General features: G+C 74.3%; 47 protein-coding genes (1 of these 47 only partly in view). 17 read left to right on the plus strand and 30 right to left on the minus strand.

The window, feature by feature from the left end:
• Window positions 1-452 precede the first annotated feature (452 nt).
• The 4 genes from LG632_RS06275 (at window position 453) to yjfF (ending at window position 5291) form a co-directional block, all read left to right on the plus strand.
• Window positions 453-1451, plus strand: coding sequence for an ABC transporter substrate-binding protein (locus tag LG632_RS06275; RefSeq protein ID WP_226725812.1), 999 nt, complete (start codon window positions 453-455; stop codon window positions 1449-1451).
• Between the two features lie 158 nt (window positions 1452-1609).
• Window positions 1610-3175, plus strand: a complete 1566-nt coding sequence (locus LG632_RS06280; RefSeq protein ID WP_226725813.1) for a sugar ABC transporter ATP-binding protein — start codon at window positions 1610-1612, stop codon at window positions 3173-3175.
• Entirely contained in the window at window positions 3172-4272 is a 1101-nt protein-coding gene (locus LG632_RS06285; RefSeq protein ID WP_226725814.1) for an ABC transporter permease, read from the plus strand. The genes LG632_RS06280 and LG632_RS06285 overlap by 4 nt, the downstream gene beginning before the upstream one ends.
• Window positions 4269-5291, plus strand: coding sequence for a galactofuranose ABC transporter, permease protein YjfF (yjfF, locus tag LG632_RS06290; protein WP_226725815.1), 1023 nt, complete (start codon window positions 4269-4271; stop codon window positions 5289-5291). Before LG632_RS06285 ends, yjfF begins: the two co-directional genes overlap by 4 nt.
• A 28-nt stretch (window positions 5292-5319) precedes the next feature.
• On the opposite strand, the gene LG632_RS06295 is transcribed toward yjfF, so the two are convergent.
• Window positions 5320-6342, minus strand: a complete 1023-nt coding sequence (locus LG632_RS06295) for a LacI family DNA-binding transcriptional regulator (protein ID WP_374203412.1) — start codon at window positions 6340-6342, stop codon at window positions 5320-5322.
• A gap of 319 nt (window positions 6343-6661) precedes the next feature.
• On the opposite strand from LG632_RS06295, the gene araD reads away from it, so the two are divergent.
• The gene (gene araD, locus LG632_RS06300) at window positions 6662-7432 is read left to right on the plus strand and encodes an L-ribulose-5-phosphate 4-epimerase AraD (RefSeq protein ID WP_226725817.1); all 771 of its coding nucleotides are present in this window, start codon (window positions 6662-6664) and stop codon (window positions 7430-7432) included.
• A gap of 46 nt (window positions 7433-7478) precedes the next feature.
• On the opposite strand, the gene LG632_RS06305 is transcribed toward araD, so the two are convergent.
• Entirely contained in the window at window positions 7479-7847 is a 369-nt protein-coding gene (locus LG632_RS06305; RefSeq protein ID WP_226725818.1) for a VOC family protein, read from the minus strand.
• 86 nt (window positions 7848-7933) lie between these two features.
• Here LG632_RS06305 and LG632_RS06310 point away from each other — a divergent pair, with 86 nt between their 5' ends.
• Window positions 7934-8395, plus strand: coding sequence for a MarR family winged helix-turn-helix transcriptional regulator (locus LG632_RS06310; RefSeq protein WP_226725819.1), 462 nt, complete (start codon window positions 7934-7936; stop codon window positions 8393-8395).
• Window positions 8396-8461: 66 nt separating this feature from the next.
• Here the strand turns inward: LG632_RS06310 and LG632_RS06315 are convergent, their stop codons facing one another.
• Both LG632_RS06315 and LG632_RS06320 read right to left on the minus strand, forming a co-directional pair.
• On the minus strand, window positions 8462-8863 hold the full coding sequence (locus LG632_RS06315) for a cupin domain-containing protein (protein ID WP_226725820.1): 402 nt from the start codon (window positions 8861-8863) through the stop codon (window positions 8462-8464).
• A 175-nt stretch (window positions 8864-9038) separates the two neighbouring features.
• Window positions 9039-10157 carry a serine hydrolase domain-containing protein gene (locus LG632_RS06320; RefSeq protein ID WP_226725821.1) on the minus strand — a complete coding sequence of 373 codons (1119 nt, stop codon included), beginning with the start codon at window positions 10155-10157 and terminating at the stop codon, window positions 9039-9041.
• Window positions 10158-10345: 188 nt separating this feature from the next.
• Between LG632_RS06320 and LG632_RS06325 the strand changes: the two genes are divergently transcribed.
• Window positions 10346-11020: a TetR/AcrR family transcriptional regulator gene (locus tag LG632_RS06325; protein WP_226725822.1), complete on the plus strand. Its 675-nt coding sequence runs from the start codon at window positions 10346-10348 to the stop codon at window positions 11018-11020.
• Window positions 11021-11030: 10 nt separating this feature from the next.
• On the opposite strand, the gene LG632_RS06330 is transcribed toward LG632_RS06325, so the two are convergent.
• On the minus strand, window positions 11031-12005 hold the full coding sequence (locus LG632_RS06330; RefSeq protein ID WP_226725823.1) for an MBL fold metallo-hydrolase: 975 nt from the start codon (window positions 12003-12005) through the stop codon (window positions 11031-11033).
• 159 nt (window positions 12006-12164) lie between these two features.
• On the opposite strand from LG632_RS06330, the gene LG632_RS06335 reads away from it, so the two are divergent.
• Window positions 12165-12803, plus strand: a complete 639-nt coding sequence (locus LG632_RS06335; RefSeq protein ID WP_226725824.1) for a hypothetical protein — start codon at window positions 12165-12167, stop codon at window positions 12801-12803.
• A 71-nt stretch (window positions 12804-12874) separates the two neighbouring features.
• On the opposite strand, the gene LG632_RS06340 is transcribed toward LG632_RS06335, so the two are convergent.
• Together LG632_RS06340 and LG632_RS06345 are read right to left on the minus strand one after the other, a co-directional pair.
• A complete protein-coding gene (locus tag LG632_RS06340; RefSeq protein ID WP_226725825.1) occupies window positions 12875-13768 on the minus strand; it encodes a S1 family peptidase in 894 nt (297 codons plus the stop codon).
• Between the two features lie 184 nt (window positions 13769-13952).
• Window positions 13953-14699: an alpha/beta fold hydrolase gene (locus tag LG632_RS06345; protein WP_226725826.1), complete on the minus strand. Its 747-nt coding sequence runs from the start codon at window positions 14697-14699 to the stop codon at window positions 13953-13955.
• A 686-nt stretch (window positions 14700-15385) separates the two neighbouring features.
• On the opposite strand from LG632_RS06345, the gene LG632_RS06350 reads away from it, so the two are divergent.
• A complete protein-coding gene (locus tag LG632_RS06350; RefSeq protein ID WP_226725827.1) occupies window positions 15386-15844 on the plus strand; it encodes a subtilase-type protease inhibitor in 459 nt (152 codons plus the stop codon).
• Here the strand turns inward: LG632_RS06350 and LG632_RS06355 are convergent.
• The 7 genes from LG632_RS06355 to LG632_RS06385 all read right to left on the minus strand — a co-directional run bounded on the left by LG632_RS06355 (window position 15832) and on the right by LG632_RS06385 (window position 21658).
• Window positions 15832-17214 (minus strand): MFS transporter, encoded by a 1383-nt coding sequence (locus tag LG632_RS06355; RefSeq protein ID WP_226725828.1) that lies wholly within the window; start codon window positions 17212-17214, stop codon window positions 15832-15834. The two genes, LG632_RS06350 and LG632_RS06355, sit on opposite strands and share 13 nt — an antisense overlap.
• Window positions 17215-17219: 5 nt before the next feature.
• Entirely contained in the window at window positions 17220-17876 is a 657-nt protein-coding gene (locus LG632_RS30495) for a TauD/TfdA family dioxygenase (RefSeq protein WP_226725829.1), read from the minus strand.
• A complete protein-coding gene (locus LG632_RS06365; RefSeq protein WP_226725830.1) occupies window positions 17873-19024 on the minus strand; it encodes a nitroreductase family protein in 1152 nt (383 codons plus the stop codon). The genes LG632_RS30495 and LG632_RS06365 overlap by 4 nt, the downstream gene beginning before the upstream one ends.
• A complete protein-coding gene (locus LG632_RS06370; protein ID WP_226725831.1) occupies window positions 19021-20121 on the minus strand; it encodes a SagB/ThcOx family dehydrogenase in 1101 nt (366 codons plus the stop codon). The genes LG632_RS06365 and LG632_RS06370 overlap by 4 nt, the downstream gene beginning before the upstream one ends.
• 161 nt (window positions 20122-20282) lie before the next feature.
• A complete protein-coding gene (locus LG632_RS06375) occupies window positions 20283-20480 on the minus strand; it encodes a hypothetical protein (RefSeq protein ID WP_226725832.1) in 198 nt (65 codons plus the stop codon).
• Between the two features lie 69 nt (window positions 20481-20549).
• Window positions 20550-21143 (minus strand): class I SAM-dependent methyltransferase, encoded by a 594-nt coding sequence (locus LG632_RS06380; RefSeq protein ID WP_226725833.1) that lies wholly within the window; start codon window positions 21141-21143, stop codon window positions 20550-20552.
• A 233-nt stretch (window positions 21144-21376) separates the two neighbouring features.
• Complete coding sequence (locus LG632_RS06385; protein WP_226725834.1) at window positions 21377-21658, minus strand: response regulator transcription factor; 282 nt, start codon at window positions 21656-21658, stop codon at window positions 21377-21379.
• A gap of 181 nt (window positions 21659-21839) precedes the next feature.
• Between LG632_RS06385 and LG632_RS06390 the strand changes: the two genes are divergently transcribed.
• Entirely contained in the window at window positions 21840-22979 is a 1140-nt protein-coding gene (locus tag LG632_RS06390; protein WP_226725835.1) for a helix-turn-helix transcriptional regulator, read from the plus strand.
• Window positions 22980-23163: 184 nt separating this feature from the next.
• A complete protein-coding gene (locus LG632_RS06395) occupies window positions 23164-23664 on the plus strand; it encodes a hypothetical protein (protein ID WP_226725836.1) in 501 nt (166 codons plus the stop codon).
• A gap of 66 nt (window positions 23665-23730) precedes the next feature.
• On the opposite strand, the gene LG632_RS06400 is transcribed toward LG632_RS06395, so the two are convergent.
• The 7 genes from LG632_RS06400 to LG632_RS06430 all read right to left on the minus strand — a co-directional run bounded on the left by LG632_RS06400 (window position 23731) and on the right by LG632_RS06430 (window position 40728).
• Window positions 23731-23943, minus strand: coding sequence for a hypothetical protein (locus LG632_RS06400; protein WP_226725837.1), 213 nt, complete (start codon window positions 23941-23943; stop codon window positions 23731-23733).
• Between the two features lie 184 nt (window positions 23944-24127).
• Window positions 24128-24946 carry an SDR family NAD(P)-dependent oxidoreductase gene (locus LG632_RS06405; protein WP_226725838.1) on the minus strand — a complete coding sequence of 273 codons (819 nt, stop codon included), beginning with the start codon at window positions 24944-24946 and terminating at the stop codon, window positions 24128-24130.
• Window positions 24947-25006: 60 nt separating this feature from the next.
• Entirely contained in the window at window positions 25007-26026 is a 1020-nt protein-coding gene (gntD, locus tag LG632_RS06410; RefSeq protein ID WP_226725839.1) for a guanitoxin biosynthesis L-enduracididine beta-hydroxylase GntD, read from the minus strand.
• Entirely contained in the window at window positions 26004-27350 is a 1347-nt protein-coding gene (locus tag LG632_RS06415) for an MFS transporter (protein ID WP_226725840.1), read from the minus strand. Before LG632_RS06415 ends, gntD begins: the two co-directional genes overlap by 23 nt.
• Window positions 27347-27607: an MbtH family protein gene (locus LG632_RS06420; protein WP_226725841.1), complete on the minus strand. Its 261-nt coding sequence runs from the start codon at window positions 27605-27607 to the stop codon at window positions 27347-27349. Before LG632_RS06420 ends, LG632_RS06415 begins: the two co-directional genes overlap by 4 nt.
• 135 nt (window positions 27608-27742) lie before the next feature.
• Window positions 27743-34138, minus strand: coding sequence for a non-ribosomal peptide synthetase (locus tag LG632_RS06425; RefSeq protein WP_226725842.1), 6396 nt, complete (start codon window positions 34136-34138; stop codon window positions 27743-27745).
• Window positions 34135-40728, minus strand: a complete 6594-nt coding sequence (locus LG632_RS06430) for a non-ribosomal peptide synthetase (protein ID WP_226725843.1) — start codon at window positions 40726-40728, stop codon at window positions 34135-34137. The genes LG632_RS06425 and LG632_RS06430 overlap by 4 nt, the downstream gene beginning before the upstream one ends.
• 370 nt (window positions 40729-41098) lie before the next feature.
• Between LG632_RS06430 and LG632_RS06435 the strand changes: the two genes are divergently transcribed.
• Entirely contained in the window at window positions 41099-41575 is a 477-nt protein-coding gene (locus tag LG632_RS06435) for a hemerythrin domain-containing protein (protein WP_226725844.1), read from the plus strand.
• A gap of 28 nt (window positions 41576-41603) precedes the next feature.
• A complete protein-coding gene (locus tag LG632_RS06440) occupies window positions 41604-42320 on the plus strand; it encodes a YqjF family protein (protein WP_308108036.1) in 717 nt (238 codons plus the stop codon).
• A 247-nt stretch (window positions 42321-42567) separates the two neighbouring features.
• Here LG632_RS06440 and LG632_RS06445 read toward each other — a convergent pair whose 3' ends face one another.
• Complete coding sequence (locus LG632_RS06445) at window positions 42568-42924, minus strand: STAS domain-containing protein (RefSeq protein ID WP_226725845.1); 357 nt, start codon at window positions 42922-42924, stop codon at window positions 42568-42570.
• A gap of 187 nt (window positions 42925-43111) precedes the next feature.
• Between LG632_RS06445 and LG632_RS06450 the strand changes: the two genes are divergently transcribed.
• On the plus strand, window positions 43112-43351 hold the full coding sequence (locus LG632_RS06450) for a hypothetical protein (protein WP_226725846.1): 240 nt from the start codon (window positions 43112-43114) through the stop codon (window positions 43349-43351).
• A gap of 59 nt (window positions 43352-43410) precedes the next feature.
• On the opposite strand, the gene LG632_RS06455 is transcribed toward LG632_RS06450, so the two are convergent.
• Window positions 43411-44532, minus strand: a complete 1122-nt coding sequence (locus tag LG632_RS06455) for an agmatine deiminase family protein (RefSeq protein ID WP_226725847.1) — start codon at window positions 44530-44532, stop codon at window positions 43411-43413.
• A 206-nt stretch (window positions 44533-44738) separates the two neighbouring features.
• Complete coding sequence (locus tag LG632_RS06460; protein WP_226725848.1) at window positions 44739-46268, minus strand: APC family permease; 1530 nt, start codon at window positions 46266-46268, stop codon at window positions 44739-44741.
• Between the two features lie 137 nt (window positions 46269-46405).
• Between LG632_RS06460 and LG632_RS06465 the strand changes: the two genes are divergently transcribed.
• Window positions 46406-47032: a TetR/AcrR family transcriptional regulator gene (locus LG632_RS06465; protein WP_226725849.1), complete on the plus strand. Its 627-nt coding sequence runs from the start codon at window positions 46406-46408 to the stop codon at window positions 47030-47032.
• Window positions 47033-47126: 94 nt separating this feature from the next.
• Here the strand turns inward: LG632_RS06465 and LG632_RS06470 are convergent, their stop codons facing one another.
• The 6 genes from LG632_RS06470 to LG632_RS06495 form a co-directional block, all read right to left on the minus strand.
• The gene (locus tag LG632_RS06470; RefSeq protein WP_226725850.1) at window positions 47127-48179 is read right to left on the minus strand and encodes a lactonase family protein; all 1053 of its coding nucleotides are present in this window, start codon (window positions 48177-48179) and stop codon (window positions 47127-47129) included.
• A 65-nt stretch (window positions 48180-48244) separates the two neighbouring features.
• Window positions 48245-49657 carry an MATE family efflux transporter gene (locus LG632_RS06475; RefSeq protein ID WP_226725851.1) on the minus strand — a complete coding sequence of 471 codons (1413 nt, stop codon included), beginning with the start codon at window positions 49655-49657 and terminating at the stop codon, window positions 48245-48247.
• A 3-nt stretch (window positions 49658-49660) separates the two neighbouring features.
• Window positions 49661-50689 (minus strand): cysteine synthase family protein, encoded by a 1029-nt coding sequence (locus LG632_RS06480; protein WP_226725852.1) that lies wholly within the window; start codon window positions 50687-50689, stop codon window positions 49661-49663.
• A gap of 51 nt (window positions 50690-50740) precedes the next feature.
• On the minus strand, window positions 50741-52147 hold the full coding sequence (locus LG632_RS06485; protein ID WP_226725853.1) for a Y4yA family PLP-dependent enzyme: 1407 nt from the start codon (window positions 52145-52147) through the stop codon (window positions 50741-50743).
• Window positions 52138-53163: an ornithine cyclodeaminase family protein gene (locus LG632_RS06490; RefSeq protein ID WP_226725854.1), complete on the minus strand. Its 1026-nt coding sequence runs from the start codon at window positions 53161-53163 to the stop codon at window positions 52138-52140. Before LG632_RS06490 ends, LG632_RS06485 begins: the two co-directional genes overlap by 10 nt.
• 30 nt (window positions 53164-53193) lie before the next feature.
• On the minus strand, window positions 53194-54189 hold the full coding sequence (locus LG632_RS06495) for a TauD/TfdA family dioxygenase (protein ID WP_226725855.1): 996 nt from the start codon (window positions 54187-54189) through the stop codon (window positions 53194-53196).
• A 321-nt stretch (window positions 54190-54510) separates the two neighbouring features.
• Here LG632_RS06495 and LG632_RS06500 point away from each other — a divergent pair, with 321 nt between their 5' ends.
• Together LG632_RS06500 and LG632_RS06505 are read left to right on the plus strand one after the other, a co-directional pair.
• Window positions 54511-56058 (plus strand): ABC transporter substrate-binding protein, encoded by a 1548-nt coding sequence (locus LG632_RS06500; RefSeq protein WP_226725856.1) that lies wholly within the window; start codon window positions 54511-54513, stop codon window positions 56056-56058.
• On the plus strand, window positions 56055-56700 hold the 5' portion of the coding sequence (locus tag LG632_RS06505) for an ABC transporter permease (RefSeq protein ID WP_374203413.1). Its footprint extends 368 nt past the window's final position; 646 of the gene's 1014 nt are visible here — the first part of the coding sequence; its start codon is at window positions 56055-56057; its stop codon lies beyond the right edge, outside the window. Before LG632_RS06500 ends, LG632_RS06505 begins: the two co-directional genes overlap by 4 nt.

Here is a 56700-nt window from a genome sequence, read left to right on the forward strand (position 1 = left end):
GCGGGGGTTCCTCCGTGGTTTTCCGTGGGGGGGGGGGGGGGGGGCGCTTGGCCGCGCCCCCGACTCGATAACGGTGAGGTAAACGCCCGCCAGGGGGTTGAGAACCGGGCTTGTTAGCGCTCACACTGCGACGGCGCCCTCTTCCTCACGGATCCCTCCGCTCCCGACCCGGACTCCCGACCTCGCCGCCACGCCGAACCCGACCCGGACCCGCGAACCCGACCCGGACCCGCGACCCCCACCCGGACCCGCGACTCCGACCCCGCCCTTCTCCACGGCCGCCGCGACCAGCCGGCGGACCCGCGACCCCCGACCCGGACCCGCGATCCGATCGGGCGCGTCGGCCGCCCCCGCCGTCGTGCAGGGCGGCACCTCCGGGGCTCCGGGGGGGGGGGCACGGTCCGGCCCGGCCGTGCGGCGCGTTCTCCCCGCACCTCGAAAGGACACTCGCCATGGCTCGCAGAGCAGCTCTCGTCCTCGCCGCCGCCCTCCTCGCCTCCTCGGCGTTGACCGGCTGCTCGACCCAGGGCCCCGCCGCCGGCCCCTCCTCGGGGGCCGGGGCGGGCCGGGGCGGCACGATCACGCTCGGCTTCTCCCAGGTGGGCGCCGAGAGCGGTTGGCGTACCGCCAACACCAAGTCCGTCCAGGAGGCGGCCAAGAAGGCCGGGATCGACCTCAAGTTCTCCGACGCGCAGCAGAAGCAGGAGAACCAGATCAAGGCGCTGCGCACCTTCATCCAGCAGAAGGTCGACGTCATCGCCTTCTCGCCGGTCGTGGAGTCCGGTTGGGACACGGTGCTGAAGGAGGCCAAGGACGCCGGCATCCCGGTCATCCTCACCGACCGCGCGGTGGACACCAAGGACACCTCCCTCTACAAGACCTTCCTCGGCTCGGACTTCGTCAAGGAGGGCAGGTCCGCGGGCGAGTGGCTGACCGGCGCGTACGCCAACGAGCCGGGCCCGGTCAACATCGTCGAGCTCCAGGGCACCACGGGCTCCGCCCCCGCCAACGACCGCAAGGCCGGCTTCGCCGAGGCCATCCGCGGCGACGGCAAGTTCAAGATCGTCGCCTCGCAGTCGGGCGACTTCACCCGCGCCAAGGGCAAGGAGGTCATGCAGGCGTTCCTGAAGTCCCAGAAGGACATCGACGTCCTCTACGCCCACAACGACGACATGGCCCTCGGCGCCATCCAGGCCATCGAGGAGTCGGGCAAGAAGCCCGGGACGGACATCAAGGTGATCTCGGTGGACGGAATCAAGGACGCCTTCGTCGCGATGACCGAGGGCAAGATCAACGTCGTGGTGGAGTGCAACCCGCTGCTCGGCGACCAGCTGATGGAGCTGGCCAAGAAGGTGGTGGCAGGGGAGAACGTGCCGCCCCGCGTCGAGACCGAGGAGGGTGTCTTCCCGCAGGACAAGGCCGCGGCCGCGCTGCCGTCCCGGAAGTACTGAACCGGGGGCGGCACGGGCGCCGCAGGTCCGGCCCGTGCCGGAAGGCTCCGGCGCCTGCCGCAGACGGTCCGCTTCGGTGCCTCGCCCCCGTACGGGACCGGCCGCTCCCCCCACCCACGACAGACCCGCTCCACCCCCCACCCACGAGAGGAGGGCGGATGGTATCCCCGTCCACCCCGCGTCCCCCGGACCCCGGCGGCCCGCGGCCGCGGCCGGTCCTGGAAGCCCGGGGCATCCACAAGCAGTTCGCGGGCACGGTCGCCCTCGACGGAGTCGCCCTGCGGCTCTTCCCCGGTGAGGTGCACGCCCTGATGGGCGAGAACGGCGCCGGCAAATCCACCTTGATCAAGGTGCTCACCGGCGTCCACCCCGCCGACGGCGGCACCCTCCTCGTCGACGGTCGGCCGCAGGCGTTCGCCGATCCCCTCCAGGCGCAGCGGGCCGGCATCAGCACCGTCTACCAGGAGGTCAACCTCTGCCCGAACCTCTCGGTCGCCGAGAACATCCTCGTCGGGCGCGAGCCGCGCCGGTTCGGTCTCGTCGACCGGTCCGCCCTGCGGCGGCGCGCGGCCGAGCTGCTGAGGGAGCTGGACCTCGACCTGGACGTCACCGCTCCGCTCGGTTCGCACTCCCTGGCGGTGCAGCAACTGGTCGCCATCGCCCGGGCGGTGGACGTCTCGGCGAAGGTGCTCGTGCTGGACGAACCCACCTCCAGCCTGGACCGCGAGGAGGTCGCCCAGCTCTTCACGCTGGTGCGGCGCCTGCGGGACCGCGGTGCGGCCGTCCTGTTCGTCACGCACTTCCTGGACCAGGTGTTCGACCTCTGCGACCGCGTGACCGTCCTGCGCAACGGCCGCCTGGAAGGCGAGTACCCCATCGACCGGCTCACTCCGATGACGCTCGTGCAACGCATGATCGGCGGCGAACTGGCCACCCTCGACCAGCTGTCCGGCCGGGCCCGCCGGGAAGCGGCCGCACGCACGACCGGTGAGCCGTTCCTCCGGGCGCGCCGACTGACCCGCGCGGGCGCGATCGAACCGTACGACCTCGACATCCACGCCGGCGAGGTGGTCGGACTGGCCGGCCTGCTGGGCTCGGGCCGCACCGAGGCGGCACGCCTGCTGTTCGGCGCGGACAGCGCCGACGGCGGAGAGGTCGGCATCGAGGGCGAGAAGGTCCGACTCCGCACCCCCCGCCACGCCATCGCCCGGGGCATCGCGTTCTGCTCCGAGAACCGCAAGGCGGAGGGACTGGTGGGCGAGCTCACGGTCCGCGAGAACATCGTCCTCGCCCTGCAGGCCGCCCGCGGCTGGACCAGGCCGCTGACCCGCGCGAAGCAGGACGAACTGGCCCGGCACTGGATCGAAACCCTGGACATCCGCCCCGCCGACCCCGAGGCGCAGGTACGCCACCTCAGCGGAGGCAACCAGCAGAAGGTGCTCCTCGCACGCTGGTTGCTGACCGCACCCCGGCTCCTGATCCTCGACGAGCCCACCCGGGGCATCGACATCGGGGCCAAGGCGGAGATCCAGAAACTCGTGGCCCGCCTGGCGGGGGAGGGCACCGCCGTGCTGTTCGTCTCGGCGGAACTCGACGAGGTCCTGCGCCTGAGCCACCGCATCGCCGTGCTGCGCGACCACCGGATGGTGGCCACCCTCACGAACGACGGCAGCGTCACGCCCGAACGCATCCTCACGACCATCGCCACCGGAGCGGACTCATGACCCACCAGCCTCCCCGGCCCGGACCGGTCGCCGCGATCGGGAGACGCCTGGGCGGTCACCACCTGCTGTGGCCCACGCTGACCCTGCTCGCCCTCCTCCTCGGCAACGTCGCGTTCCAGCACGACTTCTTCTCCGTCCGGGTACGCGACGGCCACCTCTACGGCAGCCTCGTCGACATCCTGCAGTTCGGCGCGCCCCTGACCCTGGTGGCGCTCGGCATGACCCTCGTCATCGCCACCCGCGGCATCGACCTCTCGGTGGGTGCCACCGTCGCCATCGCCGCCGCCCTCGCCTGCGGGCACATCTCCACCTCCGCGCGTCCGGGCAGCGTCACCACGGTGCTGACGGCCGTCGCCCTCGCGCTCGGCGTCGCCGTCGTGCTGGGCCTCGCCAACGGCCTGCTGGTGTCCGGGCTGGGAGTGCAGCCGATCGTGGCCACCTTGATCCTCATGGTCGCCGGCCGCGGCGTCGCCCAGCTGATCACCGGCGGACAGATCGTCACGGTGACCAGCGCCCCCTACAAGATGATCGGGGGCGGCTACTGGCTGACCTTCCCGTTCGCCGTCCTCCTGGCCACCGCCCTCGTCGTGCTCACCGCCCTCCTCACCCGCCGCACCGCCCTCGGCCTGCTGATCGAGTCCGTGGGCGGCAACCCCGCCGCCAGCCGCCTGGTCGGCATCCGCGCCGGTGGTCTGCTCGCCCTGGTCTACGTCTTCAGCGCGCTGTGCGCCGCGGTCGCCGGGCTGATGATCAGTTCCAACGTCTCCAGCGCCGACGGCAACAACGCCGGACTGTGGATCGAACTCGACGCGATCCTCGCCGTCGTCGTCGGCGGTACCGCCCTGACCGGAGGACGCTTCTCCATCGGCGGCACCGTCCTGGGCGCCCTGATCATCCAGACCCTGTCCACCACCGTCTACACCCTCGGCGTCCCGCCCGAGACCACCCTCGTCTTCAAGGCCTTCGTCGTCGTGGTGGTCTGCCTCGTCCAGTCCCCGGTCTTCCGGGCGAAGGTCCTGCGCCGCCGCGGCAGGACCACTCCCCGGCCCCGCAGCACCGCGGACGCCGCCCCCCACCAGCAGGAGGTACGCGCATGAGCACCGGCACGGCGGGCACCGCCGCGCGCCCGACCCGTCCCTTCGCGACCGTGTCCCCGCGCACCCGCACCCGCGTCCCCCTGCTCGTCACGGCCGTCCTGCTCGTCGCCATGTTCACCGTCGGATCGGTGCGCTACGAGGGCTTCCTCTCCGCACAGGTCGGGCTGAACCTGCTGATCGACAACGGATTCCTCCTGGTCGTCGCGGTCGGGGCCACCTTCGTGGTCCTCACCGGCGGCATCGATCTGTCCGTCGGCTCCATGGTGGCCCTGTCGACGGTGCTCACCGCCTGGCTGGTCGAGTCGCAGGGCCGGCCCCTGGCCGCCGTCGTCCCCCTGGTCCTGCTGGTCGGCGCCGCGAGCGGGGCCCTCATGGGCTGGATCATCCACACCTTCGAGATCCAGCCGTTCGTCGTCACCCTGGCCGGCATGTTCCTCGCCCGCGGGCTCTGCTACACCATCAGCACCGAATCCGTCACGATCACCGATCCCACGACGGTGGCCCTCGCGCAGACCCGGCTGTACGGCCCCGGAGGGCTGTTCGTCTCCATCCCGGTGGTCGTCGCCCTGGCCGTGCTGGTACTCGCCTTCGTGGTCCTGCACCACACCCGTTTCGGCCGTACCGTGTACGCGCTGGGCGGCAACGAGTCCTCCGCCCGCCTGATGGGCCTTCCGGTGGGCACCACCAAGATCGCCGTGTACGCCGTCAGCGGTCTGTGCTCCGCCCTCGGCGGCCTGCTGCTGACCCTGTACATGCTCTCCGGCTACGCCCTCCACGCCATGGGCATGGAACTCGACGCGATCGCCGCCACCGTGATCGGCGGCACGCTGCTGACCGGGGGCTCCGGCTTCGTCCTGGGCACGGCCCTCGGCGTGCTCGTCCTCGGCATGATCCAGACGTTCGTCAACTTCCAGGGCACGCTGAGCTCCTGGTGGACCCGGATCGTGATCGGCGCCCTGCTGCTCGTCTTCATCGTGCTGCAACGCCTGATGGGCGGTCGCCGCCCCGCCGCCGGCTGAGCCGACGGACGCCCCGGCCCGCGGCGGGTCATTCCCCGGAGGGAAGGCTCCTGCGGGCCGTACTGGCCCGCACGATGAGCTCCGGGGCCACCACCAGGTGCGTCGACTCCGCGGTCCGGCCTTCGATGTGGTCCAGGAGCAGCCCGATGCTGGCCCGGCCGAGCGAGGCGAAGTCCTGACGGATGGTCGTCAGCGGGGGCGGGAAGAACTCCGCCTCGGGGATGTCGTCGAAGCCGGCGACCGCCACGTCCTCCGGGGTTCGAAGGCCCGCTTCGCGCAGTGCCCGTAGCACCCCGAGGGCCATCTGGTCGTTGGCGACGAACACCGCGGTGAGGCCCGCCCCCCGGCCCCGTGGCGCCCGGACCCGTCCCGCGAGCTGCTGGCCCGCCTGGTACCCGGACAGCGGACTCCAGTCGCCGCGCAGCAGGGGCGGCACCTCGGCGCCGGCCTCGCGCAGCGCGTCCTCCCACCCCTGGGTGCGGGCCTCGCTCTCCAGCCAGTCGGGCGGGCCCGCGACGTGCCAGACGGTGGCGTGGCCCGACGCGAGGAGGTGCTCGGTGATCAGGCGCGCGCCGAGGTTCTGGTCCAGCGACACTCCTGGCAGGTCCAGGGTGTGGCCGCCTTCCACGGTGACCACCGGGCACGGCGCTTCCAGGGCCGCCAGGGCGCGCACCGCGTCGCGCTGGGGAGTGACGGCGACGATCCCCTCCACGCCCCAGCCGGCGAGGTGGTGCATGGCCTCGGCGAGGGCGGTCTGCGTGGCGGTCCGCAGCGTGACGGCGGAGGTCAGGTAGCCGCGCTCCCGAGCCGCCTCCTGGACTCCGGCCAGGGTGCTGGCGGGGCCGTGCAGCGTGGTGTTCACCGCGATGACGCCCAGCGTGTGGGTCCGGCGCGTGGCCAGGGCACGGGCCGCCGAGTTGCGGCGGTACCCCAGCTGCTCGATGACCTGGGTCACCGCGGCCCGGGTCTTGGCGCTGACGTTCGGATGGCCGCTGAGCACCCGTGAAACGGTCTGGTGGGACACGCCGGCGACGCGCGCGACGTCCGTCATCGTAGGCGCTCGCGAGACGTCCGGGAGCTGTGTCAACTCTCTTCCCCTTCCTCGTCGAGCGGCCTTCCCTCACGGTACCGAACCGGCCGCGGCCCGCACACATCCCCACCGACCGCTCGGAGGCCGATGCGGCTCGCGATGTTCGCGGTCACATTATGCAGCGGGCTTCGCCCGGCGAGGGGAAGCAATCTTCGTACGTGCTCTTGAGGTTTTGACTTGTTAGCGCTCACAATTCTACGGGGGCTGCGACCGGGCATCCGTGGTGCCCGGCGCGGCCCCCCGATCGGTCCCGCCCCCTCACGAAGACGGTGAAGGCCCAGTGAGCAAGACCATCCTCAAGGAGCTCCGCCGCGAGGTCCTCGAAGCGAACCTGCGCATCCCCGAGGCGGGTCTGGCCACCCTCACCTGGGGGAACGTCAGCGGCGTGGACCGGGACGCCGGCGTCTTCGTCATCAAGCCGTCCGGGGTCTCCTACGCCGACCTCACCGAGGAGGACCTGGTGGCGGTGGCGCTGGAGGACGGGCGGGTCGTCGACGGGCAGCTGAGGCCGTCCACCGACACGGAAACCCATCGGTGCCTCTACCGGGCCTTCCCCTCGATCGGGGGCGTCACCCACACGCACTCGACGCACGCCGTCGCCTTCGCCCAGGCGCGCCATCCGATCCCCGTGCTCGGCACGACCCACGCCGACACCTTCAACGGGCCCGTCCCCGTGACGGCGGACCTCACCGCCGAGCAGTGCGCGCGGGACTACGAGTACAACACCGGCCAGGTGATCGTCGCCCTGCTCGGCGGCGACCCCCGGCGGGCCGAGGAGGTCCCCGGGGCGCTCGTCTCCCGGCACGGCCCCTTCACCTGGGGCGCCACCGCGAAGGCCGCGCTGGAGAACGCCGTCGTCTGCGAGGCCGTGGCGGAGATGGCGCTGCACACGCTGGCGTTGGAGTCCCGCCTCGGGGGCGCCTCCGCGCCGCCGGGGCATCTGCTGGAGCGGCACTTCACCCGCAAGCACGGCCCCGGCGCCTATTACGGCAACGTCCCCCGGACCAGGACCCGGACGGCCGAGGCCGCGCCCCGCCCCGGCGGCGCGTGATCAGGCGGTGCCTGATCCGGGCGGTGCGCCGGCTCGGCGGCCGGGCTCAGCCTCCGTGCGCGGTCAGGCGGTAGCCCTCGGGGCCGGTGAAGGTGAACGCGGGGCCGAACGGGGTGGCCTGGAGCGGAGTGGCCTCGACGCCCGCGGTCAGCAGCTGTTCGCGCAACTGCGCGGCGTCCGTGGTCCGCAGCCAGAGCGCCACTCCCAGGCCGGGGCGGGAGTCGCCGTCCAGCTCGACGCCCGGGAGCGGCTCGCGGACGGCGAACGGGACGGGGCTGCCGGCGAAGACCACCGCGCCGGGAGGGGAAGAGGGCGCGCGGCGCATCCCGAGGCGCTCTTCGAAGAATTCCGCTGCGGCCTGCACGTCCTTCACCTGCAGGGCGATGAAGTCGGGGCCGTCGACGGTGGCGGGCATGGTTCCTCCGGAAAAAGGGTGGGCGTATGTCAATGTGTTGACATGCCGACGATAGGGCCGGCCCTTGGGTATGTCAAAATGCTTACATGGAAGAGCGTGTGCCAGTCCCTCCGCCCCACCCCGCTCGGGACATCACCGAGCACGTCGGATACCGCCTCAAGCGCGCGGCCGCCGCGCTGCGCGGCGCCATGGACAAGGTCCTGCGCGAGCACGGCCTCACCGTGCCGCAGTACTCCTGCCTCGAACTCCTCGACGAGAACCCGGGCCTGTCCAACGCCGACCTCGCCCGCGGCACCTTCGTCACCCGCCAGTCCGCGAACGTCGTCCTGCGCGGCCTGAAGGAAGCCGGTCTGATCACCCGGCCCGCCACCGCCGACCACGGCCGCGCCCTGCCCGTCCACCTCACCCCCGCCGGACACGAGCGCCTGCATGCCGCCCGTGCCGCCGTCTACGCCGTCGAGGAACGCATGATCCACGCCATCCCCGGCAGGCGCCTGACGGCCCTCCTCGCGGACCTCGACGCCATGGCCGAGGCGCTCGGCGAGTGAACGGGAGGAACCCCGGGCCGACGTGCGGCCGGGGTTCCTCACGGGCGGGACCGGGCCGGCCGGCGGTCAGTCCCTGGGCGGGGCTTCGGTGCGCCGTTGCAGGCGGCTGCCGCGCGGCAGGGTGACGGACATGATGTCGCTGGGGCCGTCCAGGGCGATGCGGTGCCATCGCCCGCGCGGGACGACGGCCGCCGTTCCGGCCGTCAGTCGGATCTCCTCCTCCGCCTCTCCCGGCCGCTCCGGACGGAAGTGCAGGCGTATCCCGCCGGTGAGGCAGGACACGAGCTCGTCGGCGGCGGAGTGGACCTCCCAGTGGTCGCCGTGGACGTCGGCGTCGGTCTCCACGTGGAAGGTCATCAACTGCCAGCCGTCCCGCTCGGTGTCGAACACGGGCGGCTCGGCGCTCACCCGACCGCTGGGGTCGAGGTGGAGGAAGGAGGAGAAGAGGTCGATCGGTGCTGCGGTCATGCGGCGTCCGTTCTGTGGGTTCCATCCGGTGGGGTGGCGCGGGCAGCTGCGCGCACGGTGGCGGGCAGGCGGGCGCCGGGAGGCGAGCCGGCGGCGGGCCGGTGATGGGTGGACCGGTCAGGGCCGGGCCGGTGGTGGGCGGGCCGGTGGGGGCCGGGCCGGTGGGCGTCGCCCGTCAGCCGTGCATCGCCACGCGGTAGAAATCCGCGAGCGCGTGGTCGATGGGGTGGGGCTGCGGCTTGCCGGAGGGGTCGAGCCGGTTCCACCGCTGCATGTTCACCGCGACGGCCATCTGCCGGATGCCGTCGGCGCGGGTCATGGCCAGGGCTCCGCCGCCCCAGACCGTGCCGCCGTGCCCCCAGAAGGCGGCCTGGTCAGGTCCCTCCATCGGGTACAGGCCGAGGCCGTAGGCGATCGTCCTCCCCTCCTGGTTGACGATCGCGACGGTGCGCCGCATCTCGGTCAGCGACGACGGGCTGACGATCTCCCCGGCCAGAAGCAGGCGGTAGAAGCGGTTGACGTCCGAGACGGTCGAGATCAGGGAGGCCGACGGCCCCACCCACGACATGTCGAAGGTGCTGTAGTCGCGCGGCGGGTCGATCATGCCGAACCACGCCTCGTAGAGCCGCGAGTGGGGACCGTCGACGTCCGGTCCCGCGGGGAACGAGGTGTCCCGGAGCCCGGCGCGCTCGATCACGTCCCGGGTGATGCACTGCTCGGCCGTCCCGCCGGTCACCTGTTCCAACAGCTGCACCAGGAGCAGGTAGTTGGTGTTGGAGTACACCCCCGGCGTGCCGCCCGGGGTGCCGACGGCGGGGGCGGTGACCCCCTTCTCGATCAGGTCGAGCGGGTCGAACCGCGTGAGCCGGTGGTCGTCCAGGCTCTGGGGCCCGGTGTCCGCGAGGACGGGGAACGCCTTGAGGGAGGGGTAGGCGTACGGCAGGTACTCGGCGAGGCCGCTGGTGTGGTTGAGCAGCATCCGGACGGTGATCGCGGCGCCGAGTTCTGCGGGGACCAGCCGCGGGAGGTAGCGGCCGATCGGTGTGTCGAGCCCGATCCGGCCGCGGTCGACCTGCTGGAGGACCGCCGCGGCGGTGAAGGTCTTGGTGATGCTGCCGACGCGGTGGCGCATGTCGGTGGTGACGGGACGGCCGGTGGTCACGTCGGCGACGCCGGCGGCGCCGCGCCAGACCTGGTCACCGTGCCGTACCTCGGCGAACAGGCCCGGCATCCCGGCCCGGTGGACGTTCTCGACGGCGGCGTCCAGCGCGGCTAAGTCCAGGGGGTTCCTCATGGCACACGTCCTTGTCTCAGGGGCCGGGGCCGATCTCGCATCGGTCGCCGACCCGGGGTGGCGGGGCATGCGCGGCACGGCGGCCCGGCTGTCTGCCGGGATCGCTCGGCACGCTCATGCCCTCATTATGCACGCGGTGCGTGCAACACCAAGTGCATCGGTAGACTGGGCGCGACGAGAGGGGCGAGATGGCAGGCCGAAGGCGTTGGTCGACCGAGGAAATCCTGGACGCGGCCGCGGAGTTGCTGCGCACGAGCGACACGGAGTCGTTCAGCGTGCGCAAGCTCGCCGCGACCCTGGGGACCGATTCCTCCAGCCTCTACCGGCACTTCCGCAGCAAGACCGAACTGCTGCGCGCGGTCGCCGACCGGATCCTGCTGGCCTCGATGGAGGGCTACCGCGCCGAGGGCGACTGGAAGCAGCGCATCACCGCCCTGGCCCTGCGCGTGCGGGAGGCGTTCGGCCAGCAGCCCCAACTGGCCGCCGTCTGGGGGCGGTACGCGTCAGGCGGGACCGGTTCCCGCCTGGTGATGGAAGAGGTGCTCCAGGCCCTGCGCGCGGCGGGACTGCCCGACGAGGAGATCCCGGGGCGCTACCACCGGCTCGCGGTCCTCATCGCCGCGCTGATCGCCTCCGAGGCCGGAGTCAGCACCATCACCCCGGAGGAGTACGAACAGGGCATGGAGCTGTTCCGGGTCGCCGTACTGGGCGCCGACCCCGAACGCTTCCCCGCCCTGGCCCACTTCGCCCGCGACGTCCGCCCCCTCGGGGCGGACCGGAGCGCCGCGTTCGAAGAGATCCTCGCCGCCCACCTCGCCCACATCGAGGCCGCGATCGCCCCGAGTCGGCCGCCCGGCTCCTGAACGGCCGCGATCACACCGCGTGGAACGGCTCCGTCAGATGCGGCGTCGCCAGGTGCAGCGTCGTCGCGGCTCCGCGGCCGAGCATGCGCTCGCGCGACCGCCGTGCCGCCTCGGGGTCGGTCTCGTGGGCGTAGGCGAGCTCGGGGTGGAGCAGTTGCAGGGCGTGCACCAGGAGGTCGCCGGTGACGAGCGCCGACTCGCGGCCGTCGGCGACCAGGACGCTCTGGTGGCCGGGCGTGTGACCCGGCGTGGCGACCACGCGCCCGGTGCGCAACGGCGTGTCCCCGTCGAGGAGCCGGAGCCGGCCGGCGGCCTGGAGCGGGTCGGTGAGGGTCTCGCGCAGTTGCGGGTTGAGCGTGTCGAGAGCGTCGAACTCGGCCCGCTGGAGGAGGTAGTGCGCGTTCGGGAAGTACGGGCGGCGGCCCCCGGCCGTCCCACCCGAGGCCGTTCCGCCCGAGGCCGTCGCGTCGGCCGCGCCGCCGGCCGAAGCGTCGTCACCCACCGCGCAGCCGCCCGAAGCGCAGCCGCCCGAAGCGCCGCCGCCGGAAGCGCCGCCGCCCGCTGACGGGACGCCCGCTGACGGGACGGCCGCCTCGGTGACCACCGCCCACCCGACGTGGTCGGTGTGCAGGTGCGTGAGCACGACGGTGTCGACGTCGGCCGGGTCGATGCCCGCGGCGGCGAGCGAGGCGGGCAGCACACCGGGCACGGGTGCCCACGACGAGGCCGGACTGTCCGCCGGACCGATCCCGGCGTCCACGACGGTGACGCCCTTCTCGCCGCGGATCGCGTACGCCCGGAACCGGAGCCGCCAGCGGCCCTCGGCGTCGACCGCGCCCGGGTCGTAGCGGTCGGCCGCGGCCCACTGGGCGGCCGTCGCCCCGGGGAACGCCTCGGCGCGCGGCGAGAAGAACGGGCCCTCGCCGTCGGGGAGGGCGATGATCTCGGTCGAGCCGATCCGGAGGAAGGGAACGCTCAGGGGCATGGCAGCGATCCTGCCACGTCGTCCCCCTGGTGCGTACGGCGGCCCCCCTGATGATCATCTTCGCGGCCGCATCGGCGAGAATGCCTGATCAGGGCCTTCCGGGGCCGGACTTGGCAGGGAGCGTCCCGGCTCCCGTGGTGACGAAGGGGAGCACGCCCGTTGAACGCCGAGCACGCTGAGGCGCGCGATCAGGTCCAGCCGTTCGTGCACCCGGGGGAGCGGCTGATCGCCGTCTGCTCCGTCCAGCCGGCCCCGGGTGTGCCCACCCCTCCCGCGCATCTGGTGACCCTCGCCGAACCGCCTGCGGTGGTCCGCAAGGTCGAGGGGATGCTGCCCGGGCCGCTGCGCCGGCTGGCGCGGTCCCGGGTGCTCGACCCGCAGCGCTCCCGGCCCGCGGCGGTGGCCGACGCCGTGGACCGGGCCCCGGACGTGCTGGACGACGCGGCAGCCCGGATGCTGCACGGCCCCGGCATGGAGGGCGGCTGGCAGAGCACGGCCGGGGACTACGTGATCCGGCGGGCCGGCACGCGCGGTTGGTCCGGGGACGTGCTGGCGGTCACCGACCGCCGCTGGTTCGCCGTCCGGGACGCCTCGCCGCTGTGGCGGGCGGCGAAGGAGCCGAGGCTGTACTGGGAGGCGCCGCGTACGGCGGTCACCGCGCTGCGCGCGCACCCCAAGGGAGTGCTGCAGAAGGGCCGCATGGACCTGTGGTTCGCCGACGGCTCCTGGGTCGCGCTGTGCGCGGACGTACCCGCGCACGCCCAGCCGTTCACCGAGGCCGCCGCCCGCTACGCCTGACCGTTCCCTGCCGGGGGCCCGGCCCCGGCACGGGACCGCCGTACGACGACGGCCCCGCGCGGCGCCGTGGGTCAGGACAGGGTGACCTTGTACTTGGCCAGCGCCTCCGGCACCGGCTGGTAGAAGGTCGTGCCGCCGACGGTGCAGTTGCCGCTGCCGCCGGAGGTGATGCCGAGGGCCTTCGAGCCGTCGTAGAGCGCGCCGCCCGAATCGCCGGGCTCCGCACACACGTTGGTCTGGATCATGCCCCGGACCGTGCCGCCGCCGCTGTAGCGGACGGTCGCGTCGAGCCCGGTGACCGTGCCGCTCTTGGTGCCCGTGGTCGAGCCGCTGCGCTTGACCGGCTCGCCCACGTAGGCGTCGGCGGCGGTGAACCCGCCGGGCGCGCTGATCGAGGCGTTGTCGTAGCGGACGAGGGCGTAGTCGTTGCCGGGGAAGCTCGAACCGACGGTCGGGCCGACCGGCGTGCTCTGCGCGGAGTTGGTGTACCAGGTCTTGACGACGTTGCCGCAGTGACCGGCGGTCAGGAAGTAGCGGGTGCTGCCGCTGACGGCGTTGAAGGCGACCGAACAGCGGTATCCGCCGCCGTAGACGGCGTCACCCGGACCGAGCAGCGGGGTGAAGGTCCCGGGGGTGCGTTCGATGCGCAGCGCCCCGGCGTTCGCGCCCGCCGCCCTCTTGATCCTCGCCACGCCCGCCTCGGAGACGGTGCTGTCGACCGTGACCACGACCCGTCCGTTGGCCGCGTCCTTGTACCAGGCGGTGCCGCCGACGTCCGCGCCGAGCAGCGCCTGGTCGACCGCGGCGAGTTCGGCGGCGCCGAAGGAGGCGGGGGCGGCCGCCTGCGCGGTCGGCCCGGCGAGCACGGTGGCCGCCAGCAGCCCGGCCGCGGCGGCCGCGATCGCGGTGCGCCGGGTGGTGGGGGTCGGGGGGGTGATGGGGGACGCGGTGCGCGTGTTCCTCACTGGTCTCCTCCTCGGAGCGTCGGGGCCCGGTGGGTGGGGGGCCCTGTGAGGCCCGTCAGGAATGGCGTGTTCCTGACAAGCGCTCCGGGGAGTATGCGGAAGCCCCGTCCCCCCGCACAAGCCCACGGACGCCACCCCTGACCCCCACGTCCCGGCCGGACCGCCCCGGCGGGGGACCCGGGCCCTACGCCTGGAGGCGTCGGGTCAGGAAGGCTGCGGTGCGGTCCCCCCAGGTGGCGACGTCGGCGCGGGTGCGGGAGACGTGGAGTTCGGCGTGCGGGAGGTGTTCGGTCAGGGTCCGCGCGGTCGAGACGGGATGGCCCGGGTCGTCGGCCCACGTGAGGATCAGGGCGGGGCAGGGGAGTGCGGCGAGCTCGGCGGGCCCGGGCAGGTCCGACGCGGCGAGGCCCCGCAGCACGGCCGGCAGGAGTTCGGCCGGCGGCGTGGGCGGCTGCTCGGGGACGTCGGCCACGACCGGCGGGCGCGGCCGGCCCCTCTGGGCGGCCGACCAGGCGTCGGCGCCCTCCCGCTCGACGGTGTCGGCCGCCGACCGGTTGGCCCGCGCGTAGGCCGGTCGGGTCTCCCACGCGGTGGGCGGGAGGAGGAGGACCAGTCGGGAGAACCGGGCGGGGGCACGGACCGCGGCGTGCAGCACGGTGCCGCAGCCCATCGACGCGCCGATGGCGTCGACGGGGCCGGTGGCGCGCAGGTGGTCCAGCAGGGCCAGCAGGTCGTCGGCGAGCGAGGCGTAGGTGTAGTCGGCGGCGACGGCCCGACCGGTCGACCGGCCGTGGCCCCGGGCGTCGTAGCGGACGAGGCATCGCCCGGCCTCCAGCACGGGCGTCCAGCGGAACAGACCCATCCGGTCCTCGGCGGACCGGCTGGCGAAGCCGCCGTGCGCGTACACCGCCGGTGGGCCCTGCCCGGCCACGTCGTAGGCGATCTCCGCGCCCCGGTGGCGGAAGCGGCCTTCCCTGGCGTGGCGGCTTTCCCCGGCCGGGCGGCTTTTCCCGGGCGGAAGGCTTTCCCCGGGCGGGCGGCCTCCCGTGCTTCCCGGGCCGTCGATGGCTCCCGGGCCTTCCACGCCTCCCGGGCCGTCCCCGCCTCCCGGACCCTCCACGCCTGCGGAGCCCCCCGCGCCTCCCGGGCCGTCCAGGCCGTCCAGGCCGTCCAAGTCGGCCGGGTCGCCCAACCCTGCCGGGTCGTCGGCGGCTCCCGGGCCCTTCGGCCCCCGCCGCCCTTGCGGGTCTCCCGTGACTTCCATGGTCCTCGCCTGCACGTGTTCCCGGGCGTCGTCGTCCGGAGCAAGGCTATGCCGGGGTGGCCGGCGGACGGTGGTCCCTTACCGTAGCGATCCGGTCAGTCTGTACCGATTCGCCCGGCGCCTGCCGCCGCCCCCACCAGGGCGGCGGCAGCAAAGGCGGTACGCCACCCTGCCGCAGTGGCACGGCCCGGAGCTGGGCGGACCTGGGGGCGCCGTCGTCCCGGCGCTCCGGGTGTCCGTAAGTCGCCCGTCGATGTGCGAGGGGCCGGTGTCCCTGTCAGGGTCGATCGCAGTCCGGTGCGACACGCGAGACGTGCCGCACATGTCGACCCGCGAAACGAGAGAGTGTCGTCATGCGTCGCCGTACAGCCGCAGTCCTCGCCGCCCTCCTCTGCCTCACCGGCGCCACGGGTGCGGCGCAGGCCCGGCCCGCCAGCCCGTCCGCCTCCACCGCCCCGTCAGGGCCGTCCGCCCCGTCCGGCCCGTCCGCCATGGTCTTCACCGTCACCCAGGGGGACGCGGTCGAAACGGGTACCGTCCTGCGGGCGGTCGTGCTCAGCTGCGCCTACACTGCCGAGGGCACGCACCCCGCCCCCCGCGCCGCGTGCGACGCCCTGAACGCCACGGGCGGCCGGCTCGACCGCCTGCTGTCGGCCCCGGCTCCGGACCGGATCTGCCCGATGCACTACGACCCCGTCACCGTCACGGCGGACGGCGTCTGGGGCGGTAGCCGCCTGGCGTGGAAGCACACCTTCTCCAACGCCTGCGAACTGTCCGCGACCCTGGGCGACAACCCGCTCTACGCCTTCTGACCCCGGCCGCGGTACACCGCCGCCAGGACGGCGCACAGCGCGAGCGTGAGGACCCCGGCCGCGACCAGGGCCGTACGCGGGTCCGTCCAGGCGGCGCCGGCGCCGATCAGGAGGGCACCGGCCGGGCCGCTGCCGTAGAGGGCGGTGGTCTGGACGGCCAGGACCCGGCCGCGGATGCCGGGCGCGGTGCGCTGGGTCAGGAGCACGGTGGCGACGGTGGTGAAGAACATCGTCGCGGCCCCGGCCGCCACGAGCAGCACCACGAACGGGACGACGCCGGGGGCGAGGCCGCTGGCGGCGCCCGCGGCCCCGGTCGCGGCGGCCGCGACGAGCACCGTGTACGGGCCCGGGTCCGGGTGCCGGCCGGCCAGCAGCGCGCCCAGGAGGCAGCCGGCCGTGACGGCGGTGGGCAGGACCCCGAAGGCCGTGGCCGACAGGTGGAAGACCTCGGTGGCCATCAGGGCGTTGGTGACGGTGAACTGCACTCCGACCGAGCCCACCACCGCGGACGCCGCGACGGTCAGGGCGACGGCCGGCCGGCGGGCGATCTCCCGCAGGCCCGCCCGCAGCGCCCCGCCGCCGCCCGCCGCCGCGTCGTCCCGGCCCGCTTGCGGGTCCCCGTCCCGGCCCGCTTGCCGGTCCCCGCCCCGGCCCGCGTACCGGTCCTCGCTCCGGCCCCCGCCGCCGTCCGGCCCGGGGAGCGTCAGGAGGACGCCCACCACGAACAGGAACGTCGCGGCGTCGACCACGAAGATCCAGCCGATGTGGGCCCAGCCGATGAGGAGCCCGGCGGCCAGCGGTCCGAGGAGCTGCCCGGTGTTGAGCAGGGCCGTGTAGAGGCCGAGCGCCCGGGACAGGCGGGTCTCGCCGACGAGTTCGGTCAGCAGCCGCTGCCGCGCGGGGTTGTCGGCGACGGTCACCAGCCCGGCGGCCAGGGTGAGGGCGTAGATCACCCCGATTCCGGCCGTGCCCGTGAACGCGCAGGTGGCCAGTACCGCGCACAGCAGGGCGTGCGCGCTCTGCGTGCACAGCAGGAGCCGGCGGGGCGGCAGGCGGTCGGCGAGGAGACCGCCGTAGCCGCCCAGGAGCAGCAGGGGAGCGAGCTGGAAGAGGGCGAGCAGGCCGATCAGCGTGCCGCTCCCGCCGGCCGCACCGATCAGCAGCCAGGCCTGCCCCGTCTTGTACATGGCGTTGCCGGTGCTGGAGACCAGCTGGCCGACGGCCAGGTGGCGGAAGCCCGCCAGCCGCAGCGGGCCGAGGACCCCCGCGGCCCGGCCGCTCCCGCCACCGGCGGCGCCGCTGCCCCCGCCGCCGGCGCCGCGGCCGCTCCTGCCGCCCACGCCTTCGCCCACACCTTCGGTGGTGGTCATCGGCCCTACCGCGCGGCGTCGAACCACAGGCGCCGGATCACCCGTCGGCCGCGGAACGGGCGACGGCGGTGCAGCACCGTCCAGTTGTCCACCAGCAGGCACTGGCCCGGCCGCAGTTCGCCGGCCGGCAGCGCCCGGTCGGCGGCCCGCTCGACGGCCTCGTGGGCGGCGGCCAGGGCGTCGGCGTCGTCCACGGCCAGCATGCGGTCGCGCCGGTAGCGCATCCGCGGTCCGCCGCCGGCAGCGCCGTCGACGTGCTCCAGCACGGGGGAGACCTGGACGCCTTCCGGCGTCAGGTAGGAGGCCCGTACGGACAGGGGCGCGGGATCGATGTGCTCGACGGGCAGCAGGTCCAGCGCGCCACCGCCCTCGGCTTCGAGTACGGCGATGACCATCCACCGCGGGGGACTGGCGAGGAAGGCGGCGTCGGTGTGGAACCAGAACTCGCCCTCCTCCGCGACCAGGTGGACGTCCCCGTCACCGGGCATGCCGATCGTGACGTCCCGGACCAGTTCGGCGGCGCCGCCGGTCAGTTCGGCCACCGTCCGCAGCATCCGTCCCGACCCGCCGCCGGCGTCGAAGGTCACCGCGCGCGGCGCGCCGCCGTCCGCGGTGGGCGGCCACAGCAGGTGCGGGGCGGTCGTGGGCTCGCGACCGGTCACTTCGCGTACCCCAGCTTCAGGTAGTAGATCGCGTCGGCGTCGGCGCCGGTGCGGTCCAGGCCGAGCAGGCTCGCGGCGCGGCCTTCGGCGACGGCCGGGGTCAACCAGCCCGTCAGCCCCAGCTGGTAGCCCGCCTGCAGGAGTTCCTGGGCGAACTCGCCGGTCTGGATCAGCAGGTTGAGGTAGGCGCGGGAGTGCCGGTAGAGCCACTGGTAGCGGTCCCACTGCACGGTGACGAACACGCTGATGCCGCCGCCCCCGATCCAGTTCTGCCCCTGGATCACGGAGGCGATCTCCTCGTCCGTGGGCTGCGCGCCGGTGGCCAGCAGGCTGTTGCGGGCGAAGTCGTACTGGTACACGCCCCGCGGGACGCCCTCCACGCCCTGGACGACGACGTAGAGGTGCAGCCAGGTGTAGAAGGAGTTCAGCAGGTAGTACGGGTCGTTGCCGGCCTTGGAGTCCTCGGCCATGCGTACGTTGGCGGTGGCGTGGTGCAGCAGCGCGCCCAGCGTGGTGGTGTCGACGCCGGTGGCGGCGAACTTGCGGACGCTGCGCCGGGCGAGCATCGCGTCGAGGCTGTAGGTGATCGGCTGCTCGGGCACCGGCAGGTGGTACTCGGCGACCGGGTCGACGCGGAACCGTTCGGGGTAGGCGGCCTCGCTCTGGAAGCCGGCGATCTGCTCGCGCCGGAAGTCCGAGAGGGTGCTCAGTTCGGTCTTGCCGTCGACGGGCTCGGTGTACGGCAGGTCCTGCTGGGAGTAGAGGAGGTACGCGGCCCGGGACCAGCGGCTGTCCTCCCAGCGGAACATGTCGGTGGTGGTGGGCGCGTCGGCGTCGACCAGCAGGCCGGCCGCGAGGGCCTGTTCCCGTTCGGCCCGGCTGAATCCGGCGGCCTCGCTCTGGGCGGTGGTACGCGGCGCGAGGTGGGCCTGGAGGAGCTGGAAGGCGCGGGCGCTCAGGGAGCGCATCCGGGTCCCGGTGGCCAGGCCGAGGGCGCAGGTCTGGCCGTCGAGGCGTTCGTGGGCGAAGAACAGGGGCGAGGTGACGGTCCGCTCCGGTTCGCCCGCCGCGGCGGTGGCCGTGGCACCGGGGCTGCCGGTGGCCGGGACGGGGGCGGTGGGGGCGGGAGGAGGCGTGGTCTGGCTCATACGAGGGTCCCGAGGAAGAGAGGGGCGAGACGGGTCACGTCGATGCCGAGGAGGGCGGCGATCTGCTGGTCGTGGAACTTCTGGTAGGTGTAGCCGCCGACGCCCAGGCGCTCGATCACGGTCCGGTAGGCCATCAGGGTGTGGCCGACGTCGATGAAGGGGGCGCGGGCGCTGCGGGCGTCCCGGTAGCGCCACATGGCGCGCTCGACGAGCGAGCAGAAGACGATCAGCCCGAACGGTTCCTGGTGGAACTTGTCGAACAGGTCGAAGCTCGCGGTGCGCAGGGCCGCCGAGTGGTCGCCGGCCCGCACCAGGTCCAGGCGGTGGTGCGCGACGTTGTAGTGGTAGATGCCGGGGGTGACACCGCTGCCCGGGAACAGGGCCACGAACGCCTCCGTGGGATGGCGGGCGCCACCCGACGGCACCGCCTTGCGCAGGAAGTCGCCCTGGACCGCGAAGGGCCGCCGGGTGCGTTCGCCGAAGCAGGTGTCCAGCAGCAGGGCGAGGCCCTCGGGGCCGCGGCGCTGCTCGGGCGTGAGGGCGGCGAGCAGCGCGTCCGCGGACTCCCCTTCGGCGATCTTGCGCAGGGGCACCGCCCCGTCGCCGTCGGCCGCCACGTCCATGGTGATGGGCGGGGGCGGCGCGGCGGCCATGTACTCCTCCATGCGCGCGTCGTCGGCGTCGAAGGCGCCCTCGCGGTCCATCTGGAGGAAGGGGTAGTCGGTGGTGGAGGCGTGGTAGCGGTAGGCCTCGTCCCAGCCGTACGAGCGCCAGGTGGCCGCACGCGACGGGACGTCCTCGGCCGCGACCAGCACGCCCTCGGCGGTGAGCGCCTGCCACAGCTCCTCGGCCAGGGGACGCAGGGTCTCCTCGGCCGACCAGCGGGCGGTGATCTCCTCGCGGGTGCCCCGGTCGGGCAGCAAGGTGATGGCGTGGGCGACCCGGGCGTCGCGCAGGATCAGTGGAGCGGTGGCGGAACCGGTCTCGGCGACCAGCACCCGCTCGTCGCCGGAGAGCGGCATGGGGTGGACGAGCAGCTCCGGGTGGGGGGCGTAGAGCCCGGATCGGGAAGCGCGCGGCGGCGCGTCGGTGCTCACGGGACGTCGTACCTCCTGACGAGGAAAAGGGAGGGGGGGAATTCGGCAACAGGAAGAACAGGAAGAACAGAAGAACAGTAAGAACAGCAGGAACAGGAGAGGGAGGGGAAAGGGCCGGGCCGGCGCCTGCACGGGGGAAAGAGAGGCGCCGGCCCGGTGGATCAGCGGGCGACGCCGTCGTGGCTGTAGTACTTCGGGTCGTTGCCGTTCTGGATGAGCGCGGCGCGCACGACGCCCTGCGGGGCGCGCTCGACGAGCGAAGCGCCGTCGTGGCTGTAGTACTTGGGGTCGTTGCCGTTCTGGATCAGCGCGGCGCGGACCACGGTCTCGGGGGCGCGCTCGACGAGGGTCTCGGACATGATGGTTTCCTTTGCGTCGGTCGGACGGTTTCTCTTCTTGCGTCACCCGCCGCTGGAGCGGCGGGAGTCTCAGGGGCGGCGCCAGATCTCGTAGACGATCCGGTGGTCGTGCACGGGGCTGCCGCCGTGGGTGTGCGTGATGTCGCGGTCGCTGCTGTGCGCGCGGGTGCGGCCGAGTGCGGTGAGGGCGGCCCCGACCAGGTGGCGGCCGGGCAGGTAGGCCTCCTCGTAGGTCAGCGGGACCTCGTCGCAGATCCAGCTGAGGCCGATCGGCGCGGAGGGCGCGGCCAGTCGGTCGGCGGCGCGCAGCATGCGGCGTACGGCGTCGGCGCTGCCGCCGTAGTGCAGGACGCCGAACAGCAGCACGGCGTCGTACCGGCGCCGGCCGGGCTCCGCGGCCAGGTGGAGCAGGTCGCCGGTGTCCAGCTGGAGGCCGCCGCCGCCGGGCAGGGCCAGGCGCCCGTGGGTGGCGGCGTCGGCGGGCAGTTCCAGGTCGATCCCGAGGACGTCGTAGCCGCCCTCCTCGGCCAGCCAGCGGGCGACGGCGCCGCCGCCGCAGCCGGCGTCCAGGACGCTCGCGCCGGCCGGCAGCGCGGTGACGGCGTCGAGGACCTGGTGCATGTGGCTGTTGAAAGGCCGGGTGGTGGCGGGGCGGCGCGGCACGGTCGTTTCCCTCCGGTCGACGGGAATTCCAGACGGCGGATCCCGGAATCGGGAGCGGGGCGCTGGAATGCTCGGATGTTTCGCGGAGGCGGGGTGAACCGATGGTTTCTTCGGGTTCCCGCCTTTTCCGCGGACCGGTTTTTCGGGCCGGTGAGGAATACTGTGCCGCCGGGCGGAAAGGCCCTCAAGTCACGTGTGCCCGGTACCGGAAGGACCGGCGCGGGCCCGGCCGGTCAGGCGTGGCGGGCGCGGGCCCGGGCCTCGGGCACGAACACCTGCGCCGCCGAGGGCCCGTAGCCGAGGCGGAAGGCCACGTGCGTGAGCTGGGTCCGGTTGACCGCGCCCGTCTTGCTGCGCAGCCGCCGCAGGTAGGTGTCCACGGTGTGCGGGCTCAGGCCCATCCGGTAGGCGATCATCCGGTACGTGTCGCCCTTGGCGAGGTGGGCGAGGACCTCCTCCTCGCGGGGGGTCAGCTGGGCGGCGGCGGGCTTCTGGCCGAGGTCACTCTCGTGCATGACGGGCTCCGGTGGGGTCGGTCGGTGTCAGGAGACGCTCGTGGGCAGCGGCGACGCGCCGTTCGAACGTCTCGCTCAGCCTTTCGTCTTGCGTATGCTGATGCGAGGGGGCGGGCACCTCACCAAAGTGCCTGGCAGCAAGGCGACCCGGGGCGAAAAAGTGCAAAATAGGGCAAGAGTGGTGTCAGATCTACAGGACGTGGACGTCGACGTCTACGGATGGGTCCTCGAACACCGAACGGTCACGGCGGACGCGGTGGCGGCCGGCACGGGGCTCCGGCCCCAGGAGGCGGCCGAGAGCGTCGAGCGGCTGCTGGCCGCCCAGTTGCTGCACCTGAGCCCGACGGACCCGTCCGTCGCGTTCGCCGTGGCGCCGGAGACCGCCGCCTCCCGGCAAGCCGCGCCGCTCGAGGAACGCATCCGCGAGCACCAGCGCGAGATCAGTCGTATCCGCGAGGACCTCGACCGGTTCGCGCCGCACTACCTGAGGCGCCGCTCCACCGGGGAGGCGCTGGAGGTCATCCACCACTTGGAGGACGTGCGCAGCGCCCTCAACAAGGCCTCCGAGAACTGCAGGTTCGAGGTCCTCAGCAGTCAGCCGGGCGGCGGCAGCCGCTATCCGGCGGCCATGCAGGAAGCCATCCGCCGCGACGAGGTCATGCTCCGGCGCGGCATCTCCATGCGCTGCCTGTACCACCACACCGCCCGCTTCAACGGGCCCAGTCAGGCCTACGCCATGGCCATCTCGGCGCTCGGCGCCGAGTACCGCACGGCGCACGAACTCTTCGGCAGACTCATCGTCTTCGACCGCGAACTGGCCTTCATACCCGTGCGGGACGGCAGTTGGGGCGCCGTCGTCATCCGCGAACCCTCGACCGTGGCCTATCTGGTCGACGTCTTCGAGCAGGCCTGGGACCACGCCACCCCGTTCCAGAGCCCCAACGGCCAGGACCTCGCCGAAGTGGCCCGCGAGATCCACGAGACCATCATCCGGCTGCTGGCCGCCGGCCTGAAGGACGAGGCCATCGCCCGCCGGCTCGGCATGTCCCTGCGCACCGCGCGCCGGCACATCGCCGACATCATGGAGGAGCTCGGCGCGGGCAGCCGCTTCCAGGCCGGCGTGGCCGCCGCCACCCGCGGCCTGCTCAACGCCGCCGGGGCGCCGGGCGAGGCGTCCGGCCGGGCGTCCGGCGAGGGGCCCTCCGACACACCGGGCGAGGGGGTCGCGCACGTGCCCGGCGAGGGGTCCGCGCGGGTGCCCGGTGAGCCGTCCGCGGGTGTGCCCGGTGAGCCGTGCGCGGGTGTGCCCGGCGGCGACTGAACCGGCCCGCCGGCCATCGCGCCCGCGGCGTGCCCCGCGTTCCCGGTCCCGCGTTCCCGTGTCTTACGCCCGCCCCGTGCCGTGGGTGATGCTGCGCGGACGGGGCGGGAAAGACGCTCGCCCCCTCCCCGCCGCCCCGTGCCCAGCACCGGGGCGGCGGGCACTTCTGCGTACGGGGGCGATCATGGACTGGCCGACACACGACCCGACGATGCCGGACGCCGGCGGCGCAGGCGGGCCTGCGGGCCGGCCTGCGGGCGGGCGGGCCCACGCGATGGAACTCGCCCTGTTCCTCGCCGTGCACTACGGCCGGGCCCCCGGCGTCCTGTGGCCCGAGTACGACGACCCGGCCCCGGCCGCGGACCCGTACGCCTTCCCCTTGCTCGCCCGCCGGCTGGCCCTGCTCACCCGCCTCACGGTCGCCGTCCTGCCCCCGACCGCCGGGCGCGGGCACGGCCACCTGCTCGTGCGCCAGCTGCACGGTTCGCGGACCTGGACCCTGACCGGACCGCCGACCGGGCCCCGAGGGGGGCCCGGCGCCGCGGGCGCGGGGGAACGCCGCTTCCGCTACCGGCTGCGGGCCGGTGAGCTGCTCTACGTACCCGACCGGTGGACCCGCCGTACCGGCCCGGCCGCCGACGGCTCCCAGGACGCGGCGCTGCTGCTGTCTCCCGCAGCCCGCTGAACGCACGACGGCACCGGGGTGGCATCCGCGTTCGGATGCCGCCCCGGTGCCCGTGGACGGGAAGGGTCAGCCGCCCCAGGAGGTGTCGGTCGGGTCGTGCAGCTGGCCCGTACCGGTGACGGTGGGCGTGGTCGGTACGAGCACCACGGGCAGCCGCGGCGCCTCGTCGCCGGCCAGCACGTCGCCGCCCCGGCCGGGACCGGCGACGGCGCCCAGGGCACCGAGCGCGGACAGGGCGGTCGCGGCTAAGGCCAGGGCGAGTACGGAGCGCTTGGGCATGCTTCCCCCAGAGTCGGTGGCGGTTCGGGTGGGTCATGTGGCGCGGCGGGCCTCGTGGGCCTGCCGCGCCGGGCGTTGCCTTGTGGTGACAACCCTGCCCGTCACCGGGCCTCACCTCGACCCGTCGTGGCGCTCAGCAAGTTGCCTGGCGCTAAAGTGAGGGGAGGACACACCGGTCAAAACATCACAAAGTGGTTGCGGCGGGTGCCGTCGCGGTGGTGGCCGTACCGAATTCGGCGGTGGTCGCGCCGGCCGTCTCGCCGCCGTCGATGACCAGTTCCTGACCGGTCAGGAACGCGGCCTCCGGGGAGGCCAGATAGTGGAAGGCCGCCGCGATCTCTTCGGGCGAGGCGTGCCGGCCCGCCGGGATCCGGGCGTTGACGTCGTCCAGCATCGCGTCGGTGTACTCGGCGAGTTGCATGGGCGTCAGTACGGCACCGGGACTGACGCACGCCACCCGGATGTCCGGGCTCAGTTCCAGGGCGAAGGTCTGGGTGAGGGCGATCACGCCGGCCTTGGTGGCGTTGTAGTCGGCGTAGTACGGGTAGCCGCGGCGGCCGTTGACCGACGCCGTCGCCAGCAGTACCCCGCCCCCGCCCCCCTTCCCACTCCCGCTCCCGCTCCCGTCCCCGCTTCCACCCCGGCCGCCCGTCATCAGCCGGGCCGCGCTGCGCCACAGGCCCAGCGTGCCGAGGAGGTTGACGTCGACCACGCGGCGCGCTGCCTCTTCGGTGATGTCCAGCACGCCGTGCCGGACGCTGATGCCGGCGTTGGCGATGACGACGTCGAGGCCGTGGTCGCGGTGGACCCGGGCCAGCGCGTCGTCGACGGCCGTCCAGTCGGCGACGTCGCAGTGGATCCACGAGAGCTCGCCGTCGCTGCCGCTCGGGCGCGGCGGTTCGGTGACGTCCAGGCTGATCACCCGGTCACCGGCGCGCGCGAAGCGCAGGGCGGTCGCCCTGCCGATGCCGCTGGAGCCGCCGGACACGACGATGGTACGCATGAGGTGCAGTGCCTTTCCTTGAGGAGAACCCATGGGGGAGGTGCCGGGCGCGGGAAGGCCTCAGAAGAGGACCCGGGCGTCGGTGGGCGAGGCGTGCGCCGTCGTCTTGCGCAGGTCGCGGCTGACGATCATGCGCTTGAGCCAGCGGTCGGTCCCGTCGTGCGCCGCCCTGAAGGGTCTGCGGCCGTGCACGGCGACGTAGTTGTCCACCACCGCCAGGCTGCCCTGTTCCACGACGACGTCGATCTGCACCCGCTCCAGCTCCTCCATCAGCTCGTCCAAGGCCCCCTGCGCGGCCCCGTCCTCGCCGGCGCACGTCATGAACGGGTAGTCGATGCGCAGGTAGGGCCGGTCGCGGTCGCCGGAGAGGACCGCCACGGGCTCGGGGTCCGACTGCATCCGCAGCATGCCGGCCAGCGCGGGGTGGCCCGGATGGCGCTCCTGGAGCTGGCGCACGTGCTCGTCGTCGGGCCGGATCAGGAAGCGCGGCGTGCGCAGGAGGTCCACCGTCTCGTCACTGAGCTTGACGTCGCGCACGGACGACACGATGGTCGGCACCCGCTCGTGGTTGCGCGTCCCGAACAGCAGCAGGTAGTCGCAACGGCCCGGATGGAAGCCGTCCTCGGTGTGGAACTCCAGCAGGCACTCGCTGCCGTGACCGCTCTGCCTGAGCTCGTCACCGCGGATGGGCAGCAGGTTCTGCACGATGCGGCCCAGCTGGAGGGTGGAGAACGTGTACGGGTCGCCCAGGGCGGTGCCCACCATGGCCAGGAACAGCTCCTGGTCCAGCGGCGGACCGTCCACGGGTACGTCCGCCCAGTGGGACGGGGTGGGGCCGACCGCCTCGTCGTCGACGGGGAACCCGTGGATCACCAGCGCCGCGGCCGGCTCGGTGCGCCGGAAGTGCTCCAGGAAGCCGCGCAGCCCCGGCGGCAGGTGCAGGGCCGCGTCCCAGTGGCGGTCGTAGAACCCGGAACGGGCCGGGCCCTCGGGGCAGTCGCGCAGGCGGTCCAGGGCCTGCTGTATCTGCTCCGTCTCGGCGGAGGACAGGACGTACTCAAGGGGAAGGCCGTGATACATGCGGGGACCTGCCGATCTCTGAAGAGGAAGAAGAGGAAGAAGAGGACGAGGAAAGGGAAGAGGGGGAGGAGGAAGCGCAAGGAGAAGGGGAAGGGGAGGGGGAAGGGGAAGGGGCGGCGTCCGGTGCGGGTGGCCGGAGGCGGACGGGGAGCGCGGAGGCGGCGGCGCACAGCAGGCACAGGAGGCCGCTGAAGCGGAACGCCTCTCCGGCCCCGCCCTGGGCGAGCAGCGCACCGCCCAGCGCCGTGCCCACGCCGCTGCCCAGCGCGTCGGCCGTGCCGAGCAGGCCGAACGCCCGGGCCGTACGGCCCTCCGGCGCCCGCCGCGCCACCTGCGCGGAGACCAGCGGCAGGGCGACGGCCAGGAGCACGCCCTCGGCCAGCGACAGGGCCAGCGCCGCGGCCACGGAGCCCAGCAGCGGGTACAGGCAGGCGCACGCGCCCAGCACCAGTGCCGCGCAGCGGATCAGCCGGGTGCGCGGCACCCGGGGCAGGACGGCCCCGGCCCGCGGCGACAGGACGAGCGCCGGCAGCGCCAGACATGCCGCCGACCAGGCGATCAGCAGGTCCTGGGCGCCGAGCTCGCGGAGGTAGACGGCCCAGACGACGGCGTAGCCGCCGTACAGCGCGGTGATCCCGAACAGCAGCACCAGCAGGGGCCACAGCGGCCACAGCGGCGCCGCCGGACCGGCAGGGCCGTCGGGACGGCGGTCGGGGCCGGGCCCCGGAGGCCGGGCCGCTACGGGAGGAGCCGGGAGGGAACCGCGGCGCCGGTCCGCCGCACCCGCCACCGCGGTCGCGGCGAGCGTGACGGCGGTGGCGGCCCAGGCGGCCCACGCGGTGCCGTGCACGAGCACGGCTCCCGCGCCCAGCGGCCCCGCGAGGGCGCCCAGCATCTGGGCGGCGGTCAGCCGGCCGTAGGCGCGCTCCAGCGCGCCCGGCCCCGGCTCCCGTCCGCCGGGGGGCGGGGCGGCCAGCGTGGCACGCAGGCCCGTCGAGGTCAGCGCCGAGCCCGCCATCAGCAGGAAGTCGGCGCCGGCCAGGACCGGCCAGGACGCGGGCGTGGCGAACACCAGGCAGCCGGCGCTCTGCAGGCCCGTGCCCAGCAGCGTCATCCGGGTGGCACGGACGCGGTGCCCCCAGCGGCCCGCGGCGAGCTGGGCCAGCGCCCCGCCGGCCGCGGCCGCGGCCATCACCAGCCCGATCCGGTCCTCGCCGACCTGCCGGTCGAGGAGGATGAGGACCTCCGCCGAGAACAGGCCGAGCTGACCGGCCCGGGCGAGGAACGCGATGGCCGTGACCGCCGTCGGGAGGGACGCGTTCACCGCGCCCGTACGGCGTCGGCGTCGGTGCCGGTGCCGGTGCCGCCGGCCGCCGCCATGTCCCGGACCAGGCTCGCGGGGCGGATGTCGGTCCAGTGCTCGGCGATGTGGTCCAGGCACTCCTGGCGCGAGCCCGGCTCCCGGGCGACCGTCCAGCCCGCGGGCACCTCGGCGAACGAGGGCCACAGGGAGTGCTGGTTCTCGTCGTTGACGAGGACGAGGAAGGTGCCGTCGGGGTTGTCGAAGGGGCTGTTGCTCATGATGGGTTCCTCCCGGATGTCGGATGTCGGATGTCGGATGTGGGATGTCGGGTGTCGGATGGTCGGATGTCGGGTGGGGTTCGTCGGTCAGTCGGTCGTGGCTGGTCGGTCGTCGGTCGTCGGCGAGGGACGTCGTCAGCCGAGGCCCGCGGCCAGCGCCCGCGGGGTGGGCCGGTCGAAGACGGCGCGCACCGGCAGGGCCGCGTCGAGCCCGAGGGCGCGGATGCGGCCGGTCAGCCGCAGGGCGCGCACCGAGTCGCCGCCCAGGGCGAAGAAGTCGTCGTCGGGGCCGACGTGGTGGACGCCGAGGACCTCGGCGAACAGCGTGCACACGGTGTCCACGGGACCCGCCGCCGCGGCCGGCCTGCCCGGAAGGCCCGTCAGCACCTGCCGCAGCCGGGCTGCGGTGCGCTCGGCGGTGTCCCGGTCGAAGAGGTCCGGACGGTAACGCAGTTGGAGGTGGAGCCGGTCGCCGGGCACGCCCATCAGGGTCATCGGGTAGTGGTAGGCGTCCCTGCCCTCCAGGTCGGCCAGCCGAAGGCCTCCGACCCGCACCTCGGCGGTGTCGGCGGGGTAGTTCTCGAACACGGTCGAGGTGTCGAACAGCGGGGTGCCGCCCGCCAGGGCGTGGATGCGGGACAGGGCCAGGTGGTGGTGGGGTGCGAGGACCACCTGCTCCTCCTGGACCCGCGCCAGCAGACGGTCCAGCGGCTCGCCGTCCACCAGCCGCACCCGCAACGGAACGGTGTTGATGAACAGCCCGACCCCGTTCTCCACCCCTGCCAGCTCCGCCGGCCGCAGCGAGACGGTGGTACCGAAGACCACGTCGCGCCGCCCCGTCGCCTCCGCCAGGACCAGGGCCCAGGCCGTCTGCATCAGGGTGTTGAGGGTGACCCCGTGGGAGCGGGCCAGTTCCCTGAGGGCGGTGGTCTCCGCCTCGGTCAGCTCCGTCACGACGCGTTCGGGCAGCAGCGGGGTGCCCCCGCGGGCGGCGTGCGGTGCCAGCAGGGTCGGGCCTGCGAGCCCGGCCAGGGCCTCCCGCCACGCCTTCTCCGCGGCGTCCTCGTCCTGCCCGGCCTGCCAGGCCAGGTACGCCCGGACGCTCGCCGCGGGCAGCGGCCTGGGCAGCTGACCGGCGCCGCTCGCGCGCGCCTCGTACAGGGCGAACAGGTCGCGCAGGAGCACCGGCAGGGACCATCCGTCCAGCAGCAGATGATGGACCGTCAGGACCAGGGTGTGCCGCTCGTCGGTCTCGCGTACGAGGGCGAAGCGGGCCAGGGACGGCCCGGCCAGGGAGAAGCGGGTGGCCCGGTCCGCCGCCAGGATCCGCTCCCGTTCGTCGGCGCGGGCGAGCGGCGGCAGACCGGCGAGGTCGTGTGCGGACCAGGACGCGGCCACGTCCCGCAGCACCAGCTGGACCGGGGTGCCCGAGCCGAGGGCGCCGAAGGCGGTGCGCAAGGGGGCGTGCCGGGTGACCAGGTCCTGGCAGGCGGCGCGCAGCGCCTCCGGGTCGGCCGGGCCGTCGAGCGCCAGGGCCAGCTGCACGGTGTAGACGTCCGCGGTCTCCTCGTCGTACAGGGCGTGGAACAACAGCCCTTCCTGCAACGGCGACAGCGGCAGGACGTCGGTCAACCCGTGCCGGGCCCACCGCGCTTCGAGCTCGTCGACCTCCGGCTGGCCGACCCGCTCGCCCGTGATCGCCACCACCCCGAGGTCGGACGGCGTGAGACCCCCCGCGCCGCCTGCGGCGGTGTGCCGGACGAGCGCGCCCAGGACGCGGAACCAGGTCTCGGCGAGGTTCCGTACCCGGTCGGCGTCGAGGAGGCCGCCGGGCCAGGACCAGTGGGCGACCAGGCGGGACCCGTCGGGTCGGTCCTCGGTGGCCGCGTTCAGGTCCACGGCGTGCGGCAGCGGCATCCCCGGATCGGCCGGGCTGAAGGTGCCCTCGGGCCCGTCGGCGGCTTCCCAGTCGGCGGCCCGGCCCGCGGTGAAGCGGCCCAGGTAGTTGAAGCCGATCTGCGGGGTGGGGCCCGCGGCGAGCAGCGGCGCGGTGTCGGGGTTGAGGTGGCGCAGCAGGCCGTAGCCGAGGCCCCGGTCCGGTACGGCGCGCAGCTGCTCCTTGACGGCCTTGACGGCACGGCCGAGGGCGGGGCCGCCGCCGAACACCTCGTCCCAGTCGGTGACCTGGGCGTCGAGGCGTACGGGGTACAGGGCCGTGAACCAGCCCACCGTCCGGGACAGGTCCAGCCCGGGGGCGATCTCCTCCTGCCGGCCGTGGCCCTCCAGGTCGACCAGGACACCGCCCGTCCCCGCCGGACCCGCCGGCCCGCGCCAGTGGGCGACGGCCAGCGCGAGGGCGGTGAGGAGCACGTCGTCGACGCCTGCGTGGAACGCCTCGGGCACGGACGTCAGCAGCGCCGCCGTCTCGTCGGCGGGCAGGGTGAGGGTGAGGTCCCGACGGGTGGCGTAGACGTCACGGGCGGGGTCCAGCGGCCGGGAGGTCAGCAGCGGGTCCTCGGCGGCGGACATCGCCTGCCACAGCGGCAGTTCGGCCGTCCGCGCCGCGGAGCGGGCCTCCTCGACCAGGCGGTGCGACCAGGTGCGCAGGGAGGTCGGCACCGCGTCCAGCGCGGCGAACGCGTCCTTCCCGGCGGCCGCGGCCCGCCAGGCGGCCGCGAGGTCGGGCAGCAGGATCCGCCAGGACACGCCGTCCACGGCGAGGTGGTGCACCACCAGCAGCAGGCGTCCGGGCTCGGTGTCGCCGCCGTCGAGCCATACGGCGCGCAGGATCCGGCCGCTGCGGGGGTCGAGGTCCTGCCGGGCGGCCTCGGCCAGGCGCCCCAGGTCCTGCGCGGGGCCGTGGTGCCGGGTGAGGCAGTCGGCGGCCCGTACGCTGCCGCGCGCGGCGACCTCCACGGACCAGCGGTCGGCGCCGTCCGGCCCCGTGCCGTCGAGCCCCGTGCCGTCGGGCCCCGTGCCGTCCGGCCCCGTGCCGTCGGGTGCGGCGCCGTCCGGCCCGGCGCCGTCCGGCCCGGTCCGCAGCCGCAGCCGCAGCGCGTCGTGCCGGTCGAGGACCGCCTGGAGGGCGGCGAGCAGGTCCTCCTCGCGCAGTCCCGCCGGTACGCGGACCAGCGCGGACTGGTGGAACCCGGCCACCGGGCCGCCCTGCTCGCGCAGCCAGTGGGCGATGGGCAGCAGCGGTACGTCGCCGGTCCCGGCGTCCTCGGGCTCCGCCGCCGCAGCGGCGTCCGCCGGGGCGGCCACCAGCGCGAGCGCGGCGACCGTGCGGTGCTGGAAGACCTCCCTCGGGGTCAGGACCAGCCCGGCGCGCCGCGCCCGGGCCACCAGCTGGATGGAGAGGATCGAGTCACCGCCGAGTTCGAAGAACCCGTCGTCCGGCCCGACCCCCGCCACGCCGAGTACCTCGGCGAACAGCCCGCACAGGAGCTCCTCCACCGGACCGCGGGCCTCGCGCCCGCCGGTCGCGGTGAACACCGGGGCGGGCAGCGCCTTGCGGTCGAGCTTCCCGCTCAGCGACAGCGGCAGCCCGGGCAGCGCCACGAAGGCCTGCGGGACCATGTGCTCGGGCAGCCCGGCGGCGCAGTGCGCCCGCAGCTCCTCCGTGTCGAGCCCGTCGCACTCCTCGTGCCCGCCGGACTCCTCGTGCCCGTCGCGCCCGTCGGGCGCGGCAGGCCCGTCGCCGCGGTCGGCCCCCGCCCCGCCCGCCGGGACCACGTAGGCGACCAACTGCTTGACGCCGGGCCGGTCCTCGCGGACGACGACCGCCGCCGTGCCCACCCGCGGGTGCGCGGCCAGCACGGCTTCGATCTCGCCCAGCTCGATGCGGAAGCCGCGGATCTTGACCTGGTCGTCCGCCCGCCCGAGGTAGAGCAGCTCCCCGTCCTCGGTGAAGCGCACGATGTCGCCCGTCCGGTACATCCGGGAGCCCGGCGGCCCGAACGGGTCCGCCACGAACCGCTCGGCCGTCAGCTCCTGCCGCCCGTGGTAGCCGTGCGCGAGCTGGACGCCCGCCAGGTACAGCTCGCCGGGCGCGCCCGGACGGGCCGGCTGCAGACCCGCGTCCAGGACGTACACGGCGGTGTTGTCCACCGGCCGGCCGATCGGCACCGACGCCGTGGCCAGGCCGGGCGCGCTGCGCCGGTGCGTGACGTCGACCGAGGCCTCGGTGGGCCCGTACAGGTTGTGCAGTTCGGTGCCGGCGGCGTCGAAGAGGCGGTGGAAGCGGTCGGCGAGCGAGGTGGGCAGCGCCTCGCCGCTGCAGATGACGCGGCGCAGGCCCGTGCAGCCGGCGGCGGCCGGACTGCGCAGGAACGACTCCAGCATGGACGGCACGAAGTGCAGCGTCGTCACGCCCTCGCGGCGGATCAGCTCCGCCAGGTACTCGGGGTCCTTGTGGCCGTCGGGCCGGGCCACCACCAGCGTGGCGCCGGTGATCAGCGGCCAGAAGAACTCCCACACCGACACGTCGAAGCTCGACGGCGTCTTCTGCAGCACCCGGTCGGCCGCCGTCAGCCCGTAGGCGGACTGCATCCACAACAGCCGGTTGACGATGCCCTGGTGGGGGACGAGCACCCCCTTGGGCCGGCCCGTGGAACCGGAGGTGTAGAGCAGGTAGGCCGGCTCGCGCGGATCGACGCACGGCAGCGGCCCCGCGGCGGCCGCGCCGTCGCCGCCTGCGGCCTCCTCGGCCAGCCGGGCGTGCAGCTCGGGCGTGACGACCAGGGCGGGAGCGGCGTCGTCGAGCATGTACCGCACCCGGTCCGCCGGATAGTCCGGGTCCACCGGCAGGTACGCGGCCCCCGCCTTGTGCACGGCGTACAGCGTCACCAGCAGCTCCAGGGAGCGGGGCAGGGCGACGGCCACGATCCGGCCGGGACCCGCACCCCGGGCCCGCAGCGCGTGGGCCAGGCGGGTGGCGCGGGCGTCGAGCGCGGCGTACGTCAGCGCCTCGCCCTCGAAGACGACGGCCGTCGCGTCGGGGGTGCGGGCGGCCTGCGCGGCGAACAGCGCCGGCAGCGTGGTCTCCGGGTGCGCCACCCGCGGCCCGCGTCCGGCCCGCAGCAGTGCCGCCCGGTCCTCGTCGTCCACCGCGCCGACGGCCGCGCAGGGCAGGTCGGGACCGGCGGCCAGGGCCGCCAGGATCCGTTCCAGGGCCCGGGCCAGGCGCCGGGCGGTGGCCTCGTCGACCACGTCGGCGCGGTGGCTGAGGTCCAGGCGCAGCCGCCGCCCGGGGACGGCCACCAGACTGAGGGGGTAGTGCATGGTGCCGGTGGCGGCCGTGTCCTCCAGCAGCCGTACCCGGACCCCGCCGAACGTCCGCTCCAGCGCCTCCTCGTCGAAGGGGGCGTTCTCGAAGACGACCGCGGTGTCGAACACCTCGCCCACCCCGGCCGTCCGCTGGATGTCGGCGAGACCGAGGTGGTGGTGCGCCAGCAGCGCCGACTGCTCCCGCTGGACGCGCTCCAGCAGCGCCCCCGACGGCTCGGCGGGATCGAGGCGGACCCGGACCGGCACGGTGTTGATGAACAGCCCCACCGTCTCCTCCACGCCCGGCAGGTGCGCCGGCCGGCCCGCGACCGTCGCGCCGAACACCACGTCCTGGCGGCCGGTCACCCGCGACAGCAGCAGCGCCCACGCGGTCTGCACCAGGGTGTTGACCGTCAGGCCCCGGGAGCGGGCGAAGCGGGCCAGCTCGGCCGTCAGCGGCTCCGGCAGGTCGGTGACCACACGCTGCGGGAACACCCCCGGCCGGCCGCCCCCCGACCCGGCGGGTGCCAGGACCGTGGGCTCCTCCAGGCCCGCCAGGGCACCGCGCCACGCCTGCTCGGCGCCCTCGCGGTCCTGCCCGGCCAGCCAGCCCAGATGGCGCCGGAACGACGGCGCCGCGGGCAGGCCCGCACCGCTCCCGCCCCGCTCGTACAGCTCGAACAGGTCGCGCAGCACCAGCGGCAGCGACCAGCCGTCCAGCAGGATGTGGTGATAGGTCATCAGCAGCACGTGCCGGTCCGCGTCCGTGCGCAGCAGCCGGAACCGTACGAGCGCGGGCGCGGAGAGGGTGAAGCGGCGCTCGCGGTCCTCGGTCGTGATCCGGTCGAGCGCGGCCGGCCGACGGTTCTGCGGCAGCACGCTCAGGTCGTCCTCGGCCCAGGGCACCTCGACGGTGTCCGGGACGATCTGAACCGCCCGGCCGTTCGCGCGCTGGAGGAACCCGGCCCGCAGGGCGGCGTGCCGGTGCACCACGCCCTCGCACGCCGCGCGCAGCACGGCCGGGTCGAGCGGTCCGGTCAGCTCCAGCGAGGTCTGCACGGTGTACGGGTCGCTGCCCTCGTCGTCGTACAGGGCGTGGAAGAGCATGCCTTCCTGCAGCGGAGTCAGCGGCCAGACCTCGGGCCCGCTCGGTGTCGCCGGTGTCGCCGGTGCCGTCGGCGTCGTCGGCGTCGTCGGTGTCGTGGAGATGCTGGAGGCGCGGGGGGCGCCGGAGGTGCTGGGGGTGTGCGGTGCGGCGGTCACTGGGCGGACTCCCATTCGGCCAGCAGTTCGGCCAGTTCGTCGTCGGGAAGGGTGGGCGGAGCCAGGTCCGCCGCGGCGGTGCCGGCGCCGTCGGCGGGTTCCGGCCCGGCGTCGCGGGCCACCGCGGCGAGCGCCGCGGGGGTGGGGTGCGTGAAGACGTCCTGCGGGGTGATGACGAGCCCCGCCCGGCCGGCCCGCGCGACCAGGCGGACCGAGAGGATGGAGTCACCGCCGAGGGTGAAGAACCCGTCCTCCGGGCCGACCCCGGCCAGACCGAGGACCTCGCCGAAGAGGGCGCACAGCACCTCCTCGCGCGGACCCGACGGGGCGCGTCGGGCCCCGTCGGCACCGGCGGCCCCCGTGGCGGTGACCGCGGGCGCCGCGGGCGCCGGAAGGGCGCGCCGGTCGATCTTGCCGTTGCGGGTCAGCGGCAGACCGTCCAGCGCCACGAACGCGGCCGGTATCTGGTAGTCGGCGAGCAACGGAACCAGATGGGCGCGCAGTTCGGCGTCCGACGGAGCCCCGGCGCCGGGCGCCGGCACGACGTAGGCGGTCAGCCGCTTGACGCCCGGGCTGTCCTCGCGCGCCACCACGCACGCCTGGGAGACCGCGGGGTGGCCGGTCAGGGCGTCCTCGATCTCGCCGGGCTCGACCCGGAAGCCGCGCACCTTGACCTGGTCGTCCGCACGGCCGAGGAAGACCAGTTCGCCGCGGTCGTTCCAGCGGACCAGGTCGCCGGTGCGGTACATGCGGCCGCCCGGCGTTCCGAACGGGTCGGCGACGAAACGTTCGGCCGTCGCCTCCGGGCGGTCGAGGTAGCCGCGCGCGAGTCCGGCGCCCGCCAGATGCAGTTCGCCGGCCGTGCCCGGCGGTACGGGTCGCAGCGCACGGTCCAGGACGTAGGCGCGCATGCCGTCCAGGGGCCGCCCGACGGGCGGCGCCGCCGGTACCTCCTGCCCGGCGGGCATCCGGTGCCGGGCCGCGAACACGGTGGTCTCGGTGGGGCCGTAGCCGTTGACGACGACCAGACCGGGATGGGCGTCGAGGACCTGGCGGACGGCCTGGCCGGGGACGACGTCACCGCCCGCCCACACCTCCGCCAGTCCCGCGAAGCAGGCCGGCGACTCCTCGGCCAGCAGCCGGAACAGCCCGGCGGTCAGCCACACGGCGCGCACGCCGTGCTCGGTGACCAGTCGCCGCAGGGCCGGCCCGTCGAGCTGCCCCGGCGGCGCGAGGACGACGCGGCCGCCCCGGAGCAGGGGCACCCACATCTCGTACGTCGCCGCGTCGAAGGCCTGGGTGGAGTGCTGGAGCACCGAACGGTGCGCCGCGCCGGCGAACGCGCCGTCCCCGGCCAGGTCGAGCACGGCCCGGTGGGTGACGCCGACGCCCTTGGGCTCGCCGGTCGAACCCGAGGTGAACATCACGTAGGCGAGCCGGTCCGCGGCCACTTCGGGCAGCGCGCCGACGCCGTGCGTGCCGCCCGCGCCGGTCGTCCCACCGACGCCGGTCGCGACGTCCGCGGCGGCCGTGTCACGGGCGGCGGCCGCGGCCGGGTCGTCGACGACGACCAGCCGGTCGACCCCCAGCTGCCCGGCCGCCTCCCGCGAGGCGAGGTCGGTCAGCAGGACACCGACTCCCGCGCCCCGGACCATCGCCCGCAGCCGCTGCGCGGGGGACCGCGCGTCGAGCGGCATGTACGCGCCGCCCGCCTTGAGCACGGCCAGCAGGGAGACGATCAGCTCGCACGAGCGTTCCTGGAGGACGGCCACCCGCTCCTCGGGCCGCAGGCCACCGGCGAGCAGCCGGCGCGCCAGCGTCTCGGCGCGGGCGTCGAGCTCGGCGTAGGTCAGGGTGCCGCCGTCGCCGGTGACCGCGACGGCGTCGGGTGTGCGGGCCGCCTGCTCGGCGAACCGCAGGTGCACGGCGGTGTCCGACGCCGGAGCGGCGGCCGCGTTCCACTCGTGCAGCACCCGGGACCGCTCGGCGGGGGAGAGGAGGTCCACGGCGGCCAGCGGGGCGTCGGGAGTGTCGGTGAACGCCTCCAGGAAGCGCGCGGTACGGGCCAGGACGGCCTGTGCGGTGGCGCGGTCGACCAGGTCGGGGCGGTAGGCGAGCCGCAGCGACAGCTCCTCGCCCGGCTCGGCGATCAGGGTGAGCGGGTAGTGGGTGGCGCCGTAGCTGTCGGCGGTGCGCACGGTGAGCCCGGCCGCCTGCCGGACGGCCCGCGGACCGCCGGAGTGGTTCTCGAACACGGTGGAGGTGTCGAACAGCCGGTCCAGCCCGGTCCGCCGACGCACCTCGGCCAGGCCCAGGTGGTGGTGGCCCAGGAGCGCGGCCTGTTCGTCCTGGACCCGGGCGAGCAGTTCCTGCAGCGGCTCGGCCGGGTCGAGCCGTACGCGTACCGGCACGGTGTTGATCAGGAGACCGGCCAGGTGCTCGACACCGGGCAGATCGGCCGGGCGCAGCGAGACGGTGGTGCCGAAGACGACGTCGTCGCGGCCGGTCAGCTGGGCGAGGGTGGCCGCCCAGGCCGTCTGCACGACGGTGTTGGGCGTCAGGGAACGGGCCCGCGCGGCGGCGGTCAGGGCGCGCGTGCGGGCGGGGTCGAGGGCCAGGCACACCTGCTCGGCCGGGGCAGGCGGCCGGCCCGGGTCCGCGCCGGGCACCGTCGCGGCCGCCTCCTGCACGCCCTCCAGCGCGGCGGCCCACGCCTCCCGGGCCGCATCCGCGTCCTGGCCGGCCAGCCACTCGGTGTAGGCGCGCAGCGACGGCCTGGGCTCGGGGGCCCGCGTGCCGGTGCCGCCCCCGTACCCGTCGAGGAGGTCGTCCAGGACCAGGCCGAGCGAGGCCCCGTCCAGCACGATGTGGTGGCCCGTCAGGACCAAGGCGTGCCGCTCGGGCTCCAACCGGACGAGCAGGAAGCGCACCAGCGGCGCCGCGGCCATGTCGAACGGGCGCGCCCGGTCGGCGGCCAGCTCGGCGGCCAGCCGCTCCTGCCGGGCCGCCGCGGGCAGCGCCGTCAGGTCCAGCTCCGCCCACGGCACCCGCCGTACCGCCGTGACCACCTGTACGGCCCGGCCGGACGCGGTGGGGGCGAAGGCCGCGCGCAGGGTCTCGTGCCGGGCCAGGAGCGCGTCGCAGGCGGCCCGCAGCTCCGCCGCGCGCAGCGGTCCCGACAGGTCGTACACGGTCTGGGTGAGGTACGGGTCGATGCCGGCCGCCGCCCCGCCCGCGCCCTCGTACTGGGCGTGGAACAGCATGCCCTCCTGCAGCGGTGTCAGCGGCAGCACCTCGGTGTGCCCGGGGTACGCCACGTCCAGCGCGGCACGATCGGCGTCGTCCGCCCCGGACGGCGCGGCACGCTCGCGGTCGTCCGCCCGGTCGGCCGCGTCGGACACCGGACCGGCCGCCGGTCCGGCCGCCGGTCGGCGCGCCGCCTCGGCGAGCGCCGCGACGGTCTTGTGGCGGAAGACGTCGCGCGGATCGATGACGACCGAGGCCTCCCGGGCGCGCGCGGCCAGCCGTACGGCCAGCGGCGAGTCACCGCCCAGGGCGAAGAAGCTGTCGTCGACGCCGACCCCGCCCACCCCGAGCAGCTCGGCGAACAGGGCGCACAGCGTCTCCTCGGCCGGGGTGCGCGGTGCCCGGCCGCCGGTGTCGGCGGTGATCTGCGGCGCGGGCAGCGCCGCGCGGTCGAGCTTGCCGTTGTGGGTCAGCGGCAGGGCGTCCAGGACGACGCAGGCGGCCGGGACCATGTACTCCGGCAGCGACGCGGCACAGTGCTCGCGCAGGGCGGCCGCCTCCGGCACGGCGCCGCCGGGGGCGGGCACCACGTACGCGACCAGCCGGCGCACGCCCGCCAGGTCCTCGCGCACCACCACGCCGCACTCGGCGACGCCGGGGTGGGCGGCCAGGACGGACTCGATCTCCCCGGGCTCGATCCGCATGCCGCGCAGCTTGACCTGCGTGTCCGCCCGGCCCCCGTAGACCAGCAGCCCGTCGGGACCGCGGCGCACCAGGTCACCGGTGCGGTACATGCGCTCCCCGGGCGCCCCGAACGGGTCGGCGACGAACCGCTCCGCGGTGAGCGCGCCCCGGCCCAGGTAGCCGCGGGCCAGCCCGGCACCCGACAGGAACAGCTCGCCCACCGCCCCGTCCGCGACGGGGCGCAGCGCGCCGTCCAGGACGCGGACACCCAGGTTGTCGACGGGCCGCCCGAGGGCGGGGGCGGCGGCGTCCCGCAGGTCGCAGTACATCGAATCGACCGTGCACTCGGTGGGCCCGTAGACGTTGCGGGCGGTCACTCCCTCGCAGGCGCGCAGCTGCGCCCACAGGTCGGCGGGGACGTCCTCCCCGCCGAGCACCAGCACCCGCGGGCGCACCTCGCCCCCGAGCAGTCCGGCGCTCAGCAGCTGACGGGCGTGGGTGGGCGTGGTGTCCAGCACGTCCACGGCGTGCCGGGCGGCGTAGGCGGCGAGGGCACCGGCGTCCCGGCGCACCTCGTCGTCGACGACGTGCAGTTCGTGCCCGGCGACCAGCCACAGCAGCGCGGTCCAGGAGGCGTCGAAGACGAACGCGTTGGTCAGCGCCACCCGCAGCCGCCGCCCGCCGGCCTCCGCCGCCGCGGGCTCGATCAGCACCCGCCGGTGGTGCTCGTAGAGGTTGCTCAGGCTGCGGTGCTCGACGGCGACCCCCTTGGGCCGGCCGGTGGAGCCGGAGGTGTGGATGACGTAGGCGAGGTGGGCGGGCAGCAGCGGCCGGGTGCGGTCGCGGTCGGCGGGGTCGGTGTCGGGCAGGCCGGGCAGCCCCAGCCCGGCGTCCTCCAGGAACAGCACCCGGGCCTCGTCGTGCGCGGGCAGCGCGCCGGCCAGGGCCGCGGTCGTCACGATCAGCGCCGGATCGGTCTCGGTGAGGATCTGCCGGGTCCGTTCGGCCGGATGCTCCGCGTCCAGCGGTACGTAGGCGGCGCCGGCCTTGAGGACTCCGAGCATGGCGACGACCGTGTCCGCGCCGCGCGGCAGCGCCAGCGCCACCAGCTGCTCGGGCCCGACCCCCCAGCCGGCCAGCAGGTGCGCCAACTGGTTGGCCCGGGCGTCGACCTCGCCGAAGGTGAGCGCCCGCCCGCCGCACACCAGCGCCCGGGCAGCCGGCGTACGGGCGGCCTGGGCGGCGAACAGCTCGGCGACAGTGGCGGGGGCGACCGGCCGCGCCGGCACGACGGCGGCGGACCGGGCGGCCTCGGTCTCCGGGACGGTCAGGGTGTCCAGCCGGCCCAGGGGCAGCTCGGCGTCCGCCGCGGCGAGGGAGGTCAGGAAGGCGAGGAACCGCTCCTGGATCCGGGCCAGTTCGTCCGCGTCGTACAGCGCCGGATTGGCGTCGAAGGCCAGCTGCAGCCCGCTGCCCCCGGAACGCTCGAAGACGGCCACGGACAGGTCCCCGACGGGTCCGTTGGACATGTTGTGGACGGTGATGGGGTGCCCGGCGAACGTGACGTCGAAGTCGAAGGGCATGATGTTCACCATCGGCCCGAACAGGTGCCGCCCCTCGTCGAGCAGCCGCAGCTCGCGCCGCAGGTCCCCGTACGGGTAACGCTGGTGGCGCAGCAGCCCCTTGAGCTCCGCGGCCACGCTGCGCACCACCTCCGCGACCGTCATCTGCGGTCCGAGCGTGACGCGCAGCGGAAGCTCGTTGGACACCATGCCCGGGATGTTCCGCGCCTGCGCCCCCTGCCGGGCGGAGACCGGCACGCCGACGGTGACGTCCGCCAGCCCGGTGACCCGGTGCAGGTACGCCGCCACGGCCGCGACCACCACCGCCGACCAGCTCGTACGGAAGCCCCGCGCGGTGGCGCGCAGCCCGTCGAGCACCTCGGGCGGCAGGTGGGCCACCCGCCGCAGGAACGTGTCCGAGGGTTCGGCGGCGCGCCCCGACCCGGCGAACGAGGCGATCTCCTCGGGCCGCTGCGCGAACCGCCCGGTCCAGTACCGCCGGTCCTCCTCGTACTCCGTCGAGGCGCGGTAGGCGGCCTCGCCCTCCAGCAGCGCCGGGTACGGCCCGAAGGCCCCCTCGGCGGCGGCCGGGCCGGTCGTCCCGCCGGCGGCCAGCGCGGTGTAGACCCGGGCGACCCGCGCGGTGACGGCCGCGGCGCCGAAGGCGTCCACCAGGACGTGGTGGTAGCGCTGGTGCCAGAAGTAGCGGTCCTCGGCCAGCTTGACCAGCGCGTACGCGTACAGCTGCCCGGTGTCCAGGTCGACGGGCCGGGCCAGGTCCTCGGTGATGTACGCGCGTGCCGCGGCCTCCGGGTCGGCCTCCCCGGACAGGTCCAGCCGCACGAGCCGGGCGCCGGCGGGCTCTCCCAGCACCTGCTCGGGGCCGCCGGGCCCCTCGACGGGCCGGATGTGCAAGGCCCCCGTCTCACCGACCACTTGGCGCAGGGCCGCCTCGAACACGTCGCCGTCGACCGGCCCGTGGATTTCCACGAATTCGCCGACGTTGTAGACGGGAGAATTCTGATTGAGCTGGTGCGCGAACCAGACACCGCTCTGGGCTGCCGTCAAGGGCAGCGACGTGTGCTGGGCAGGAGACATGACTCCACCTCGGTCGGGGGCTACGGCGGTTCGGGACACCGCGGAATACCGGCGAACGCGCCGCCACGGGAATTCGGGCAGCGCACGCAGCACAAACCATCCCGCCGATCCGGTTTTCCCCTCAAGTCACGCAATTCCGGGACCGGGGAAGCGGGCCCGGGAATCGGCGTCGTTCCTCTCCCGTACCGGTCGGCACCCCGATCGGGACGCGGGGCGGTTGCGCCGGCCGGGGGGACGACCGCTCCCCGGGCGGGTGACGGGCCGCGTCCGGGCGGGACGCTCCGCGCCGGAGGGGGCAGGACCGTCCCGAAAGGCCACCGCGGGCCCGGGCCCCGTACGTGGCGTTGCCGGGCTACGGGAGGAGATCCTGTTGGACGCGATCGTGCTGCTGCGGGAAGACCACAAGACGGTGGAGAAGCTCTTCAAGCAGTTCGAGAAGACCGGTGACGAGGACGTCGCGGAGCGGCGCCGGATCGCGGACGAGGTGATCGAGGAGCTGACCGTCCACGCCTGGATCGAGGAGCAGTACTTCTACCCCGCCGCCCGCGAGGCCGCCCCCGACACCACCGACCACGTCCTGGAGAGCATCGAGGAGCACCACGCGGTGGTGTGGATGCTCTCCGAGCTCAAGGAGATGGATCCGGCGGACGAGCGGTTCAAGGCCAAGATGTCCGTGGTGATGGAACAGGTACGCCACCACGTCGAGGAGGAGGAGAAGGACTGGTTCCCCGACGTGCGCAAGGCCATGGGCCGCAACCGGCTCGCCGAGCTCGGCGCGCAGCTCGACGAGGCCAAGGGGCAGGCGCCGCGGGACCCGCTGAAGGTCCCCAGCGCCACCTCGAAATGACCGCCGGCCGCGAGCCGGTCCGACGCCCGTGCGCGCCCCTCGCCCCGACGCCCCGCACGTCGCCCTCGCCGTGCTGACCATGCACTGGCGGCAGCAGACGCTCGTGCACTGGCCCTGTCCGCCCGAGGCGGTCCAGGCCCTGCTGCCGCCCGGACTGCGCGTCGACGTCTTCGACGGGGCCGCGTGGGTCAGCCTGACCCCCTTCGTGATGCGGTCGGTCAGAGCGCTGCGGGTGCCCCTGCCGCCCCCCACCTTCGCGGAGACGAACCTGCGGACCTACGCCCGCCTGCCCGACGGCCGCCGCGGGCTGTGGTTCTTCTCGCTCGACGTCTCCCAGCCGCTGATGCTCGCGGCCCGCGCCATCGCGGTCCCGTACCACCTGGCCGCCCTGACGGTGCGCACGCGGGGGCCCGACGTCTGCTACGCCGGGCGGCGCCGCCACGGTGACGCCTCCTACCGGCTGCGCGTCCGCCCGGGCCCGCCCCTGGCGCGACCGGGGCCCCTGGACGACTGGCTCACCCACCGGTGGGCCGCGTTCTCCCACCGCGCCGGACGCCTGTGGCTGACCCCGGTGGAGCACGAGCCGTGGCGCCTGCGCGGGGGCACGGTCCTCGAACTGAGCCAGAACCTCACCCGGAGCGCGGGCCTGCCCGACCCCGAGGGCGAGCCGCTGGTGCACACCTCACCCGGGGTCGGGCCGGTGCGCCTGGGGCTGCCGCGGCCGGTGGCAGGACCGGCCGTTTAGGGTGTCGGCAGGCCCGGCGCGCGTCCTCCTTCGCGCCGGTCCGCCTCGTGCCGCCCCCCCCGCCGGCACCCGGACCCGGCCGCCGGTGCCTTCGGCCCGGCGGAGCTGCTGCCGCCGGTGACGTGCATCGGCGTCTTCCGGTCGGCACCGGTCGGCACCGGTCGGCACCGGTCGCTCCTGAGCTCGACCCCGTGCTGTACCGCTCCGCGCTCAGACAGGCGTACCGCGGCGCGCGGGTGGCGTGCCGTCAGGACGGGGTGCCGGGGGGCGGGGTGATCGGGAACAGGTGCGCGGTGCCCGTGATCTCCAGCAGCCGCGTGAACTGGCCGCGGGGCGCGGCCAGGCTGAGGCGCTGGCCGGTCGCCTCGGCCCGGGCGCGGGCGTCCAGGAGCGCGTTGAGGCCGGCGGAGTCGCAGAAGGACAGGTGCTGGAGGTCGACCACCACCTCGCGGCCCGGCCCGTCGGCGGACAGCGCCGCCAGCAGCACCTCGCGGAAGTCCTGGGAGCGGGTGACGTCCATCTCCCCGTACGGCCGGACCACGGTCGAGACCCCGACGGTCTCGACGTCGATGTCCTCGTGGTCGTTGCCCAGGTCGTCGGTCACGCGTTTCCTCTCGCCGGTCCGGTCACACCGTAGGGGCCGCGGCGCCCCGCTGCCAGCGCGGCACGGGGCGAGGCGCTCCGCAGGCGCTCGGCGGGTGACCCGGCGGGCGCGCCCGCGCGGGCGTACGCCCCCCGTCCGGGTGACTAGGATGAGGCCCATGACTCGTACGGGGGACAGAACGACGGTGATGGCGACACGGGGTCAACTGCTGGCGTTGGCCTTGTTGCTCGCCGGCGTGGCCGTGTTGGCGAAGTGGCACGAGGGGCCCGCCTTCTGGGGCGGTGCCGTGCTCGGGATCGCGGGCGTCGGAGGCTACTTCGTCCAGTTCGACACGCCGCGCGGTGCGGCACAGTGGCTCCTCGCCGCGTTCGGCTTCTGCGTGATGGCCGTCTTCGCCCTCCAGGTGCTGATCGGCCTCCTCTCCTGAGGTGACGGCGCGCCGCGCGACGGCCCCCTCGGCCGGTGGGTCGAGGGGGCCGCGGCACGTCAGCCCAGGACCGGCACGTGCTGGGTGATGCAGTGGATTCCGCCGCCGCCCCATGCGAGGGTCCGGCAGGGGATGCCGGTGACCTCGCGGCCGGGGAAGAGCGTCGCGAACTGCGCGAGGACCGCCGTGTCGTCCGCGGTGACCCCGGCCGTCGGCACGACCACGCTGCCGCTGGTCAGGTAGTAGTTGGTGTAGCTGAAGGTCTCCACCAGGGCGCCGTTCACCCGGAAGTGCGGCTGCTGGTGCAGTTCCACGATCTGGAAGGGCCTGCCGCACGCGTCCGTGGCCGCCTGGAGGACCGCCTTGTTGGCGGCCGTGCGGGCGTGGTTCGGGTCGGCCGGGTCCGGCTGGGTGTGCAGCAGGACACGGGCCGGGCCGAGGTAGGCGGCGACCAGGTCGACGTGGCCGTTGGTGATGGTGTCGTTGTGGAGCCCGTACGGCAGCCAGACCACCTTGCTCGCCCCGTACGCCGCCAGCAGCGCCGCCTCGATCTGGGCCCGGGTGAGGTTCGGATTCCGGTTCGGGTCGAGCAGGCACTCCTCGGTGGTGATGAGGGTGCCCTGGCCGTCGGTGAGGACCGCGCCGCCCTCCAGGACGAGGTCCACGGCCCGGCGGGGCACGGCGAGGTGGTCGCACACGCCGACCGGCAGCAAGTCGTCCTTGTCGAACGGGTACTTGTTGCCCCAGCCGTTGAAACGGAAGTCCAGGCCGGTGAGTTGGGTGCGCTCCTGGTTCCGGGCGAAGATCGGGCCGGTGTCACGGGCCCAGCAGTCGTTGATCGGGTACTCGATCACCGTGACGGCCGGGCCGCACTGCTGCCGGGCCTCCGCCGCCGTGCCCGGTTCGGCGACCATGAGGACCGGCTCGAAGCGGGCGATCGCCTGCGCGACGGCGGCGACCTCGGCCTGTACGGACTTCAGCAGGCTGCCCCAGCCGACGTTGCGGTCCCAGGGCCAGGCCATGACGCAGCGGGAGTGCCGCTCCCATTCGGCCGGGACCACCGGCGGGAGCGTGGCGGCGGCGGCGGGCGCCGCCGCCGCGGTGGTGCCGAGGGCGGCGCCGGCGGCGACGGCGAGCGCACCGGTGCAGAACGAGCGTCGGGACGTGCGAGGGAGATCCATGGAACGGTCCTTGTCCGTGAAGGGGTGGGAAGGGGTTCGGACGGGTTTCAGATCGCTTCGTACGGTCGGGAGGCGTAGGCGAGGCCGCGGGCCGGCGGGCCGGCGGGCCGGAGGGTCGGCGGACGGCGAGTCGGCGAGTCGGCGAGTCGGCGGGTCGCGGGGCACGGGATCTCGGGCTGCCGGGCCGAGGTCGTCGCAGGCGCGTGCTACGGCGCCGCGGGCTGCGCCGCCGGGGCCGGGCCCGTCCCGCGCAGCCGGTCGTGCGGCCGCTTCACCAGGAGGTAGAGGACGCCGGTGCCCAGCACGACCGCGGTGCCGAGCAGCGCGGCCCACACCTGGTACCAGGGCGCCCCGGGCGGCGCGAGGATCGCGCGCGGCCAGCACACGTTGACCACCTCGAACGCGGTCCACAGCACCGCCAGCACGTTGAGCACCGTGCCCTTCGCGCCGAGCCTGATGTGCCCCGAGGGCACCCAGGTACCCCGCAGCCGCGCGATCAGCGCGGCCAGCGACACCAGGAGGAAGGGCAGGTAGGTGGCCGCCGTACCGAAGGCGATCAGCGTGCCGATGGCCGTGGCGTCGAGGCCCAGCGCGAGGGCGCTGCCGCTGACGAGGGTCGAGGCGACCAGCCCGCCCAGCGGCGCCTGCCGCCGGTTGACCTTGCGCACGTGCCGGGAGAAGGGGAACGCCCCGTCCCGGGACAGCGAGAACAGGCCACGGGCCGAGCCGCCCTGGGAGGCCACCGCACAGGCCAGGAAGCCGATCAGGACCACGACCACGAACGGCTTGTCCGACCAGCCGCCGAAGGCGTGGACGACGGCGGTGGTCACCGGGTCCAGGTCCTGGCCCGCGACCACGTCGGCCGGGCGGGGGTGGGCCAGGGCCACGGCCATGGCGTTGAGGATCACGACCGCGCCCACGCTGAGCAGCGCCCACCACATGGCGCGGGGCACCTGCCGGCCCGCGTCCTTGGTCTCCTCGGCGGTGGACACGCACGCGTCGAAGCCGATGAAGGCCCAGCCCGCCACCGCGACCGCCGCGAGGAAGCCCAGCGCGGTGGAGCCGCCGGACAGCGACTCCGCCCCGAGCGTCCGCGTGAACAGCACGAAGTCGTGCTCACGGAAGAACAGCAGCAGCGCGAGGCCGACCCCGACCGAGGCGAGGGCCTCGGCGGCGATGCCCAGGGAGACGAACCGGCGCAGGATCGTGATCCCGTACGCGTTCACGAGCGCGCCGGCCAGCAGGATGCCGACCGCCACCGCGACGAGACCGGCGGGGGTCGGGGTCGCGCCGAAGAGCGCGTACACCCAGGGGGCGGCCAGGTAGGCGACGGTGGTGTTGCCGAACATCACCGCGAACTGCCAGACCCAGCCGCCCAGCCAGCCGAAGGCCGGGCCGAGCAGCCGGCGGCCCCACTGGTACGGCCCGCCGGCCAGCGGCCACTGCGCGGAGAGCTCGGCGTACACGCTCACCACCAGGCACTGGCCCGCGAGCACCAGGGGCAGGGCCCACACCCACATCGGGCCCGCGACGGTGGTGCCGACCATCGAGACGGCGTAGAGGGCGACGACGGGCGAGACCACGGCGAAGCCCATCGAGATGTTGCCGAGCACGCCGAGGCTGCGGCGCAGCTCCTGGCGGTATCCGAGGGCTTGGAGCCGGGACGCGTCCGCGTCCTGCGGCCCGTCCGCGGCGCGGCCGACGTCCTCGTCGCGGGCCGCGACGGACTCTCTCATGGCCTCGTTCATAACCACACCATCCAAAATCTAACCGTGTTAGGTAAACGGGTGGCTGGAATGTAGCGGTAGACCCTGCGGCTTGTGAAGCGTTCCTGACAGGTAATCTGCGAGACCCGAGGACGAAGGAGTCACGCATGCCCCGGCCGAGCCAGACCCTCCTCAGCCGCGCGATCATCGCCCGCGCGGCGCTGGACCTGCTCGACGAGCAGGGGCTGGAGGCCCTGAAGATGCGGACGATCGCCGACCGGCTCGGCGTCAAGGGCGCGTCCCTCTACCACCACGTCAGGTCGAAGGACGACCTGCTCGACGCGGTCGCCGAGCTGATCAACGACGAGATCGACCTGGGACCGCTGTCCGACCCCGGCGGCCCGGCCGGGATCGCCGCGTACGCCCACGGCTACCGCGGCGTGTACCTCCGCTACCCGCACATGATCCCGCTGGTGGCCCGCCACCGGGTCTCGTCGGTCAAGGCCCTGCGGGGCTACGACGCCCTGCTCGCGGCGCTGGTCCGGGCCGGCAGCACGCCCGCCGCGGCCGCCGAGGCCGCGGCGGCCATCGACAACCTCGTCCTCGGCTCGGCCCTGGAGACCTTCACCGCCGGCTTCACCCGGCAGCCGGCGGACTACCGCCCGGACTTCCCGGCCCTGGCCGCCGCGCTCACGGCGGCCGACGAAGCCCCCGGTGCCCTCGCCGGCCTCGACACCCGCGGCTTCGACCTGGGTCTGCGCCTGATCCTGGCGGGCCTGACCCCGAGCGCGTAGCGGCCCGCCCCGGCACGGCCGGGCGTTCCGGGGTCGGGCGAGGCTCCGGGGTCGGGTGAGGCGTGAGGCTCCGGGGTCGGGTGAGGCTGCGGGGTCAGGTGAGGAGGAGGCAGGCCGCGGCCGGGACCTCCAGTCGGCCCGACCGCCGCAGCCGGCCCGTCAGCGGATCGGCGTCGAACCACGTGACGTCGCCGGACCACTCGTTGCACACGTAGAGCCGGCGCCCGGACGGGTCCGCCACCAGGTCCCGGGGCCAACTGCCGCCGCACTCCACCGCGTCCACCAGCTGCGGCTTCTCGGCGCCGTCCGCGAGGGAGAGGGTGACCACGAGATCGGCTCCGCGGACGGCGGCCCGGACGAAGCGCCCGTCCGGGGAGACGACCGGCACCGACGGGTACGGGCGCGCACCCGAGGGCGCGCCCGCCGGCAGGACCGTGACCTCGCCGACCGGCACCAGCTGCCCGCCGACCGGGTCCCAGCGGCACACGGTCAGCTGCGGTTCCAGCTCGTGCAGGACGTAGACCACCTCGCCGTCCGGATGGAAGGCCAAGTGGCGGGGCCCGCTCCCGGCCCGCAGGGCGGTCTCGGCGTGCAGGCGCAACGCGCCGCTGCCCGCGTCGAGGGCGCAGACCCGTACCGAGTCCGTGCCGAGGTCCACGCTGAGCACCCAGCGGCCCGACGGGTCGGGGAGCACCTGGTGGGCGTGCGGCCCCTGCTGCCGCTCCGGGTCCGGGCCCCCGCCCTCGTGCACGAGGACGCGGGCGGGTCCGCCGGGGCCGCCGTCGGCGCCGAGCGGCAGACTGCTCACCGTCCCGGAGACGTAGTGCGCGACCAGCAGCCGGTCGCCGGCCACGCTCAGGTGGGTGGGACCCTTGCCGCCGGACGGGACGGGCCGGCCGAGGGGCGTCAGCCCCTCCGGTGTCCGCCGGTACGCGGCCACGGCGCCGTCGTCGGTCTCGCTCACCGCGTACAGCACTCCGGTCCCGGGCGCGAGTGCCAGCCACGACGGGTTCGCCGCACCGTCCTGGACCCCGTCGAGCGGGGTCAGCGCGCCGGTCGCCGGATCGACGGCGGCGGTGGTGATCCCGCGTCCGCCTCCCGCGGTGAAGGAACCGATGTACGCCCGTGCGCTGCCGCCCTCGACCATGGGCCGAAGGTAGCACCGGGGGCCGCCGCACCCGCGCAGGCTCGGCGCCGGCCCCCGCTGCGGTGCTACGCCGAGGCGGTCAGGGCCGCGGTGGCGCCCCGCCGGCTGAGCGAGGCGGAGTAGCGGCGCAGCAGGAGGACGGCGGTGGTGGCCAGTCCGGTGAGCAGGCCGAGCCAGATGCCGAGCAGGTCCAGCCCGACGGCGTAGGCCAGGAGCCACGACGCGGGCAGCCCGACCGCCCAGTAGCCGACCACGGTGATGCGGAAGCCGCTGCGGGTGTCGTCGAGGCCCCGCAGCAGTCCGACGCCGATGTTCTGGGCGCAGTCGAAGAACTGCAGGAACGCGGTGACGACGAGCAGGTGGGTGGCGATCGTCAGCGCCTCGCCGGAGCCCGGGCCCGAGTCGAGGAAGGGGGCCAGGACCAGGTGGGGGAGCGCCAGGTACAGGACGCCGACGACGGCCATGACGGCGGCGGCGCAGGCGAGCGCGGTGTTCTTGATGCGCCGGGCGTCCTCGACGCGGCCCAGGGCCAGCTCGCGGCTGACGTGGATGGACGCGGCGTGGGAGAGCCCGACGGCGACCTGGAAGACGATGTAGACGAGCTGGTTGACGGCCGTGTGCGCGGCCAGCGCGTCCGGTCCGAAGGAGCCGGCCATCAGCGCGGTGACGGAGAAGAACCCCGCTTCGGATCCGTAGGTCGCGGCGATGGGGACGCCCAGTGCGACCAGGCGCCTGACGGTCGCGGGGTCGGCCTTGGCGACGTTCAGGGTGAGCAGCGGCGCCAGTTCGCCGTCCCTCTTCGCGCTGAGGTACAGGGCGAGGAAGGACAGCAGGTGCACCGTCGAGGTGGCGACGCCGATGCCGGTCAGACCGAGGCGCGGCAGGCCCCAGGTGCCGTGCACGAGCACCCAGTTGAGCCCGGCGTTGACGGCCACGGACGCGAGGGTGATCCGGAGCAGGGCCTGCGGGCGGCGCATGCCGACGGTGAACTGGCGGACGGCCTGGAACCACAGGCAGGGCAGCAGGCCGGGCGCCAGCGCCAGGAGCATCGACCGGGTGCGGTCGACCACGGCGGCGTCCTGCCCGAGCCAGGTCAGGGCCTGGCCTATGAGGATCATGAGGACGGCGCCGGCGATGCCGGCGAGCGTGGCCACGGCCAGACTCGCCCGGACGATGGCCCGGACCTCCTCCTGCGCCCCGCCGCTGCGGTGCCCGTCGTCACCCCCGCCGGTCCGCTCGGCCCGTGCCGCCGCGGCGGCCACCTGGTTGCCGACGGAGGTGACCAGGCCCACGCCCATGGTGCGGAGCTGGTTGAAGATGACGAGGGCCAGGCCGCCCGCGGCCAGCTCCTCGGTGCCGAGGAATCCCATCATCACCGTGTCGGTGGTGGTCAGCGCCACCTGGGCGAGCTGGGTGAGGACGAGCGGCACGGCCAGGGCGGCCAGGGCCCGGCTGTCGCGGAGGAGGGTGTTCAGCATGGGTCACCGGTTCCTGCGGAGTTTGGTGAGGAGTTCGTCGATCTCGCGTTCCACCCCACTGTCGAGGAGGCCGCGTTCCCGCATCCACTCGTCGTTGAAGACGGTGTCCATGTATTTCTCGCCGCCGTCGTTGACAAGGGCGACGACCGTGGTGCCCGGGGGCAGCGAGGACAGGCGGGTGAGGGCCACGTGGACGACGCCCCCGGCGGAGCCGCCGATGAGCAGGCCGGTACGGGCGACCGCCCGGCAGGTCGCGAACGCCTCGACGTCGCCGACCTTGACGCCTTCGTCGATCAGGTCGAAGTCGACGAGCGCACCGATCTCGGCGCCCTCGGGGGTGCCGGTGCCGGACTGGTAGTAGTCGTGCGCCGGGCCGCCGAAGGCGATGGAGCCCTTCGGCTCGACACCGACGACCGTGAACCCCGACATGAGTCTGGCCAGCTCCCGGCTGGTGCCGCACAGGGCGCCGCCGGTGCCGACGGCGCCGATCAGGACGTCGAGCCGGCCGTCGAGGGCCTCGTGGAGCTCGTGGGCCACCGGGAAGTAACCGACGCCGTTGGCCGGGTTGTTGTGCTGCTCCGTGAAGACGGTGTTGTCCTGGCCGCGGGCCATCTCCTCGGCGAGTTCCTCGCGGGCGGCGGTGGCGAGTTCCTCGCTGCCCTCGTCCGCCACGTAGACGAGTTCGGTGCCCAGGGCCTTCATGCCGCGGAGCTTGTCCACGCAGGCGTGGTGGTCCACGACGGCGGTGAAGGTGTAGCCGCGTTCGGCGGCGATGACGGACAGGCCGAGCCCCGTGTTGCCGGAGGTGGATTCGATGATCCGGCCGCCGGGGCGCAACGCGCCAGCGGCTTCGGCGGCGTCGACCATGGCGCGCGCCATGCGGATCTTGGCCGTGCCGGTCGGGTTGAACATCTCCAGCTTCAGCAGCAGGCGGCTGCCGGTCTCGGTGGTGGCGAGTTCCAGCAGCGGCGTGCGGCCGATGAGGTCGGAGACGCGGGAGACCACGGCGGGGCGCTGAAGTGCTCCGGGCATCGAAAGCTCCTGTGAGGGGAGGGGGGCGGGGCAGGGCGGGGTGGGCCCGGCTCAGGTGAGGTGGCGGTCCAGGCGCCAGCGCGGGCGGGGGCGGTCGGTCCGGTCGACGACGACCTTGGGCGGCAGGGGCAGGTCGTGGAACGGGGACTCGTTGGAGTCCATCTGGTACCCGGCGGTGTTGGGGTAGACGAGCAGGTCACCGGTGCGGGGACGGCGCGGGAAGCCCACCTTGCGCCAGGTGAGCATGTCCGACTCCAGGCAGGTGGCCGCCCCCACGCTCGCCGGATGCACACCGGCGGGTGCGGCGGACGCGGCGTCCGCGGCGGGTCCGGTGGTGGCGTCCTGGGACAGCAGGTACGGGTCGGGCAGGTACTCGCTGTCGAACCACTGCTCGGACAGGCTCAGACTGGTGCCGTCGACCGTCAGGAGCTGGTACCCGTCCCGGTCCTTGACGCCCTGGACCCGGAAGACGGTGGCTCCGGCCCGGTCGAGCAGGGCCCGGCCCGGCTCCAGCAGCAGCACCACACCGGCGTCCTTCAGCAGCTCCGCGAGGGGCCGGCCGTGGCCCTCGGGCCGGGTCGCCAGCAGCGCGGCCAGTGCGTCGGGTCCGGCGTTCGGCGAGTGGTAGGGATAGAAGTCGCCGGTACCGAACGCCTTGCCCGCATGGTAGTAGCGGCTGTGGTGCCGGGTGAGGAAGGTGTGCCAGCTGTCGGCGTCGGTGTAACTGATGGGCAGGCCCCCGCCGATGCTGATCCGGCTGGCTTCCAGCCCCTGGACCCGGGCCTTGAGGCACAGCTCGACCAGGTGCCCGGCGAGGTCGGCGCGCGGCTGGAGGGCGTAGCCGGACAGATGGAAGCTGAAGCCCTCCATCCGGACCGCGTCACCGGCCTGGACGCAGCGCTCCACGGCGGTGGCCAGCTCGGCCCCCGTCATGCCGAAGCGGCTGTGCGGCTGGGCCGGGGGAAGGCAGCGCAGCAGCACCCGGGCGGGGCGTACCCGCCCGGTCAGGGCGACGGTGACGAGGGCGTCGAGCTCGTCCAGGGCGTCCACGGCGATCAGGGCGCCCTGCTGGACCGCCAGGCGGAGCAGGCCGGGGTCCTTGGCCGGGCCGGTGACCACGAGGTGCTCCCCGCGGACGCCGTGGCCGAGGGCCTCGCGGAGCTCGCCGGTGGAGGCCACGTCCACGCCGGCGCCGCCGGCGGCCGCCCGTTCGACGAACACGGCGGCCTTGTTGGCCTTCTTGGCGAAGTACACGAAGCCGTCGACCCCGGCCGCCGCGAGGACGTCGTGCATGGCGCGCAGGTTGGCGTCGAACGCCTCGGGCAGCAGGAAGTGGAACGGGCCGCCGAAGGCGTGGGCGAGCTCGGGCAGCAGCCCGCTGGCCAGTACCGCGTCCGTGGCGGCGTCGGGGAGGGCGGGCAGCGCGGGCCAGGGACCCTTCCCGTCGGTCACCGCCACAGCGGCACCTCGGTGCCCAGGCCCTGGGCGAGGGCGAGTTGGGCGAAGCGGTGGCCGAGGGCGATGTCGGTGACGACCAGCCCGCTGTTGTACGCGAAGACGCGCTCGGTCCCGCTGGTGCGCCCCGCGGCGACGCCGGCCAGCACCGCCGGGAACTCGGCGTCGACGGCGGGGAACTTGCCGTCGGAATCGGCCATGTCGGTGCCGGTGACGTGCATCTGCGCCTCGCTGGTGGCGATCACCCGGTCCGCCCGGTGCAGGGTCGACGGCGCGAGCCCGTGCCCGACGAGGACGGACAGGGCGCCGGGGCGCAGCCGGTCGGCCTCGATCGCCGCCGGGGTGTGGGCGCCGGCGGTCGCGATGATCACGTCCGCGTCCGAGGCGGCCGCCCGTACGTCGGTGACGACCTCCACGTCCCGGTCGGGGAAGTGGGCGCGCAGCTGCTCGCGGACGGCCCCGATGCCCTCGGGGTGGGTGCCGAACACCATCAGCCGGTCCAGGTCCGGCAGCGTCGTCAGCAGGAACGGCAGCGCCAGGCGGCCCTGCGTCCCGGTGCCGACGACCAGCGCGGACCGGGCGCCGGGGGCGGCGCACTCGCGGGCCAGCAGGGCGGAGACCGCCGGGGTGCGCAGCGACCCGATCCGGGCGCAGTCCATCATCGCCAGCGGCAGGCCGGTGACGTCGTCGTAGAGCGTCAGGGCGGTGTAGTAGTGCTGCTCCTCGCGGCCCTTGTCCAGACCGTGCTTGTACGAGGTCTTGATCGCCACCACGTCGCGGGAGCCGTCCCGGCCCAGCATGGCGTAGGAGACGGAGTGGCCGTCCCGCGGCTTGACGGTCAGCTTCCGGGGGTTGTCGGAGAGGCCCGCGTGCAGCGTGCGGTACGCGCCCTCGACGGTGGCGACCACGTCGGCCAGGGATATCTCGATCCCCGCCAGGTCGGTGGTCGACAGGATGCGCAGGTGCTGGTCGTCGCCCGGCACGGGGGTGGCGGTGCGGGTGGGCGAGGTGTCCGTCATGGGGTCATTCCTCCGGTACGGGGCGGGTGTTCAGCTCGCGTGCGCTTCGAGGGCGGCCTGGCCGTACCCGTGCTCGCCGGCTTCGGCGGCGGGGCGGGTACGGCGTCCGGGGACCCGGACCGAGGCGCGCTTGAGCCAGCGGTCGGTGCCGTCGTAGCGGGCCCGGAAGGGCACCCGGCCGTGGACGACCAGGTCGTTGTCCACGACGAGGACCTCGCCGGGGTCGAGGCTCACCGCGACCGAGACGCGGGCGAGTTCGTCCGAGAGGCGGTCGTAGGCGGCCCGGTAGGCGGGGTCGGCGTCGGTCAGCGGCGTGTACGCGGGGTCGTAGCGCAGGGTCAGCCCGTCCTCGGCGGCGAAGAGCGCAGGGACGGCCGGCGGCGCCTCGGCGGTGTAGCCCTGCGCGGCCTCGTAGGCGTCGTCGGGGAGGATCGGCAGCACCGGTCGGGTCAGCAGCTCCACGTCGGGGTCCGCGAGGCGGGTCCTGCGGATGCTGGCGGCGGTGGTGGCGATGCCGTCGGGGTTGCGCATGCAGCCGAGCATCAGCAGGTGGGCGCGGCCGGGGTGGAAGGCGTCCTCGGTGTGCGGGCTGAGCAGCACGGTGCTGGAGGCGCCGGTCTGGGCGTGCTCGTGGCCCGGGGACGGGACGATGTTGTGGACGAAGCGGCCGTCCTGCTGGCCCTCCCACGCGAGGGGGTTGCCCATGGCGGTGGCGAGCAGCAGCAGGACGATGTCGTGCACCGCGCCGCTGTCACCGGCGGTGGCCCAACTGGTGGGCGTCGGCCCGGCGGCGGCGTCGTCGACGGGGAGGCCGCGCAGTACGAACAGGCCGTCGGCGGTGTCGACGGGGCGGCAGTGGTGGCGCAGGGCGGCGCTGAATCCGGTGGCCACCTCCCTGACGCGGGCGAGGAGTTCGGGGCTGGTGGCGGACGTGCCGAACTCGGCGAGCAGTTCCTCCGCGGCGTCGCGGAGTTCGCCCACGGTACGGGCGTCGAGCTGGCGGACGGGTGCGGCTGCCGTGCTCATGACAGAAGATCCGTTTCGATCGGATGGCAAGGGGGACGCGGTGCTCTGGCGCGGTTCGTCTCACGACGACGGTCGGGAACTCATAACTCGCCTGCCTCAACGCGTAGTTGGGCGGTCGGTCAGAACCTGCGGAACCGGCGAACGGTTCGAACGCTAGCAGGAGATTTAGGTTAGGCAAACCTTACTCGCAGGTCGGCGGCGTACAGATTCGGACATGCGTCCTCAACGCACCCAACGGCTTGCGGGGATGGTTGTCATTAGGGTAGGCAACCCTAAGCAACATCCCCCGGACGGCTCACTGGATCGAGGAAGTACGTGAAGATGAACAGGCGTCAAGTGCTGTGGGCCGGTGGAGCGATGGGCGCGACGGCACTCCTCGCCGCCTGCACCTCGGGGTCCGGCGACACCGCGGCCGAACCCGCATCCGCCGACGACAAGCCCAAGCGCGGCGGCACCCTCCGCGTCGGCGCGCTCGGCCGGGCCGGAGCCATCACCCGCGACCCGCACGGTTCCCAGGCCAACGAGAGCGACTACCTCGTCATCGCCCTCGTCCACGACACCCTCACGGTCCCCGGCGCCAAGCCCAACACCCTGCCCAGGCTGGCTGCTTCGTGGGAGCCGTCGGCGGACCTGACGACCTGGAAGTTCAAGCTCGCCAAGGGCGCCGCCTTCCACGACGGCAGCCCCGTCACGGCCGACGACGTCGTCTGGTCGCTGCGGCGCCTGCGCAACACCCCCTCCGGTGCCTCCCGCCTGCCCGGCATCAAGCCGGAGAACATCAAGGCCGAGGGCGCCGACACCGTCGTCCTCGTCTCCGACCACCCCAACGCCGAACTGCCGCTCCTGACCCGACTGACGACGTTCGTCCTGAAGAAGGACACCGCCGACGACGCGCTGGACAAGGCACCCGGCACGGGCCCGTTCAAGCTGGACTGGTACCGCGGCGGCAACGCCCGCCTGGTGCGGAACGACTCGTGGTACGCCGGGACCGTGCACCTCGACGCCATCGAGGTCACCATGTTCGAGACCCCCCAGGCCATGGCCAACGCCCTCCTCGCCGGGCAGATCGACGTCGCCTCCAACGCCGGCGCGGTCGCCGCCCGCACCGCCGAGGCGCGGCGGGACATCCAGGTCCTGCGCCGCCCCGACGACATGGCCATGCCGATCGTCATGCGCACCGCGGCGGGCAGCCCCTTCGCCGACCCGCGCGTGCGCGAGGCGATGCGCCTGGTCGTCGACCGGGACGCCATGGTCAAGCAGGTCCTCTCCGGCTACGGCACCGTCGCCAACGACATCCTCGGCACCGGTGACCCCCACTACGCCAAGGACGTCCCCCAGCGCAGGCGCGACCTGGAGAAGGCCAAGAAGCTGCTCACCGAGGCGGGCTTCGACCTGAGCAGGACCTACGACCTGGTCACCACCGAGGACATCCCCGGACTGGCCGAGTCCGCGACCCTCTTCGCCAACCAGGCCCGGGAAGCCGGCGTCAAGGTCCAGGTCGTCAAGCAGGAGTCCGGCGCCTTCTGGGACAAGACCTGGAAGACCGGCGACTTCTACACCACCTACTGGGGCACCAACGACTCCGTCGTCTTCTTCGCCTCGAAGACCATGGTCAGCCAGGCCGCCACGAACGAGGCGGGCTGGGCCGACAAGGACTTCGACGCCGCCTACCTCAAGGTCATCGGCACCGCCGACGAGACGGCCCGCGCCGCGGCCCTGAAGGAGCTCCAGCGGATCGAGTTCGACCGCTCCGGCTACCTGCTGTGGGGCATGGCCGACGGCATCGACCTCGCCACGGCCAAGGTGCGGGGGCTGCCCAAGCTCCCCGGGTACGGCCGGGTCCAGCTCGAGAACGTGTGGCTGCGTTGAGCCGACCGGCCCCCCTGCCCCGCCGGGCCGCCCCCCTGCCCCGGCGCGCCGCCGCCTGGCCCCGCCGGGCCGCCGCCCTGGCCGTCGAGGTGGCCGGGGCGGCGGCCCGGCGCGCCCTGCTGCTCGTCGTCCTGCTGGCCGTCGTATTCGCCGCCGTCGAGGCGCTGCCGGGCGACGCGGCCACGGCCGCCGCCGAGCGCGGCGAGAGCGCCGCCGACCTCGCCGCCCGACGGCACCTGCTCGGTCTGGACCGGCCGCTGTGGGAGCGCTTCCTGGAGTGGATGACCGCCCTGCCCACCGGGGACCTGGGCACCTCGGCGCAGGGCCGGCAGGTCACCGAACTGCTCGCCGACCCCTTCCCCAACACCCTGCTGCTGGGCGCGAGCGCGTTCGTGCTCACCGTCGTGCTCTCGCTCGCCCTCGGCTGCTGGGCGGCCGCCCGGCCGGGCCGGCTCACCGACCGGCTCATCGGCCACGCGGCCACCGCCTCGTTCGCCGTACCCGAGTTCGTCGTCTCCGTGCTGCTCCTGCTGGTGCTGTCGCTGTGGACGGGATGGCTGCCCGCCGTCACCGTCACCGGCGCCGACGGCGCTCCCGCGAGCTGGGCCATGCTGATCATGCCGGTCGTCGCGCTCGTGATCC

The organism is Streptomyces antimicrobicus (genome assembly GCF_020532625.1).
GTDB classification, from domain to species: domain Bacteria; phylum Actinomycetota; class Actinomycetes; order Streptomycetales; family Streptomycetaceae; genus Streptomyces; species Streptomyces antimicrobicus.

What these genes read in the sequence shown, in the direction of transcription:
- LG632_RS06490 (WP_226725854.1), bottom strand. Translation starts at nt 53,163, where the DNA reads ATGACGGACACCTCGCCCACCCGCACCGCCACCCCCGTGCCGGGCGAC.
- LG632_RS06310 (WP_226725819.1), top strand. Translation starts at nt 7,934, where the DNA reads ATGGAAGAGCGTGTGCCAGTCCCTCCGCCCCACCCCGCTCGGGACATC.
- LG632_RS06470 (WP_226725850.1), bottom strand. Translation starts at nt 48,179, where the DNA reads ATGGTCGAGGGCGGCAGCGCACGGGCGTACATCGGTTCCTTCACCGCG.
- LG632_RS06365 (WP_226725830.1), bottom strand. Translation starts at nt 19,024, where the DNA reads ATGAGCCAGACCACGCCTCCTCCCGCCCCCACCGCCCCCGTCCCGGCC.
- LG632_RS06455 (WP_226725847.1), bottom strand. Translation starts at nt 44,532, where the DNA reads ATGGATCTCCCTCGCACGTCCCGACGCTCGTTCTGCACCGGTGCGCTC.
- LG632_RS06500 (WP_226725856.1), top strand. Translation starts at nt 54,511, where the DNA reads ATGAACAGGCGTCAAGTGCTGTGGGCCGGTGGAGCGATGGGCGCGACG.
- gntD (WP_226725839.1), bottom strand. Translation starts at nt 26,026, where the DNA reads ATGTATCACGGCCTTCCCCTTGAGTACGTCCTGTCCTCCGCCGAGACG.
- LG632_RS06405 (WP_226725838.1), bottom strand. Translation starts at nt 24,946, where the DNA reads ATGCGTACCATCGTCGTGTCCGGCGGCTCCAGCGGCATCGGCAGGGCG.
- LG632_RS06400 (WP_226725837.1), bottom strand. Translation starts at nt 23,943, where the DNA reads ATGCCCAAGCGCTCCGTACTCGCCCTGGCCTTAGCCGCGACCGCCCTG.
- LG632_RS06325 (WP_226725822.1), top strand. Translation starts at nt 10,346, where the DNA reads ATGGCAGGCCGAAGGCGTTGGTCGACCGAGGAAATCCTGGACGCGGCC.
- LG632_RS06285 (WP_226725814.1), top strand. Translation starts at nt 3,172, where the DNA reads ATGACCCACCAGCCTCCCCGGCCCGGACCGGTCGCCGCGATCGGGAGA.
- LG632_RS06480 (WP_226725852.1), bottom strand. Translation starts at nt 50,689, where the DNA reads ATGCCCGGAGCACTTCAGCGCCCCGCCGTGGTCTCCCGCGTCTCCGAC.
- LG632_RS06460 (WP_226725848.1), bottom strand. Translation starts at nt 46,268, where the DNA reads ATGAGAGAGTCCGTCGCGGCCCGCGACGAGGACGTCGGCCGCGCCGCG.
- LG632_RS06495 (WP_226725855.1), bottom strand. Translation starts at nt 54,189, where the DNA reads ATGAGCACGGCAGCCGCACCCGTCCGCCAGCTCGACGCCCGTACCGTG.
- LG632_RS06355 (WP_226725828.1), bottom strand. Translation starts at nt 17,214, where the DNA reads ATGACCACCACCGAAGGTGTGGGCGAAGGCGTGGGCGGCAGGAGCGGC.
- LG632_RS06305 (WP_226725818.1), bottom strand. Translation starts at nt 7,847, where the DNA reads ATGCCCGCCACCGTCGACGGCCCCGACTTCATCGCCCTGCAGGTGAAG.
- LG632_RS06320 (WP_226725821.1), bottom strand. Translation starts at nt 10,157, where the DNA reads ATGAGGAACCCCCTGGACTTAGCCGCGCTGGACGCCGCCGTCGAGAAC.
- LG632_RS06315 (WP_226725820.1), bottom strand. Translation starts at nt 8,863, where the DNA reads ATGACCGCAGCACCGATCGACCTCTTCTCCTCCTTCCTCCACCTCGAC.
- LG632_RS06465 (WP_226725849.1), top strand. Translation starts at nt 46,406, where the DNA reads ATGCCCCGGCCGAGCCAGACCCTCCTCAGCCGCGCGATCATCGCCCGC.
- LG632_RS06275 (WP_226725812.1), top strand. Translation starts at nt 453, where the DNA reads ATGGCTCGCAGAGCAGCTCTCGTCCTCGCCGCCGCCCTCCTCGCCTCC.
- yjfF (WP_226725815.1), top strand. Translation starts at nt 4,269, where the DNA reads ATGAGCACCGGCACGGCGGGCACCGCCGCGCGCCCGACCCGTCCCTTC.
- LG632_RS06280 (WP_226725813.1), top strand. Translation starts at nt 1,610, where the DNA reads ATGGTATCCCCGTCCACCCCGCGTCCCCCGGACCCCGGCGGCCCGCGG.
- LG632_RS06295 (WP_374203412.1), bottom strand. Translation starts at nt 6,342, where the DNA reads ATGACGGACGTCGCGCGCGTCGCCGGCGTGTCCCACCAGACCGTTTCA.
- LG632_RS06350 (WP_226725827.1), top strand. Translation starts at nt 15,386, where the DNA reads ATGCGTCGCCGTACAGCCGCAGTCCTCGCCGCCCTCCTCTGCCTCACC.
- LG632_RS06420 (WP_226725841.1), bottom strand. Translation starts at nt 27,607, where the DNA reads ATGAGCAACAGCCCCTTCGACAACCCCGACGGCACCTTCCTCGTCCTC.
- LG632_RS06430 (WP_226725843.1), bottom strand. Translation starts at nt 40,728, where the DNA reads ATGTCTCCTGCCCAGCACACGTCGCTGCCCTTGACGGCAGCCCAGAGC.
- LG632_RS06395 (WP_226725836.1), top strand. Translation starts at nt 23,164, where the DNA reads ATGGACTGGCCGACACACGACCCGACGATGCCGGACGCCGGCGGCGCA.
- LG632_RS06475 (WP_226725851.1), bottom strand. Translation starts at nt 49,657, where the DNA reads ATGCTGAACACCCTCCTCCGCGACAGCCGGGCCCTGGCCGCCCTGGCC.
- LG632_RS06385 (WP_226725834.1), bottom strand. Translation starts at nt 21,658, where the DNA reads ATGCACGAGAGTGACCTCGGCCAGAAGCCCGCCGCCGCCCAGCTGACC.
- LG632_RS06375 (WP_226725832.1), bottom strand. Translation starts at nt 20,480, where the DNA reads ATGTCCGAGACCCTCGTCGAGCGCGCCCCCGAGACCGTGGTCCGCGCC.
- LG632_RS06450 (WP_226725846.1), top strand. Translation starts at nt 43,112, where the DNA reads ATGGCGACACGGGGTCAACTGCTGGCGTTGGCCTTGTTGCTCGCCGGC.
- LG632_RS06330 (WP_226725823.1), bottom strand. Translation starts at nt 12,005, where the DNA reads ATGCCCCTGAGCGTTCCCTTCCTCCGGATCGGCTCGACCGAGATCATC.